The sequence below is a fragment of the Streptomyces sp. NPDC093097 genome, from assembly GCF_044754325.1.
In the GTDB taxonomy this organism is placed as follows: Bacteria; Actinomycetota; Actinomycetes; order Streptomycetales; family Streptomycetaceae; genus Streptomyces.
Genome location: NZ_JBIVOW010000012.1, coordinates 114,079 through 169,883, shown reverse-complemented (window position 1 = coordinate 169,883; position 55,805 = coordinate 114,079). Strand labels below are relative to the sequence as shown.

At 72.1% G+C, this 55,805-nt stretch carries 54 protein-coding genes and 1 pseudogene (1 of these 55 running past the window's edge); 30 read left to right on the top strand and 25 right to left on the bottom strand.

All coding sequences use genetic code 11. The features are described 5' to 3' along the window. Positions 1-963, top strand: partial view of an alkaline phosphatase gene (locus ACIQE0_RS21585; protein WP_402334555.1) — the 3' portion only. 396 nt of this gene lie to the left of the window's left edge; 963 of the gene's 1,359 nt are visible here — the last part of the coding sequence; its start codon lies beyond the left edge, outside the window; it ends in the stop codon at positions 961-963. A gap of 88 nt (positions 964-1,051) precedes the next feature. Here ACIQE0_RS21585 and ACIQE0_RS21580 read toward each other — a convergent pair whose 3' ends face one another. From ACIQE0_RS21580 to ACIQE0_RS21570, 3 genes are all read right to left on the bottom strand, one after another. Beyond that, complete coding sequence (locus tag ACIQE0_RS21580) at positions 1,052-1,909, bottom strand: DUF2127 domain-containing protein (RefSeq protein ID WP_402334553.1); 858 nt, start codon at positions 1,907-1,909, stop codon at positions 1,052-1,054. Between the two features lie 248 nt (positions 1,910-2,157). Next, the gene (locus ACIQE0_RS21575; protein WP_402334749.1) at positions 2,158-2,991 is read right to left on the bottom strand and encodes an alpha/beta fold hydrolase; all 834 of its coding nucleotides are present in this window, start codon (positions 2,989-2,991) and stop codon (positions 2,158-2,160) included. A 223-nt stretch (positions 2,992-3,214) separates the two neighbouring features. Beyond that, the gene (locus ACIQE0_RS21570) at positions 3,215-3,913 is read right to left on the bottom strand and encodes a hypothetical protein (RefSeq protein ID WP_366330458.1); all 699 of its coding nucleotides are present in this window, start codon (positions 3,911-3,913) and stop codon (positions 3,215-3,217) included. A gap of 96 nt (positions 3,914-4,009) precedes the next feature. Here ACIQE0_RS21570 and ACIQE0_RS21565 point away from each other — a divergent pair, with 96 nt between their 5' ends. After that, positions 4,010-4,543, top strand: a complete 534-nt coding sequence (locus ACIQE0_RS21565) for a DUF2268 domain-containing putative Zn-dependent protease (protein WP_402334549.1) — start codon at positions 4,010-4,012, stop codon at positions 4,541-4,543. A gap of 138 nt (positions 4,544-4,681) precedes the next feature. Here the strand turns inward: ACIQE0_RS21565 and ACIQE0_RS21560 are convergent, their stop codons facing one another. The 4 genes from ACIQE0_RS21560 to ACIQE0_RS21545 all read right to left on the bottom strand — a co-directional run bounded on the left by ACIQE0_RS21560 (position 4,682) and on the right by ACIQE0_RS21545 (position 10,375). After that, positions 4,682-5,092, bottom strand: coding sequence for a hypothetical protein (locus ACIQE0_RS21560; protein WP_402334547.1), 411 nt, complete (start codon positions 5,090-5,092; stop codon positions 4,682-4,684). Between the two features lie 268 nt (positions 5,093-5,360). Beyond that, the gene (locus ACIQE0_RS21555) at positions 5,361-7,583 is read right to left on the bottom strand and encodes a HelD family protein (RefSeq protein ID WP_402334746.1); all 2,223 of its coding nucleotides are present in this window, start codon (positions 7,581-7,583) and stop codon (positions 5,361-5,363) included. Positions 7,584-7,868: 285 nt separating this feature from the next. Next, complete coding sequence (locus tag ACIQE0_RS21550; RefSeq protein ID WP_402334544.1) at positions 7,869-9,878, bottom strand: GTP-binding protein; 2,010 nt, start codon at positions 9,876-9,878, stop codon at positions 7,869-7,871. A 224-nt stretch (positions 9,879-10,102) separates the two neighbouring features. Beyond that, complete coding sequence (locus ACIQE0_RS21545) at positions 10,103-10,375, bottom strand: GlsB/YeaQ/YmgE family stress response membrane protein (protein ID WP_366330455.1); 273 nt, start codon at positions 10,373-10,375, stop codon at positions 10,103-10,105. Between the two features lie 233 nt (positions 10,376-10,608). Between ACIQE0_RS21545 and ACIQE0_RS21540 the strand changes: the two genes are divergently transcribed. The 3 genes from ACIQE0_RS21540 (at position 10,609) to ACIQE0_RS21530 (ending at position 12,529) form a co-directional block, all read left to right on the top strand. After that, on the top strand, positions 10,609-11,043 hold the full coding sequence (locus tag ACIQE0_RS21540) for a MarR family transcriptional regulator (RefSeq protein ID WP_366330454.1): 435 nt from the start codon (positions 10,609-10,611) through the stop codon (positions 11,041-11,043). A 253-nt stretch (positions 11,044-11,296) separates the two neighbouring features. Beyond that, positions 11,297-12,013, top strand: a complete 717-nt coding sequence (locus tag ACIQE0_RS21535) for a VC0807 family protein (RefSeq protein ID WP_402334540.1) — start codon at positions 11,297-11,299, stop codon at positions 12,011-12,013. A 225-nt stretch (positions 12,014-12,238) separates the two neighbouring features. Continuing rightward, entirely contained in the window at positions 12,239-12,529 is a 291-nt protein-coding gene (locus ACIQE0_RS21530) for a hypothetical protein (protein ID WP_402334537.1), read from the top strand. A 64-nt stretch (positions 12,530-12,593) separates the two neighbouring features. Here ACIQE0_RS21530 and ACIQE0_RS21525 read toward each other — a convergent pair whose 3' ends face one another. Further along, positions 12,594-13,013 (bottom strand): glyoxalase, encoded by a 420-nt coding sequence (locus ACIQE0_RS21525; RefSeq protein ID WP_402334534.1) that lies wholly within the window; start codon positions 13,011-13,013, stop codon positions 12,594-12,596. Between the two features lie 432 nt (positions 13,014-13,445). Here ACIQE0_RS21525 and ACIQE0_RS21520 point away from each other — a divergent pair, with 432 nt between their 5' ends. The 3 genes from ACIQE0_RS21520 to ACIQE0_RS21510 all read left to right on the top strand — a co-directional run bounded on the left by ACIQE0_RS21520 (position 13,446) and on the right by ACIQE0_RS21510 (position 15,458). Then, positions 13,446-14,006, top strand: coding sequence for a GNAT family protein (locus ACIQE0_RS21520; RefSeq protein WP_366330450.1), 561 nt, complete (start codon positions 13,446-13,448; stop codon positions 14,004-14,006). A 234-nt stretch (positions 14,007-14,240) separates the two neighbouring features. Continuing rightward, positions 14,241-14,684 (top strand): hypothetical protein, encoded by a 444-nt coding sequence (locus tag ACIQE0_RS21515; protein ID WP_402334531.1) that lies wholly within the window; start codon positions 14,241-14,243, stop codon positions 14,682-14,684. Positions 14,685-14,957: 273 nt separating this feature from the next. After that, complete coding sequence (locus ACIQE0_RS21510; RefSeq protein WP_366330448.1) at positions 14,958-15,458, top strand: hypothetical protein; 501 nt, start codon at positions 14,958-14,960, stop codon at positions 15,456-15,458. A gap of 129 nt (positions 15,459-15,587) precedes the next feature. Here ACIQE0_RS21510 and ACIQE0_RS21505 read toward each other — a convergent pair whose 3' ends face one another. The 4 genes from ACIQE0_RS21505 to ACIQE0_RS21490 form a co-directional block, all read right to left on the bottom strand. Beyond that, on the bottom strand, positions 15,588-16,343 hold the full coding sequence (locus tag ACIQE0_RS21505; RefSeq protein WP_402334527.1) for a dienelactone hydrolase family protein: 756 nt from the start codon (positions 16,341-16,343) through the stop codon (positions 15,588-15,590). Positions 16,344-16,614: 271 nt separating this feature from the next. Further along, on the bottom strand, positions 16,615-17,379 hold the full coding sequence (locus tag ACIQE0_RS21500; protein WP_366330446.1) for an NUDIX hydrolase: 765 nt from the start codon (positions 17,377-17,379) through the stop codon (positions 16,615-16,617). 371 nt (positions 17,380-17,750) lie between these two features. Next, complete coding sequence (locus ACIQE0_RS21495) at positions 17,751-18,428, bottom strand: hypothetical protein (protein WP_402334524.1); 678 nt, start codon at positions 18,426-18,428, stop codon at positions 17,751-17,753. Positions 18,429-18,845: 417 nt separating this feature from the next. Beyond that, on the bottom strand, positions 18,846-19,748 hold the full coding sequence (locus tag ACIQE0_RS21490) for a LysR family transcriptional regulator (protein WP_402334521.1): 903 nt from the start codon (positions 19,746-19,748) through the stop codon (positions 18,846-18,848). Positions 19,749-19,842: 94 nt separating this feature from the next. On the opposite strand from ACIQE0_RS21490, the gene ACIQE0_RS21485 reads away from it, so the two are divergent. Further along, complete coding sequence (locus ACIQE0_RS21485; protein ID WP_402334518.1) at positions 19,843-20,568, top strand: hypothetical protein; 726 nt, start codon at positions 19,843-19,845, stop codon at positions 20,566-20,568. A gap of 89 nt (positions 20,569-20,657) precedes the next feature. Here the strand turns inward: ACIQE0_RS21485 and ACIQE0_RS21480 are convergent, their stop codons facing one another. After that, the gene (locus ACIQE0_RS21480) at positions 20,658-21,011 is read right to left on the bottom strand and encodes a 5-carboxymethyl-2-hydroxymuconate Delta-isomerase (RefSeq protein WP_402334516.1); all 354 of its coding nucleotides are present in this window, start codon (positions 21,009-21,011) and stop codon (positions 20,658-20,660) included. Positions 21,012-21,299: 288 nt separating this feature from the next. On the opposite strand from ACIQE0_RS21480, the gene ACIQE0_RS21475 reads away from it, so the two are divergent. Then, positions 21,300-22,988, top strand: coding sequence for a hypothetical protein (locus tag ACIQE0_RS21475; RefSeq protein ID WP_402334513.1), 1,689 nt, complete (start codon positions 21,300-21,302; stop codon positions 22,986-22,988). Positions 22,989-23,061: 73 nt separating this feature from the next. On the opposite strand, the gene ACIQE0_RS21470 is transcribed toward ACIQE0_RS21475, so the two are convergent. The 3 genes from ACIQE0_RS21470 to ACIQE0_RS21460 form a co-directional block, all read right to left on the bottom strand. Further along, entirely contained in the window at positions 23,062-23,748 is a 687-nt protein-coding gene (locus ACIQE0_RS21470) for a hypothetical protein (protein ID WP_402334511.1), read from the bottom strand. Between the two features lie 74 nt (positions 23,749-23,822). Beyond that, positions 23,823-24,197, bottom strand: coding sequence for a hypothetical protein (locus tag ACIQE0_RS21465; RefSeq protein ID WP_402334508.1), 375 nt, complete (start codon positions 24,195-24,197; stop codon positions 23,823-23,825). 84 nt (positions 24,198-24,281) lie between these two features. Continuing rightward, positions 24,282-25,889 carry a zinc ribbon domain-containing protein gene (locus tag ACIQE0_RS21460; protein ID WP_402334505.1) on the bottom strand — a complete coding sequence of 536 codons (1,608 nt, stop codon included), beginning with the start codon at positions 25,887-25,889 and terminating at the stop codon, positions 24,282-24,284. Between the two features lie 442 nt (positions 25,890-26,331). Here ACIQE0_RS21460 and ACIQE0_RS21455 point away from each other — a divergent pair, with 442 nt between their 5' ends. After that, positions 26,332-27,348 carry a metallophosphoesterase family protein gene (locus ACIQE0_RS21455; RefSeq protein ID WP_402334502.1) on the top strand — a complete coding sequence of 339 codons (1,017 nt, stop codon included), beginning with the start codon at positions 26,332-26,334 and terminating at the stop codon, positions 27,346-27,348. A 37-nt stretch (positions 27,349-27,385) separates the two neighbouring features. Here the strand turns inward: ACIQE0_RS21455 and ACIQE0_RS21450 are convergent, their stop codons facing one another. Further along, on the bottom strand, positions 27,386-28,045 hold the full coding sequence (locus ACIQE0_RS21450; RefSeq protein ID WP_402334499.1) for a class II aldolase/adducin family protein: 660 nt from the start codon (positions 28,043-28,045) through the stop codon (positions 27,386-27,388). Positions 28,046-28,390: 345 nt separating this feature from the next. Here ACIQE0_RS21450 and ACIQE0_RS21445 point away from each other — a divergent pair, with 345 nt between their 5' ends. The 8 genes from ACIQE0_RS21445 (at position 28,391) to ACIQE0_RS21410 (ending at position 36,615) form a co-directional block, all read left to right on the top strand. Beyond that, on the top strand, positions 28,391-29,023 hold the full coding sequence (locus ACIQE0_RS21445) for a TetR/AcrR family transcriptional regulator (protein WP_366330435.1): 633 nt from the start codon (positions 28,391-28,393) through the stop codon (positions 29,021-29,023). A 258-nt stretch (positions 29,024-29,281) separates the two neighbouring features. Next, on the top strand, positions 29,282-29,923 hold the full coding sequence (locus tag ACIQE0_RS21440; protein ID WP_402334496.1) for a helix-turn-helix domain-containing protein: 642 nt from the start codon (positions 29,282-29,284) through the stop codon (positions 29,921-29,923). Positions 29,924-30,047: 124 nt separating this feature from the next. Beyond that, entirely contained in the window at positions 30,048-31,295 is a 1,248-nt protein-coding gene (locus ACIQE0_RS21435; protein WP_402334493.1) for an NAD(P)/FAD-dependent oxidoreductase, read from the top strand. Next, a complete protein-coding gene (locus ACIQE0_RS21430; protein ID WP_402334490.1) occupies positions 31,292-31,684 on the top strand; it encodes a (2Fe-2S)-binding protein in 393 nt (130 codons plus the stop codon). Before ACIQE0_RS21435 ends, ACIQE0_RS21430 begins: the two co-directional genes overlap by 4 nt. Further along, complete coding sequence (locus ACIQE0_RS21425) at positions 31,681-33,240, top strand: FAD-dependent oxidoreductase (RefSeq protein ID WP_402334487.1); 1,560 nt, start codon at positions 31,681-31,683, stop codon at positions 33,238-33,240. Before ACIQE0_RS21430 ends, ACIQE0_RS21425 begins: the two co-directional genes overlap by 4 nt. Next, on the top strand, positions 33,240-34,172 hold the full coding sequence (locus ACIQE0_RS21420) for a dihydrodipicolinate synthase family protein (protein WP_366330430.1): 933 nt from the start codon (positions 33,240-33,242) through the stop codon (positions 34,170-34,172). Before ACIQE0_RS21425 ends, ACIQE0_RS21420 begins: the two co-directional genes overlap by 1 nt. Beyond that, entirely contained in the window at positions 34,172-35,194 is a 1,023-nt protein-coding gene (locus ACIQE0_RS21415) for a proline racemase family protein (RefSeq protein WP_402334484.1), read from the top strand. Before ACIQE0_RS21420 ends, ACIQE0_RS21415 begins: the two co-directional genes overlap by 1 nt. Before the next feature lie 683 nt (positions 35,195-35,877). After that, complete coding sequence (locus tag ACIQE0_RS21410) at positions 35,878-36,615, top strand: L,D-transpeptidase family protein (protein WP_366330428.1); 738 nt, start codon at positions 35,878-35,880, stop codon at positions 36,613-36,615. 107 nt (positions 36,616-36,722) lie between these two features. On the opposite strand, the gene ACIQE0_RS21405 is transcribed toward ACIQE0_RS21410, so the two are convergent. Then, positions 36,723-37,226 (bottom strand): hypothetical protein, encoded by a 504-nt coding sequence (locus ACIQE0_RS21405; RefSeq protein ID WP_366330427.1) that lies wholly within the window; start codon positions 37,224-37,226, stop codon positions 36,723-36,725. Between the two features lie 258 nt (positions 37,227-37,484). On the opposite strand from ACIQE0_RS21405, the gene ACIQE0_RS21400 reads away from it, so the two are divergent. Next, on the top strand, positions 37,485-38,282 hold the full coding sequence (locus ACIQE0_RS21400; RefSeq protein ID WP_402334481.1) for an SDR family oxidoreductase: 798 nt from the start codon (positions 37,485-37,487) through the stop codon (positions 38,280-38,282). Positions 38,283-38,292: 10 nt separating this feature from the next. Further along, positions 38,293-38,796 (top strand): metallophosphoesterase family protein, encoded by a 504-nt coding sequence (locus ACIQE0_RS21395; RefSeq protein WP_402334743.1) that lies wholly within the window; start codon positions 38,293-38,295, stop codon positions 38,794-38,796. Between the two features lie 200 nt (positions 38,797-38,996). Here ACIQE0_RS21395 and ACIQE0_RS21390 read toward each other — a convergent pair. The 6 genes and pseudogenes from ACIQE0_RS21390 to ACIQE0_RS21365 form a co-directional block, all read right to left on the bottom strand. Beyond that, a pseudogene (locus ACIQE0_RS21390) lies at positions 38,997-39,420 on the bottom strand (SRPBCC family protein). Between the two features lie 52 nt (positions 39,421-39,472). Next, complete coding sequence (locus ACIQE0_RS21385; protein ID WP_402334479.1) at positions 39,473-40,486, bottom strand: aldo/keto reductase; 1,014 nt, start codon at positions 40,484-40,486, stop codon at positions 39,473-39,475. A 272-nt stretch (positions 40,487-40,758) separates the two neighbouring features. Next, positions 40,759-41,553 carry an SDR family NAD(P)-dependent oxidoreductase gene (locus tag ACIQE0_RS21380; protein ID WP_402334476.1) on the bottom strand — a complete coding sequence of 265 codons (795 nt, stop codon included), beginning with the start codon at positions 41,551-41,553 and terminating at the stop codon, positions 40,759-40,761. A 98-nt stretch (positions 41,554-41,651) separates the two neighbouring features. Beyond that, positions 41,652-42,476 (bottom strand): aldo/keto reductase, encoded by an 825-nt coding sequence (locus ACIQE0_RS21375; protein WP_402334473.1) that lies wholly within the window; start codon positions 42,474-42,476, stop codon positions 41,652-41,654. A gap of 88 nt (positions 42,477-42,564) precedes the next feature. Then, on the bottom strand, positions 42,565-42,981 hold the full coding sequence (locus tag ACIQE0_RS21370; RefSeq protein ID WP_402334470.1) for a heme-binding protein: 417 nt from the start codon (positions 42,979-42,981) through the stop codon (positions 42,565-42,567). Positions 42,982-43,039: 58 nt separating this feature from the next. Beyond that, positions 43,040-44,281 carry an MFS transporter gene (locus tag ACIQE0_RS21365; RefSeq protein WP_402334467.1) on the bottom strand — a complete coding sequence of 414 codons (1,242 nt, stop codon included), beginning with the start codon at positions 44,279-44,281 and terminating at the stop codon, positions 43,040-43,042. 166 nt (positions 44,282-44,447) lie between these two features. On the opposite strand from ACIQE0_RS21365, the gene ACIQE0_RS21360 reads away from it, so the two are divergent. Then, positions 44,448-44,915, top strand: coding sequence for a MarR family winged helix-turn-helix transcriptional regulator (locus ACIQE0_RS21360; RefSeq protein ID WP_402334464.1), 468 nt, complete (start codon positions 44,448-44,450; stop codon positions 44,913-44,915). A 252-nt stretch (positions 44,916-45,167) separates the two neighbouring features. On the opposite strand, the gene ACIQE0_RS21355 is transcribed toward ACIQE0_RS21360, so the two are convergent. After that, positions 45,168-46,283, bottom strand: a complete 1,116-nt coding sequence (locus ACIQE0_RS21355) for a zinc-binding dehydrogenase (protein WP_402334460.1) — start codon at positions 46,281-46,283, stop codon at positions 45,168-45,170. 7 nt (positions 46,284-46,290) lie between these two features. Here ACIQE0_RS21355 and ACIQE0_RS21350 point away from each other — a divergent pair, with 7 nt between their 5' ends. From ACIQE0_RS21350 to cas6e, 8 genes are all read left to right on the top strand, one after another. Further along, positions 46,291-46,620: a hypothetical protein gene (locus ACIQE0_RS21350; RefSeq protein ID WP_402334457.1), complete on the top strand. Its 330-nt coding sequence runs from the start codon at positions 46,291-46,293 to the stop codon at positions 46,618-46,620. Between the two features lie 53 nt (positions 46,621-46,673). Further along, positions 46,674-46,799, top strand: a complete 126-nt coding sequence (locus ACIQE0_RS21345) for a hypothetical protein (RefSeq protein ID WP_402334454.1) — start codon at positions 46,674-46,676, stop codon at positions 46,797-46,799. 822 nt (positions 46,800-47,621) lie between these two features. Then, positions 47,622-50,423, top strand: a complete 2,802-nt coding sequence (cas3, locus tag ACIQE0_RS21340; protein WP_402334451.1) for a CRISPR-associated helicase Cas3' — start codon at positions 47,622-47,624, stop codon at positions 50,421-50,423. 287 nt (positions 50,424-50,710) lie between these two features. Then, positions 50,711-52,336: a type I-E CRISPR-associated protein Cse1/CasA gene (casA, locus tag ACIQE0_RS21335; protein ID WP_402334448.1), complete on the top strand. Its 1,626-nt coding sequence runs from the start codon at positions 50,711-50,713 to the stop codon at positions 52,334-52,336. Continuing rightward, positions 52,333-53,088: a type I-E CRISPR-associated protein Cse2/CasB gene (casB, locus tag ACIQE0_RS21330; RefSeq protein ID WP_402334446.1), complete on the top strand. Its 756-nt coding sequence runs from the start codon at positions 52,333-52,335 to the stop codon at positions 53,086-53,088. The genes casA and casB overlap by 4 nt, the downstream gene beginning before the upstream one ends. Continuing rightward, positions 53,085-54,215 carry a type I-E CRISPR-associated protein Cas7/Cse4/CasC gene (gene cas7e / locus ACIQE0_RS21325; protein WP_402334443.1) on the top strand — a complete coding sequence of 377 codons (1,131 nt, stop codon included), beginning with the start codon at positions 53,085-53,087 and terminating at the stop codon, positions 54,213-54,215. Before casB ends, cas7e begins: the two co-directional genes overlap by 4 nt. 48 nt (positions 54,216-54,263) lie before the next feature. Further along, on the top strand, positions 54,264-55,022 hold the full coding sequence (gene cas5e / locus ACIQE0_RS21320) for a type I-E CRISPR-associated protein Cas5/CasD (RefSeq protein WP_402334440.1): 759 nt from the start codon (positions 54,264-54,266) through the stop codon (positions 55,020-55,022). Further along, entirely contained in the window at positions 55,019-55,726 is a 708-nt protein-coding gene (cas6e, locus tag ACIQE0_RS21315) for a type I-E CRISPR-associated protein Cas6/Cse3/CasE (protein ID WP_402334437.1), read from the top strand. Before cas5e ends, cas6e begins: the two co-directional genes overlap by 4 nt. Positions 55,727-55,805 lie beyond the last annotated feature (79 nt).

Here is a 55,805-nt window from a genome sequence, read left to right as displayed (position 1 = left end):
GTGCCCACCATCCTCGAACTGGCGCAGAAGAACGGGTACGCCACCGGCAGCGTCACCACCGCCGAGCTCACCGACGCCACCCCCGCGGTGCTCGCCTCGCACGCCACCGACCGCTCCTGCCAGGGCCCCGGCGACATGGCCAAGTGCCCCAGCGACACCCTCGCCAAGGGCGGCCCGGGCTCGATCGCCGAGCAGTCCGTCAACCACAAGGTCGATGTGCTCCTCGGCGGTGGCAAGCAGCGCTTCGACCAGAAGGTCACCGAGGGCCCGTACAAGGGGCTGACCGTCACCGAGCAGGCGCGCAAGTTGGGTTACCAGGTCGTCACGGACGACGCCGGGCTGAAGGGCGCCAAGGCGGGCAAGCCGGTGCTGGGCCTGTTCTCGAAGGGCAATGTGCCGACCGAGTGGACGGGCAAGCCGGCGGCGGTGGGCGGCACCGACCCGCAGCGCTGCACGACCACCAACTCCGCCCGCACGGCGGGCACTCCGAGCCTGGCGGACTCGGCGGCCAAGGCCATCGACCTCCTGGAGACCAAGCAGCAGAACGCCAAGAAGGGCTTCTTCCTGCAGATCGAGGGTGCGTCGATCGACAAGCAGGACCACGCGGCCGACCCCTGCGGCCAGATAGGCGAGACGGCCGCCTTCGACCGTGCGGTGAAGGTGGCCCGCGACTACGCGGCCAAGCACCCCGACACCCTCGTGGTGACCACCGCCGACCACGGCCACACCAGCCAGATCGTGCCCCTGGAGGCCGCCCCGCCCGGTCTGTCGTCCACCCTCGTCACCAACGAGGGGCAGAAGCTGAAGGTCAACTACTCGACCAACACCCCGGGGGAGTCGCAGGAGCACACCGGCACCGAGGTGCGGATCGCCGCGCAGGGCCCGCAGGCGTACCGGGTCCTCGGCGTCACCAACCAGACCGATCTGTTCACCACCATCCGCGAGGCGCTGGCCCTGCGGTAGGGGCGGCCGGCAGGCGTACGCAGGGGGAGGCCGGTGCCCGGCCTCCCCCTGTCGTCGTACTCCAACTACCCTGCCCTGCCGCCACCGTTCAGCTCTTCGCCGGACCGGGCGGGACCCGCTCCAGTGCCTCCCAGCTCAGGTCCCGCTCGCGCTCGGCGGCCTCCGCGCGACCGCCGCCGCGGATCCCGAAGAGCCGCTTGGCGAAGAGCAGGTAGAACACCACCGCGAGGTTGATGATCAGGGTGAGGACCTTGGTGACGGTCACCCGGGAGGTGATTTCGTAGACCTCCGGGACCAGCAGGACGGTGGTGGCGACGAAGGTCAGATACTCCGCCCACCGCTTGGCGAACCACAGCCCGATCGCCTCCACCCCCTCCAGGAGCGCGTAGGCCGCGATCACCACTCCGATCACCCACAGCGTCGAGGACCGCACCGCGAACGCCTTGGCCACCTCGCCCAGCAGCCCGCGCTCGGAGACGCCGCCGGTCCCGCCCACGCCGTTCTGCAACAGGTCCATGAAGCGGTAGAACGGTGCCTGGAGGCTCGCCCGCTTGTCCGCGAAGATCAGGATTCCGGCGGCCAGTGCCCCGAGCACCACGAAGTGCAGGAGCCGGTCGAGCGCGATCAGCCGCAGGACGTAGCGGTCGCGCAGGGGCTTGCCGCGCAGCGGGAGGGCGATCTCGTGGCGGTCGGGCGGGTGCCTGCGGTCGGGCTGCCGCGGGGGCGCCACCGGCAGCCAGGCATCGCACCGCAGACAGCGGTGCCAGCGCAGTCCGTCCCGGTCCTCGCGGACCAACAGGCCGTCGGCGGGCCGCACCTGTTCCGCGTCCACGCCTTCCAGGTGGTGACCGTGCAGCGCACAGCCGAGCAGCTCGTAGCGCAGCCGCCGGTCGTCACCGCCGGTCCCGGGCACCGGGGCCGGCGCGTCGCGGTCCTCCTCCGCCATGGGTCCCTCCGGCGTTCGTTCCTCCGGTCGCGGGTGGGCGCCTGGTACGGGAGTGTCTGCCGCGGGTACCGGGTGGCGCGCCCGGGACCAGTCTGGGTCACCGCGGGCGGCGATCCCGGCAATGCCGCGGTGGCGGCGCGTACGGGCGGGCGGGGCGGCCGGCCTCCGTGGCCCGGGTGCCGGGCCGGGACGGCCGGCATGCGCTCCGCCCCGGCACCGGTCGATCTGCCCTCGTGCGTCGTCCGCGGTTACCGCGTCGCGGGGTGTGCCTGGAGCGTCGCGAGGAAGGCCCGGACCGCGGCGGCGAAGGCATCCGGAGCGGTGGTGGGGAGCAGGTGGTCGCCCTCCACCGTGGCCACCGCGGTGCCGGGGCGCCGTTCGGCCATGGCGCTGACCTGTGCGGGCGGGATGACCCCCGCGGTGCCGTGCACCAGCAGGGCCGGACAGGTGCCGGCGGCCCAGTCGTCCCAGTGGTCGCCGTGCGCCAACTCCTCGGACCGGTACATGTCCTGGGGGTGGAAGGGCAGCCGCCAGCCGCCGTCGGGGTTCTGCCGCAACCGGTCGGCGAAGTAGGGCGCGGCCGGCCCCAGGCCGGCGACGAGCGCCTCCCGGGTGGCTGCCTGGAAGGGCAGGTCGAGCAGGAACGCCAGGGGATGCGGACCGGCCAGGCCGAGCTCGGCGGGCCCCTCGGCGTTGACCAGTGCTGCGACCCGCTCGGGGTGGCGGGCCGCGAACTGGTAGGCGTTGATGGCGCCCAGGGAGTGGCCGAGCAGCACCGCCCGGTCCAGGCCCAGATGGTCCAGGAGGGCGTGCAGGTCGGCCAGGTAGCCCTCGCGGGTGTAGTCGTCGGTGCGGTCGGACGCGCCCTGGCCGCGCTGGTCCGGGGCGATCACCCGCCAGTCGGGGCGCAGTGCCTGGGCGAGGTGGGCGAAGGTGGCGCCCTCCGACAGATGGCCGTGCAGGGTGACCAGCGGCCGACCGTTTCCCCCGAAGTCGACGTAGGACAACTTCCGTCCGTCGATGGACAGTTCGGACCGTACGGCCTGTTGGCGTGCGACCGCATCGGACGTGGCAGCGCCCATGGCGCCGGGCGTGGCGTCAGGTATGGCGTCGGACAGGACCTCGGACAGGACCTCGGACATCGCAATCCCCCTCTTCGATCGCCCGGCCGCGGCCGCCGCAGATGGGTCGCGCCGAGCGTGCGGACAAGGGGACAATACATTTGTCTAAGACGCTTGTGTAGATGGCGGTGCAGCGTTCCAACACCCCCACCTCTCAATGGAGTTGCGGAAGTCCTGCGTCGAGTCAGGCGTGCAGCGCCAGGCGGTATTCGACGGCCCGTCGCGTCGTCGGGGCGAAGCCGGTCGAGACGAGGGCCTCCTCGTAGGCGCTGTCCTCGGGCGCGACGTAGGTCTCCACCACCCGGACCCCGGGGTGCTCGGTGCTCACCCGACGGACGGCCATCGACACGAGCGCCGCCAATGCCTCGGTGGCCCCTTCCTCCTCCCGGTCGTGCATCAGCACCGCCCGGTCGCCGCCCACCTCCACATCGCACCAGGCGCCACCGATCGCCACCCGGAACGGGGCTCCCTCCGCGGTCGGCCGCTCGGCCACCCGGGCCTCGGAAGCGACGGACAGCGTCGTCGGCAGATCCCTCCGCCACCAGCGGTGCACTTCTTCCCCCGCCACGGCCCCCAGCTCCTCCAGGGCGGCGGCGGTGGCCAGCGGCATCTCTCCGCCCTCCTCGATCCAGCGCAGCGTCCGCCCTCCGGCCTCCCGCGCGACCGGCGCCGCCGCCCGCATCAACGGCGCCCGGACGTCCACGGAACCGTCCACCACTCCCACGAACCGGAGGTCGGGGTCCTCCGCCCCCAGGTCGAGCACCGCGACCGAGCCGATGACCGAACCCGCCTCTCGCGCCACGACCACGGCGCGGGTGCGCTCGTCGGGCCAGTACGCGGCGACCGCCCCGCGATCCCGGTGTACCTCGATGGAGACCGACATAGGGCAATTGTCCCATGTTGTTGCCGCACTGCCCGGTGCCCGCCTCGCCGACGCGACGTGAAGTTGCCGCAACGTGAGCTCCTACGGTCGTGCGTCATGAAGATTGTTGTTCACGACACGACGTCCACCATGCTCGATCTCCTGCGGCGGCCACTGGAAGAGCGTCCCGATGCCCTGCGCGCCATACTGAGCCCGCTCCGAGGCGCGATGTCCGTCATGGGTGAGGTGGACCTGGTGCAGATGCATCAGCAGGGCTGCGGTTTCCGACTCGACCGCAAGGACCCGCGGTACCTGCCCGCCGTGCGTCAGCTGCGGGAGCTGGCCGGCGAGCAGGCCATGGGCCCGTGGTCGAAGGCGCTGACGGGGGCCGAACTGGACCGTGCCTACGGGAAGATCACCGCCGGCATCGATGTGGCCGGGATGCAGAACCTGCCTGCGTGCGTCTACGGAGCCGCCACCGCAGAGCGCATGGGGCAACCGCCTGTGGGGTTGCCGGGCTGCGCCGGATACGCGGTCGGGTTGCGGATCGTCGATGCCCGCCTTGCAGTCTCCGGCCTGACCGCCGCCCGGAGCACCGCCCTGCCGGTGCGTGACATCCTCGCCAACGCGGGCGTGCCGACCGGGGTGTGACCGCTCCGGCGGGCGTGCCTGGTCGACCTCCCGCCCCTCGACGTCTGAGTGCGGATCTTCGGCCGCGGTGCCTGGGGCTTGTCTGTTGCCTTGGGTGGCGTTCCGGGTGTGCGGTGCTGTCATCCGCCTGGGCTCGGGTCAGTGCACCTTGACCGTGACGGTGCGGGAAACGGAGCGGGTGCGGGGGTGCTTGTCGTGGGCGGAGCGGCCCTCGAAGAGCACCGCGCGCAGCTGGAGGCGGCCGCGGTACGCGGCGCGCACGGCGGTGTTGACGGTGCCCCCGGCGTGGCGTACGGGCTTGGAGCACTTCACGGTGTTCCAGGCGCCGGCCCCCCAACGCCGTTGCACACAGACCTTGTTGAACGAACGGTTGTCGTCGCTCGCCGTGCCGGTGGCGTGGACGAGCCCGCCCCGGCCGACCGAGCGCGGCCCGGCGGAGAAGGCGAGGGACGACTTGGCCGAGGCCGGTGTGGTGGCGATGCCCAGTGACGTCACGGCGAGGGCGCCGATCAGCGCGGACTGAAGGGTGCGGCGGTGGTGGTGGTTCATCGGGTTCCTCCGTGGCCTGCCCGGTGGGATGGGGGTGTTCGGCGGGGCGGGGCGGCTGCTGGGTCGCGCGGCTACCCGGATGATCACACCACCCGGCGTCTCCTTGACTCTGCCATGGACAGTTTTGGGTTTTTCTTGGGGGAGTGGGTCAACTGCGTAAAGTTGGTCCGCGTTTCCATCATTGTCGCCGCCGCGCGGGGCCGGCTCGCTGTCCACCCGTACGGCGAGGCGGCCCGCACGCCGCTCCTCAACTCACCTGCCCGGCAGGTCAGTTCGCCAGCGCGGTCAGCCCCGCGGGCAACGCGTCCGCATGGAGCACGCCGAGCCGCTGGGTGGCCCGGGTGAGCGCGACGTAGAGGTCGCTCGTCCCGAACTCCGCCGGTTCGACGACCAGTACGGTGTCGAACTCCAGCCCCTTGGCCTGGCGCGGGTCGAGCAGCACCACCGGACTGGTCAGGTCGGGGACGGGGCCGGCGGAGGCCGTCGGCAGGGCGGCCGCCAGTTCGGCGCGGCGCTCGCGCGGGGCGATCACGGCGAGCCGGCCCTGCCCGTCGCGCCGCGTCTCGCGGGCCACCGCCTCCGCGACCGCCCGCGGCAGGTCGTCGGTGCGCAGCGCCCACGGTGGGACGCCGGTGGAGCGGATCGACGTCGGTGGCGCGAAGGACGGGTCGGCGGCCCGGGGGACCTCCGCCGCGGCTGCCATGATCTCGGTCGGCGTGCGGTAGTTGACGCCGAGCCGGACGTGTTCCCAGCGGTCCTCGACGTACGGCGCGAGGATCGCGTCCCAGGAGCCGACCCCGCCCGGCTCCGAGGTCTGGGCGGGGTCGCCGACCAGGGTCATCGAACGGGTCGGGCAGCGGCGCATGAGCAGCCGCCACAGCATCGGGGAGAGCTCCTGCGCCTCGTCGACGATGAGGTGGCCGAAGGCCCAGGTGCGGTCGGCCGCGGCGCGTTCGGCGGCGCTGCGGTGGTCGGCCTCCTCCTGGCGTTCGGCGAGCCGGTCCGCGTCGATCAGGTCGTGCGCGGCCAGTACCTCCGAGTCCTCGTCCTCCTTGTCCTCGAACTCCTGGGTCCGCGAACCGTACGAGAGGTCCAGCACGCCCTGGGCGTAGGCGATGCGTTCCTGGCGCTCGGCCTCGGCGGCGGCGCGTGCGGCGGAGTCGTCCTCGCCGAGGAGTTCGGCGGCCTCGTCCAGCAGCGGGACGTCCGCCGGGGTCCAGTCACCGCCGGTGCGGCGGATCGCCTCGGCGTCCGCGTCCGGGAGGTGGACCGGCTCGGCGAGGAAGTCGGCCACCAGCTGCCGCGGGGTGAGGGCCGGCCACAACTCCTCGATGGCGCCGTGGACTTCGCGGCTGGTGGCGATGGCCTTGCCGAGTTGGGCGAGGTCGTCGGGGCCGAGGAGGTTCGGGCCGCCGTAGGGGTCGGCGCCGATCCGCTCAGTGAGCTGTGCGGTGAGCGCGTCGATGACGTGGAACGCGAAGTGCGGGCGGGCGAGGTTGTGCGGCAGCCGGGTGGCCCGGGCGCGTCGGCGGGCCGCCTCCGCGATCTCCGCGTCCAGGTGCAGTGCGCCGTCCTCGTGGTCGATGACGAGGGTGGGGTCGGGGAGGGTCTGCCGGTCGGCGACGAACCGTGCGAGGGCGTCGGCCATCGCGGTGCTGCCCTTGATCTCGGCGGCGCGGGGCGTGTCGACGCCGGTCGCGGTGACGCCGGGGAACAGTTCGCCGGGCGTCGCCAGCAGCACGCCCGTCTCGCCGAGGGACGGCAGCACCTGCCCGATGTAGCCGAGGAACGCCGGGTTGGGGCCGACGATCAGCACTGCACGGCGGGCCAGTTGCTCGCGGTGCGCGTACAGCAGGTACGCGGCGCGGTGCAGTGCCACGACGGTCTTGCCGGTGCCCGGGCCGCCCTCGACGACGAGGACGCCGTGGTGCGGGGCGCGGATGATGCGGTCCTGGTCGGCCTGGATGGTCTGCACGATGTCGTGCATCCGGCCGGTGCGCACCGCGTCCAGGGACGCCAGCAGGATGGCGTCCGCGTCCGTGCCTTCGTGGCCGGTGCGTTGGGAGTCGGCGAGGTCCAGGATCTCGTCGTGCAGTGCGGTCACCCGGCGGCCCTCGGTGGTGAGGTGGCGGCGGCGGCGCAGTCCCATCGGGGTGTGTCCGGTGGCGAGGTAGAAGGGGCGGGCGACATCGGCCCGCCAGTCGATGACCAGCGGAGTGCGGTCGGCGTCGTCCCGGCGGATGCCGATGCGGCCGATGTGGTGGTCGCGGCCGTCCCGGAACGCCAGCCGGCCGAAGCACAGTCCGTGTTCCCCGGCCTCGAAGCCGGCCAGCAGCTCGGCCTGTTCGGCGACCATCACATCCCGTTCCAGGCGTGCCTGGAACGTGCCCTCGGCCTGCGGCAGGGCCTGTTCCAGGGTTGCCTGTGCCCCGGATCGCAGGGTGTCGAGGCGTTCGTGGAGCAGGTCCACGAATTCCTGCTCCTTACGCAATTCCTCGTTTGACAATTCAGCTCCGCTCGAATATGCTGTGCTCTAGTGAGTTTGAGTTATTCATTTTCTGCGCGATATGCAAACGTTCAATATACGCGAAGAAATGCCTCACCTGTCAATCCTCGAACGCGGGTAACTGCGTCGGGGATTTTTTCTTTTGTCCGGTGGTCTCGTTCGAGGTTCGAGCGGTTTCGCTGAGCGGATTTTTCGTCGTATGGGGCCGGCGGCGGAACGCGCCCCGATGCGGGAGGCGCGTTCCGCCGCCGGGTCGGCGTGGTGGCCGGATCAGCGTGCCGGCGTCCCGTCGGCGGTGCGGGCGCTCGCCGGACTGATCGGGCGGTCGCCGCAGGGCCGGGACCACCACAGGGCCTCACCGCGGGTCAGGCCGGGCAGCCGGAGCTCGACCGAGCGCACCCGGCCGGCCGGGATGACGCCCTTGACAAGCCATGACGTCGCACCGCCCGCGGTCTCCCCGATGTCGGCGCCCAGCGCGGCCAGGCAGGAGGTGACGGCCGGGAGCGCGTCGAGGGGGATGTCCACGTCGAAGGCGTGGCACGGCTCGTAGACGCGGGTCCCGGCGCGTTCCAGGGCGCGGCCGAGCACCACCGGTGTCAGGCCCCGGAAGTCGCTCGCGGTGCTCACCGGGCCGGCGAATCCCGAGCGGGTGAGGGTGACCGTGCAGTCGGTGACCGCCCAGCCGTGCGGACCGGTGCGCAGGGCGGTGTGCACGGTCTCCTCGATGGCGGTGTGGAAGGCGTGCGGGAGCGCGCCCAGTTCGGTCTCGTACCGGAAGGCGACGCCGGCGTTCCGCGGTGCGGGCTCGACGCGCAGTCCGACGGTGGCCCAGAAACCACTGGGGCTGGGGGCACGGCGCCCCATCTCCTCGTGGGCCTCGGCGACCCCCGTGGGCCGTTCCAGGCAGACCGTCCTGCTGGGTTCGAAGACGGCCTCGATCCCGTAGTCGTGGGCCAGGGTCGCCGCGAGGATCTCCTTTTGGACCTCGCCGTAGAGCAGGACGGAGGTGGTGCCGTCGGGCTCGGCGCAGGCGTGGATGAGGGGGTCCCGCTCGGCGAGGCGTTGCAGCGCCGTGTGCAGGCGGGAGGCGGCGCCGGGAGCCGCGTCCCGGGGCCGGACCAGCGTGCGCAGGGACGGGGCGCGGAAGTGCGGTGGGCGGGGGCCGTCGTCCCGGCCGGCGGGGTCGGCCAGCCGGTCGCCGACCCGGACGTCCGCGAGTCCGGTGAACGCTCCGATGTCGCCGGCCGCCAACTCCCGTGCGCTGCCTGGGCCGTTGCTGCCGTTGGCCTGGCGTCCGACGACGTGCAGGGCGGTGATCTGGCCGGTGTAGGCCAGGCGCGTGCCGTCGGGGCCGTGGCGGTGCAGGGTCACGCGCTGGCGCGCGGCCAGCGTCCCGGAGAACAGGCGCAGATAGGCGGTCTTCTTCCCGGACGTCCCGCGCTCGACGGCGAAGACGGTGCCTCGTGGGGGCGCCGCGCCGGCCGGGTCGGCGCCCGCCGGGCCGGCGGCGGCGTCGGTGGGCGCCGGGCGCAGCAGCCCCGTCATCCCGTCGATGAGCGCACCGATGCCTTCCCCCGTGCGGGCCGAACCGCAGTAGACGGGGTGGGCCCGTCCCGTGCGGGTGCCGTCGGCGAGTGCGGTGTGCAGCTCGTCGGCGGAGGGGAACGGGCCGTCCACGACGCGGGCGAGCAGTGCGTCGTCGGTCTCGGCGAGCGTTTCGGCGACCCGGGTGCGGAATTCCGGGTCGGTGCCGAGCGCCTGCGGCAGGGCGCGGGCGAGCGGCGTGCCGAGATCCCGCACCGCCGTCATGGGGACGATGTGCGGGGCGAGCTTCCGTCGGATGTCGTCGAGGAGGTCGTCCCCGCGGGCGCCGCGACGGTCGATCTTGTTGACGAACAGCACGACCGGCAGCCGCATTTCGCGCAGCGTCCGCATCAGGACGTGGGTGTGCGCCTGTACTCCCTCGACGGCGGAGAGCACCAGGACGGCGCCGTCCAGGACGCCGAGGACGCGCTCCACCTCGGCCACGAAGTCGGCGTGCCCGGGGGTGTCGATGAGGTTGACCTGCGTGCTGCCGACGGTGAAGGAGACGACGGCGGAGCGCACGGTGATACCGCGTTGCCGCTCGATGGCTCCGGTGTCGGTCTGGGTGTCGCCGGCGTCGACGCTGCCGAGCCGGTCGATGGCGCCGGTGTCGAACAGCAGACGCTCGGTCAGGCTGGTCTTACCTGCGTCGACGTGCGCCAGAATGCCGATGTTCAGGGTGTGCGTGATCTGCATGGGTGCCGAAGTCCTCGAAAGTCACCGTCCGGAAGGGGAACTGGGAGTTTTCGAAGAATCGGCGCATGGTGTGCTCCTGCTCTGCTGATGATCGATCGGGGTCAGAGTGGCGGCTTCGGGGCGGTGCGGGCAACTGGTTTTTCTTCGGCGTGCGAAGGGGCCGGAAGACGGGTCTTCCGGCCCCTTCACGCGTGGCGTCGGTGTGCCCGCTCGCGGGCGCCCGGTCAGTGCTCGCGGTGTCGTAGCCCCAGGAAGAGGCGGTACAGGAGGAGGACGATGATGGAGCCGACGATGGCGGCGATCCATGTCGACAGGTGGAAGAAGCCCTTGATCGAGTGCACTCCGAAGATCACCTTGCCGAGCCATCCGCCCAACAGTCCGCCGCAGATGCCGATCAGCATCGTGACCAGACAACCACCGGGGTCCTTGCCGGGCATCAGTGCCTTGGCGATGGCACCGGCCAGAAGGCCGATCAGGGCCCACGCGATGATTCCCATGTCCGTACCCTCTCCTCAAGACCGGTCGATGGGTAAAGACTGGCGCCCGCCGCCGGTTCTCTCACGCGGGCTTACTGCAATCGCGCGACGGACGGGGTGCCCGGCGGCCTCCGCGGCGCCCCGCCAGGCAGCCGGTGATGACCCCGTCCCTCCGCTCACCTGCTGGAACGCGGGCCATCGGCGACGGTCGCCATCGGTTGATCGGCCGAGTTGGTCAACCTAGGCTTATGACCATGACTCACAGCTCGGACGTCGACGATCTGGCCGGCGCGCTCTACGGCGGCCTCAGCCTGCTGGCCCGTCGGCTGCGCCAGCTCCCGCCCGGCGAGCTGTCGCTGCCCGAGCGTGCCGCGCTGTCGCGGCTGGACCGCGCAGGTCCGGCCACGGCGGCCGAGCTGGCGCGGGCCGAGCAGATCACCTCCCAGGCGATGGGGACCACGCTGGGTGCGCTGGAGGGGCGCGGCCTCGTCGAGCGGCGGCGCGATCCGCACGACGGCCGGCGGATCATCATGTCGCTGACCGAGGCCGGCGTCGAGGTGCTGCGGCACAAGCGGGACGCCCGTTCCCGGCAGCTGGCGGAGGCGCTGCGGGAGGGGTTCACGGACGCGGAGCTGGAGACCCTGAAGGCGGCGGCGCCGCTCATCGAGCGCCTGGGCGACAGTTTCTGAGGCGCGCGGCGGGCCCGGTTCCGCAGACCGGTTCCGGTGTTCGGGAACGGCGTTCGCGCATCGGGTCGGGGAAGGCGGCGTGTAGGCGGGCCTTCCGGGCGGCTCTCCACCCGCCGGTGGAGCGGCCGGGTGGAGAAACGGCCCGGGGGGTCCGGCCCGGGGGCCGATGCCTCTCCACCCACCCGGCTCCTAGCGTCGTGAGCAGGTCGCCGTAGTGCCGGAACGGCCGGTGCCGGGGCCGTGGGAGGCCGTCGTGGAAACCGTCCGGGAGCCTGGTGCGCACCGGTTGCGTGCGGTGTGCGTACCGCTGGCCGTCAACCTTCTCCTGCCGCTGGCCCTGTACTACGTGCTGCGGGCGCGGGATGTCGCGCAGTGGCAGGCCCTGTTGCTGAGCGGTGTGGTGCCCGCGGTGCACGCACTGGGCACGGCGTTGGTGCGGCGGCGCATCGAGGTCTTCGACCTGCTCGTGGTCGTGTTGCTGGCGGTCTCCGCCGGCATGTCGGCGATCAGCGGCAGTCCGCGGGTGCTGCTGCTCAAGGACGCGGGCATTCCGGCCGCCCTCGGGCTGTGGATCCTGGGCACGCTGCCGGCGGCCCGGCCCTTCGCGTTCCACTTCGGGGACCGGCTGCGGGGGCCGGACGGGGCGGCAGCCGCGGACCGTGCCTGGCGTGAACTGCCGGAGTTCCGGGGCGCGTTGCGGCACTTGACGGTCCTGTGGGGCGGGGCCCAGATGCTCGACGCCGCGCTGAGCGCGCTGGCGGCCTGCACCCTGCCCGTCGATGTGGTGCCGGTGATCGGAAGGATCCAGTCCCTGGCCATCCTCGGCGCGGTGGTGGTGCTGACCGTGCGTCGCAGTCGTGCGTTCCGCGGCCGTCACGGCATCCCGCTGTTCGGGCCGCAGACACCGGACGCGTCGCGGGACGCCGCCGGCGCGCCGCCGCGCACCGCGGACGATGCCGTGCGGGCCTGACCCCCGGTGGGGGACGGACGGCTGTCAGCAGCACGGCGCCGCACAGGAGTTGGGGCGGGCGGCGTCACGGCGTGGCCGATGTGTCGTTGGACCGAGCGACAACCTGCCCTCCCTCATCTGGAGCGAAGCATGAACTCCGTCGCACCTGACATCTCCGTCGGACACGGTCGTGGACGTGGACGTGGGCCTGGCCGCGGGGGTCGACGCGGTCGTGCGGCCCTGGCCGTGGTGCTGGCCGTCGGCGCCCTCCTGGGATCGTCGGCGGCCGCCCACGCGGCCGATCTCGGCATGATCCTCTACACCACCCCGGCCGGGAAGCGGGCCACCTTGAACCAGCCCGAGCCCGGCCGTTGCTACACCCTCAGCGGGGCCGGTCTGACCTCCAACCTCTCCCTGGTCGGCAAGACCGCCCACTTCTACCCCAAGGCGCGCTGCGCCGGCGCGCCGGTCGCCGACCTCGGCCCGGGCAAGCGGCAGAACGTGCGCTTTTCCTCCCTGCGCGTCGACGCCGACTGAGCCGCGGGCGCGGCGGGGCGGGGCGGGGGATCGCCGGCAGGGGCGCGCCCCTGCCGGCGGCCGCTCAACCGTCCCGCGGTTCGAGGAACTCCAGCCGATTGCCGATCTTGTCGAAGGCGTGGAAGCGGTGGTACCCGGGGAAGTCCCCGTCCCACGTCACCTCATGGCCGTGCCGTTCCAGCCGGTCGGCGAGGTCGCGCAGGGACCGGACGAGGATGCCGGGGTGTGCCTTGCGGGCGGGGCGGAAGTCCTGCTCCACGCCGAGGTGGACCTCCAGTCCGCCGCCGCGGAACCAGCACCCCCCGCGGGCCGCGAGAGCCGGTGGCTTGGGCAGTTCGGTCATGCCGAGGACGCCGCCCCAGAACTCGCGGCACGCCTCCTCCGCGCCTGGCGGGATCGCCAACTGGACGTGGTGCAGGCCGGCGAAGGAGTAGTCCGCGTGGGCCTGTCCGGTGGCGGGCGCCGATCCCTCGTCCTCAACCATGTGCGCTCTCCTTGCTCTTCTCGTCCGCGCCGGGGCGGCGCTGCCGCCCGGCCGCCCGTCCTCGTGTCCGTCGGACTGATGCCGTTCCTCTCTCTACCCTCTCTTCGTCTGTTCTCGCCACCTTTTCAACTTGCTTTCAACTTGCCGCGTTGCCCGGTTCGTTGCAGGTCGGCGGCAGGTGAGTCCGCCGGGTCTGCCGTGCGGTGTGCCGGGCCTCGTCGCGGGATGCCGGCGCGGACGACCAGGTCAGGGCCGTGGGAGGGCCTGGCCCGGTGTCATGAGAAGATCCCGACGCGATCGGCTCTGCGTGCCGCGGACGGCACGGCCGGAGTCGACCGCGGCACGTAAGGGCGCAGGGAACAGGAACGGGACCGGGAACGAGCCCTGGACAGGGATCGGGACCGCGGCCCGGTGGCGGAGGGGGACTGGGACGTGTTCGCGATATCCCTGGGGGCGGACGGCGCGGAGCTGCGGCCGCTGGAACCGTGGCAGGCCGAGGAGTTCCTGGCGCACATCGACCGCGGACGGGAGTTCATCGGCCGGCACAACGGGCTGCCGGACGTGATCACCGACCTGGCGTCGAGCCGCGCCTACCTCACGACGTACGCCGAGAAGGCCGCCGCCGACACCGGCCGGATCTTCGGGATTCGGAGCGACGGCGAACTGGTCGGCGCGATCCTGTTGCGGACCATGAACGTCGAGCAGGGCATCGCCGAGGCGGGCTGCTGGTTGGAGCCGTCGGCGGCCGGCAAGGGCCTGGTCACCCGGGCCGTGCGCGTGGTCATCGACTGGGCTGTCGAGGAACGCGGCATCCACCGCGTCGAGTGGTGGGTCTCCTCGGCGAACGCGCCCAGCATCGCGGTGGCCCGCCGGCTCGGCATGACGAAGGAGGGCGTGCTGCGGGACAACTACCGCTACCGCGGGGAGCGGCACGACATGGAGATCTGGTCGGTGCTCGCGCCCGAGTGGCGGGCCGCGCGAAAGACGCCCTGACGCCGCCGGATCCGCCCCTCAAGTACGGGTACGTTCCGTGTTCTTCAGGCCACTCTGCGGAAGGTTGGCCGGTCCTGCTCGCCCGGGTGGCGGTATCGGGCGCGGCGGTCGTAGCCTGCTCCGCAGGGAGGCAGCGACAGCCCCGCGGGGATGTGTTCGGCCTGTAGGGAAGACCGCACCCTGCGTCGCAGCCGGTTGCCGGTGTCCACCACGCGAGGCGGCTGAGGAGCGGATATGCGATTTCACAGGGCTACGGCAGCACTCATGGTCTGTGCGGGGGCGGCACTGGTCGCGGCCACCATGCCGGCCACCGCGTCCGCCACCAAGGCACCGCCCACCCGCGACCACGTCGCGGTCATCGACTGCACCGGGAACGCCAAGGTGCGCCCCGGCAACTTCATGCTCGCCTGCGCGGACGGCAACAACGCCCTGAAGTCGTTGCACTGGTCGCAGTGGCGCGCCGGTTCCGCGGTGGGCAAGGGCACGGACGTGGTCAACGACTGCGAGCCCTACTGCGCGGCAGGCCACTTCCACGGCTATCCGGTCACCGTGCGTCTCGATCGCCCGCAGGCCCGCTCCGGTCACTCCGGGCGGCACTACACCCAGGTGACGTTGACGTACACCGGCCACCGGCCGGCCGGCACCCCGCGCGTGGTCACCACGCGACTGTGGGGCTGACGGACCGTCTGAAACCTTTGCAGCACTGGTGGTTGCTGTACTCTGCACGGCGCCGCAAGCCCTCGGATGCGGAGGTCGGCCACCGTACGGGTGGCCGGGGATGCGGCCCGGGCCGGTGGTTGCCGCCTGCGGCCTCAACGCCCCGGCCACAGGCCCGAACAGGGGCTCGGATAGCCTGACCGCTGCCGTGGCGGGGGCGACGGCCCCGCCCGTGGGGGCCGGGCCGGTGGGCGCCCGCAGGCAGCCCGCAGACCACCGACCGCAGAGGAAGACATGCGCACGAAGCACCGACTGGTACGCGCCGGATTGATGGCGTGCCTGATGGCCGGACTGAGCGCATGCGGCGGGGGACAGGCAGTGGGCTCCGGCAGCGCCGGACCGGGCATGGCGCCGCAGCGGGACACCGTCTCGGGGCTGCGGTCCGGCGTCCGCCATCTCACCAGGCAGACCACCCTGGCCAGCCGTCCGCACTGGGTCACCACCTGCACGCCCGGCACCCGGCGGGTCAAGCACACCCAGCGCAGCGGCCGGTCCAAGAAGACCTGGTACACCACCGAGCACTACCGGGACTGCCACCGGACCGCGCGCGGCAGGGAGACCTACCGCCGGGTGGTCCGGCCGGAACGCTGGTGCGTGCTCCTGGACGACGTCAACGGCGATCGGCGCAAGGACGGTGTCTGGTTCACCGTCACCTCCGACACCTACCACCAGGCGCTCGACGCGGGCGACCACGCCCGTCTGCGGTTCACCCCGACCGAGACCGGCTGCCGGTAGCCGGGAGGGCGGCGGTCGGGGGCCGGTGGCTGGGAGCCGGTGGCCGGGAGTCGGGCGACTCGCCTGGCCACCGACGCCGCCGGAGCCGGTGGTGCCGCGCTCGACCGCGCGGCACCAACCAGCTTCGCCTCAGAGCGTCCGCCCGAGGAGGTCCAGCAGCGCCTGCCAATGCCGCTCGGCCGCCGCGGCGTTGTACGCGGCGGTGTCGGTCTGGGTGTACCCGTGCTGGGCACCCTCGTACAGTTCGCTCCGGAATCGGGCCCCGACCTCGTCCAACGTCCGCTCCAGGACCGCGATCTGCTCCGCGGTCATCGACTGGTCCTGGTCGGCGTGGCCGAAGTACAGCTCCGCCGTGACGCGGTCGAGGAGCCGGTGCGGGCTGTCCTCGGCGTCGGTGACGAGCCGGCCGGTGTGGAAGGCGGCCGCCGCGGCGATCCGGTCCGGGTAGGCGGCGGCGGTGCGGATCGCCAGGGCGCCGCCCATGCAGTAGCCGGCGGTGCCCACCGGGCCGTCCGCGACCAGGGGCGAGGCGGCCAGCCAGTCGAGATAGGCGCCGGCGTCCCGCACCGCCATGTCGGGCGTGAAGGACTGCATGATCGGCATGAGCGTGGCGAAGATCTCGGGCCGCTCGGCCGGGTTGATGTGCTCGGGCAGCTCCACCAGGGGGGTGCGGCCGGAGCGGTAGAAGACGTTGGGCACCAGCACCGTGTAGCCGTGCCCGGCCAGTCGCCTGGCCATCGCCTCCAGCGCGGGGCGCAGTCCGAAGGCGTCCATGTAGAGCAGGACTCCGGGGTGCGGGGCGCCGTCGTCGGGGTGGGCGAGGTAGGCGTCGGCGGTCCCGTCCGATGTGGGGAGGTCGAATGATTCACCGTGCACGTTGGTCATCTCCGCACCTTTCGTCAGGCATCCGGGCGGCGTATGACGAGGGGCCGCCCACCCGCCGACGGCCATGGCCGACGGGCCTGCACACCGTATCCCCTCACGCCTGTCGGCCCCGGCGTCAGGGAGGCGGGCCACGACCCGAGCGCGTAGCGTGGCGCCGCTCGGAGATCGACGCGCCAGGGATGCGGGACGGGGCCCGTGTGCGGATGCCGCACAGACCCTTCCTCCGGCACGGTCCGGACAGCGCGATGCCATCAGCCATCGCACGGCGCTGTCAGGCACCCCGCCGGCGCACCGTTTCCTGGTAGTGGCGGAGGACCGGCTCCAGATAGGTGGCGCACGGCCCGTCCAGGCCCGTCAACTCGTCGGCCGAGCCCACCAGATGGATGCGGTCCAGTTCCGGGACGCGGCCCTGCGCGGCCTCCGCCGACCGCAGGGCCGCGTGGCGTTCGGCCAACCAGTGCGCGGGCCGGTCGGGTGCGCGGAACACCACCCCGACGCTCCTGCGCGCACCGCCACGCAGGACCAGCCACGGGGTGAGGTCCTCCGGCGGCCGGTCGATGCCGGTCTCCTCGGAGAGTTCGCGGGCGGCGTGCGACCGGAGTGCGGCGGTGTCGAGGGCTTCGTGGGGGGCGGGCGGTTCGATGGAGCCGCCCGGCAGTTGCCAGCGGCCCGGTGTGGACGTCCACGGGGCCATCCGGCCCACCAGGACCCGTCCGTCCTCCGTCGGCTGCACGAGGGCGACGAACAGGGCCGGCAGCCCGGCAGGCGTGGTGTCCGGAGCCCGATGCCGTGCGTAGCGCCGATAGGTCGTCCGCGCCCAGGAGATGACCGCGCTGTGCGGGCCTTCCCACGCCAACCCCGTGCACGCCGCCGCCGGGCCGTCGAAGAGGTTCGGGTTGGCCCGCACGGCCTGTGCCCAGGCACGGTCCTCGGCCAGCTGTTCTTCGGGCGACAGGGGCGGTGGCGCCACTTCGACCAGGCGGAGCCGGTGCACTTCGTGGAGTTCGGCGGAGGGCCGTGGGGGCGGCTCGTTCACGGGATCACCTTTGCGCTCTGCCGGCCGTCCGTCCCCGCGTGCCTGGGTGGGTGGTCGGGCCGAGGACCTTCCGGTGGGTGGCGGGCGACCGCACGCTTCCGGGGCCGCTCGTCCCGGTCGCCGGGTGAATGACACCGGTGCGCTTCGGAGCGCCTGGCACGCGGGCGAGGGGTCGTGGGCGGCGTTCCCTCTCCTGCCGGGGTGGGGAGGAGAAGGTGCACCAGGCCCACAACTGCCTTGCGAACCGGGTGTGTTGTCGTCCGCTGGTTGCGGATGTTCGGGCACGACGATCCCTCGCCTTGCGCCCGGACCGGATTGCCGTGCGGGCCCGCCGACGGCGGGCCCGCATCGACACCGCGTTCGGCAGCGGGTCAGGCCGCCGCGTAGGTGCCCCGACCCGGGCGCGTGACCAGGTCGGTCTTCTTCACGGCGCGGTCCAGGGTGTTGCGCACGGACTCGATCTGGCCCGGCGTGGCCTCCCGGCCCAGGGCCGCGTTGATGTCCCGCGGACGCATCGGCGTACCGGCGTCCTTCAGCACCTCCAGCGCGGAGTCCAGCAGGCTGTTGCCGGCGTCCTTGGCGGCGGGCTGCTTGGCGGCCGCGGTCCGCTTGGTGACGGTCTTCTTCGCCTTGGGCTTCGCCGCCGCGGCCTTCTTGCCGGCCGGCTTCTTCGCCGTACGGCGCTTGGGCTTCGCCGAGGTGGCGGCCCGCGGCTGCGGGACGACGGAGGCCGTGGCGTCCGCCTCAGACACCGCTTCCGGCTCTTCCTCGACGGCACCGGATGCCGGGGCCGCGGGCTCGGCTTCGCCGGACGTCTCCGGGGCCGCGGTCGCCGGCAGTTCGTCGGCTGCCGCGCCGACGGCAACCGGCTGCCTGTCGGGGAGTGCGGCGCCGGTCAGTACGCGCAGGTGCTCCAGGGCGCTGCGGGCGGAGGTCACCCGCTGCACCACGGCGTCGAGTTGGTTGCGCAGGTCGCGCTCCTGCTCCTCGAGCTCAGGCAGGGCGCCTTCGAGATTCTGGATCGTCTGGTGGAGAACGGACTCAGTCATGTCTTTCCTAACCTCACGGGGGGATGAGATTCCAGTCACCATACGCCCAACGACCGCAAGGCGGGAGAGGGGACGGCCTGGACATGAGGAACTGGTGGAACTCGTGGACCTGTTGTTCTGTCCGTACGCGGACGGTCTTGACTGCGTGAAACGCTCAGGGCATAGGTCTGTCCTCGGCCTGGCAGCGCCTGGGATGGGGCGAATCTCCGCTGGTCGGACCGGTGTTCGGTGACTTGATGGGGATCGGTGGTCTGGCGCCGCGAACGCCGCAAGTCGGCTCGGCGGTGAGCGCCAGTCGGCCTGGCCGCACGGACGTTCAGGCGTGCGACGTTTACGTGCACGGTGTTCGGCCCGGCTACCGCAGACGGCAACCGGGCTCTGGTGGAGTGGAAACGGGGCGCGGAGCCGCCGGTCCGGTCATGTCCCGGTCGTCGTACGGGCGGCGGTGATCAGGTCGGCCAACTGACTGGCCGGGCCGGACGGGTTGACGGGGTGGACGAGTTCGGTGCGGTGGACCAGGCGGGGTCGGCCGACCGGTACGGCCGCGATGCCGGGGAGGGCGGCCGCCAGCGGCAGGGGGAGTGCGGCAAGTCCGTGGCCGGCGGCGGCCAGCGCGGCCAGGCCGTGCAGATCGGTTCCGCGGTGACGGATCCGGGGGCGGAACCCCTCGGTGCGGCAGAGGGCGCGCAGTCGGTCGAGGGGGACGGCGGTGTCGGGGGCGTCGATCCACTGTGCCTGGGCCAGGTCGGTCAGCCGCACCGAACGGCGCCGCGCCAGCGGATGGTTGTCGGGAAGGAGCACGGCCAGGCGCTCCTCGGCCGCCGCGAGGGTGGTGGTGGGTCCGAGGTCGGGCATCGGGAGCGGGTCGCTGGGGGCGGCGGCGCCGTCGACGAAGCCGAGGTCGGCGCGGCCGGTGACGACGTCCGCCAGCACCGCCTCCCGGCCCGAGACCCGGACCTCCAGGTCCAGTGCAGGGGTGCCGGCCCGCAGTTGGGCGAGTGCCTGGGCCACGGTGGGGCCGAGGGCGGCCGGTGAACAGGCGAGGGTCAGGCGGGTGGGCCGGGCCTGGTGCAGGCGGGCGAGGTCGGCGCGGGCGGCGTCCAGGCGCAGCAGCAGGGCGGGGGCGTGTTCCATCAGTCGCGCGCCGGCCGGTGTGGGGGCCACCGGCCGGCGTTCGACCAGCCGGGCGCCCACGTCGGTTTCGAGGGCCGCGATGTGTTGGGAGACCGCGGACTGGGTGTAACCGAGCGCCGCGGCGGCCCCGGAGAAGGAGCGGTGGTCGAGGACCGCGACGAAGGTGCGCAGCAGATGCGGGTCCATGCGCCGCAGTATTCCCTGTGCATCAGCGTTGCTTATCCGCAGTGCAGGGATCATCGTTGGACCTGATCCTGGAGCGCGCAGCAGGATGACTGTCATGAACGACACCGCATCGAGTGCGCCCGTCGCACGCATCGCCCTGGTCGGTGACCGCTCGGAAGCCGTCCGCTCGCACGCCCGTATCCCCGGCCTCCTCGACGTGCTGCGTACCCGCGACGGGTTGGACCTGGACGCCTACTGGATCCCCACCCAGGACGCCCACGAGGACCTGACGGGCTTCGACGCGATCTGGGTCCTGCCGGGCAGCCCCTATCGCAGCGAGGCCGGTGTGCTGGCCGCGATCGGCACGGCCCGCGCGCACGGCATCCCGTTCCTGGGCACCTGCGGCGGCTTCCAGCACGCCCTGTTGGAGTTCGCCCGCAACGTCTGCGGTCTGGCCCGCGCCGGCCACGCCGAGAACACCCCGGGCCTGACCGACGAGGACGCGCTGGTCGTCCCGTTGGCCTGCTCCCTGGTCGGCCACGAGGGAACCGTCCGGATCACGCCCGGCTCGCGGGCGGCCCAACTGCTCGGCACCGACCGCGCCCAGGCCCGCTACCACTGCAACTACGCCCCCAACCCACGCCACTTGGACGTCCTGCGCGAGCACGGCCTGGCCTTCACCGGCACCGACGAGTCCGGCGAGGTCCGGATCGCCGAACTGCCCAGCCACCCCTTCTTCCTGGCCACGCTCTTCCAACCCGAACTGGACGGCGACGGCACCCGCGCCCACCCCCTCATCACCGGTCTGGCCACCGCGGCGGTCGCACACGCCAGGGCCTGACGACGGCCGGGGGAGGCGCATCGGTGGAAGGGGAGGGGCGTTGGGCGCCTTGTCGCGCCGGGCCCGGCCGGCCCGTCGCGGGACCGGTCCTAACGCCGCCGGTTGCGCAGGCGGTAGGAGCCGGGCAGGTCCCGGACCTCCACCGACGTGACCACGTCGTCCTCGGGCAGGTGCTTGCCGAGCAGGGCCAGCACGTCCCCGGAGAGCCGGCCCTTCAGCTCGTCCGGGCGCCCCGGCAGCAGCCCCACGTCCACGTGCACGAACGCGACCTGCCCCGTCTCCCGGTCGCCGACGTAGGTGTCGTCGGCCGCCCGGAAGAAGGTCTTGCACACGCCCGCCGAGCCGGATTCCTCCAGCACCATCGGGTGCAACTCCCGCACGAACGCCCGCCGGTCGAAGACACCGGCCAGCTCTGCGGAGTAGTCGACGGTGATGTGCGGCATGGGGACGGACCTCTCGCGGACGTGTGTTCAGCCCGCCCATCCTTCTCCACCCGTCCGGGCGCGGGACAGCGAGCCCGGTCGCGGGCCCGGCGGGGCGGGGTGCTACGCGGTCGTCGGCCGACCGGGGCGGGGCGGAAGCGTAGTCCGGCGGGGCCGGTTCAGGGCCGCGTGCCGGGCCGCCGGCGGTACCGTGCGGCGGCGGGGCGGAGGCGTCCGGCGCGCCCCCGGAGCGGCAAAGAACCGACAGCCGATCCGTCGTCCGGGCCTCCGCATGAGTAGGGTGCATCCATGCAGACCAGCGGGGAGGAACAGCGCGGCCACGTGCTGCTGATCGCGGGGGCCAGGGCCACGCACCGACGCACCGTGCAGGTGATACCCAGCGCGAACCTGGCGGCGCTGACCGCCGTTCCCGTGTCCGCGCTGCTCGGCAGCACCCTGCCGGCCGACCTCGTCCACCTCGATGGCGCGCGTGATCAGAACACCATGCTCATCAGGTTGCGGACCGCCGCCGCGGCGACCGGGCCGCTGCTCATCTACCTCGCCGGCCAGTTGACCGTGGACCGCAAGCACCACCGGCTCCACCTCGCCTCCGCCGGCTCCTCGGCCGCCACCACGCGCTACACGGCACTGCCCTGGGAATGGGTGCACAACGAGCTGCGCCGGCGGCGCGGTGCCACGACCGTGCTGGTCGACATGGCCGCCGACAAGGGCTCCTGGGCGGTGCTCCAGGAACTCGGCGGACTGCCCGAGGTGAACGCGGAGGTGTACGGGGTGATCACCCCGCCCGGCCTCGCCGGGACCGCGGACGGCATCAGCGTCTACACCCAGCACCTGATCGACGTGCTGCGCACCCAGCCCGAACGGCCCTCGAACGCCCGGCTGCACGCGCTGACCGCGGCCGCCGCCGCGATACCCCCGGGCACGCTCGTCCTGCCGAACACCCCGCAGCTCGCTCCGCCCGGCGCCTACGACGACACCGTAGAAACCCGGCCAAAAGCGCCGATCAAGCGACTGTTCTCCGGCGACCGCGCCGGGCGCCCCGCTCTCCGCCGCCGGGAACCCGAACCCGCGCCCGCTCCGCAGGACTTCGGTCCGTTCCCGCCGCTCCCGTCGGATGGGACCAACCAGAGCGTTCACCCCTTCGTCGACGACCAGCCGCAGCCGCCGGTCATGCCGAACCCGTTTCCCGTGCAGACGCCGCAGCCGATGCCGCTCCCGCCGCCGCCCGCCCCCACGCCCGTGCCCGCCTCCGCACCCCTGACCGGTCCCGTTCCTGCCGGTCCCGAGCAGGGAAGCGCGCCCACCGCGGCCCCGCAGCAAGCCCCTGCGGTGAACCCGTACCAGGTCCCGGCGGCCCAGCCAACTCCCCTGGCGCAGCCCGCACTTCCGCATCAGCCGACACCGGCGGCACCCTCGGCCCCGGCCCCGGAGCCGGTTCAGTCGCCGGCGCCCGTACCGGCAGTCGAGGCGGCACCCGCATCGGCGATGCCGGCCGCGGCGCCGGGCCCCGCGTCCCCGCAGCAGCCCTCCGCCTCGGCGTTGCCCGCGCTCACGAGTGCCCCCGACCCCAGGCCGCTCATCTGGCAGGCCGCGCAGGCCGGCCGCCATGACCAAGCCGCCGAGATGGCCGAGTCATGGGAGCAGCAGGCCCTCCAGCGCTTCGGGTACAACTCGCCGCAAGTCTCGCAATGGGCCGAGATCCGGGCCGATCTCGCCCGGATCGCCGGTCGTTGGCCGCTTGCCACCCAGCTGTGGGTGGCGGTCGCCCGCACCCGGCTGGGGCATCAGCCGCCGGACTCCGCCGAGGTCCTCAACGCGGCCCGCGGGGCGCACTACTGCTGGAACCAGATCACCGACGACGACCAGGCGATCGAGACCGGCCCCGAGTTGATCAACCTGCTCCGCCAACTGCCCGCACTCGACCCCCGCCACGTCTACACGGCGCAGACCCGCCTCCAGTCCCTGCAGCAGCAGTAGCCGACGGCCGGGCCTGACGAGACGAGAAGCAAGAAGGGGGACGGGCTTAAGGCCCGCGGTGTCGTCGACGCGGTCACCGGGTGGTGATCTCGGCGTCGACGATGGTGCCGCCGGAGGCGGTGTACGTCCCCTGGTACACCTTCACCGTGCCGTCGTTCTGGAGCGCGCGCACCACGGCGTCGGCCTTGTCCGGGCTCGTGGTGCCCGTGGCGGAGACGGTGATCTGGCGGGTCGTGCCGTAGCCCGCGACCCAGTCGCCGTAGGCGGCGCCGCCGATGTTCTTGCCGCCGAGTTCCCAGGCCGTGGCGAAGTCATGGGCGTTGATCGCCGCGTAGAACCTCTCGACGAGTGCGCTGGGGGAGTCGGCGGTCGGCGTGGGGTCGGGGGTGGTGGGCAGGTCGTCGGGGGCGGTCGGGTTGGGTGCGGTGGGTGGCGCGGTGTACGGGCCGGTGGTCGACGGCGGGAAGTCGACGGCAGGGGAGTCGGGGGCGGATGAGGCGACGGCGTAGGCGGCGATGCCGCCGCCGATGAGCAGGACCGCCAGCAGCCAGGGCAGCCAGCGGGGGAGGACGGTGGGGCCGACCCGGATGTAGCCGGGGGTGGTGGGCCGGGTGGGGTGCGTGTGGTGGGTGGACGGGGTGGGTTGCCCGGTGGTGCCGCCGCCCCAGGTGGGGCTCTTCGCGCGCAGTGTTCCGCATCGGGGGCAGGAGGTCGCGGCGGCGTCGGGGTAGGGGGCACCGCAGTGGCTGCAGGACGGCATGCGCGTCTCCTCCTTTCGCCGGAGCTCTGCCAACTCCCGGCCGAACGCCCTGCGTTACGGCCGTGGCCAGTCGGCTACAGTCCGTGGATCGCCTGCTCGATGGTCACGGCCAGGGAGGCGAGCGCGGTGAACCGCGGAACGGCGTCCACGAGCGCCCTGGCGAACAGTTTCAGCTTGCCCCGGCGAGGGGTCTCCGAGGCGAGTTCCTCGCGGGCGTCCTGCGCGGCCTCGATCAGGTCCTCCCGCTCGGGATGGTCGGACTGCTGGAGCCGGTCGATCAGTTGGGCGAGCAGATCGCCGATCTCCTGGGGCGACCGCTGCCGGCCGTCGTCGTCCTGGCCCGCACCGGTGTAGCGGACCTCGGCCTTGGCGCCCTTGCCGCTGGCGACGGCGTTCCCGACCACGTTCGAGCCGCCGCTGGCGCTGATTCCGTTGTTCTTCTGCTGCATGGCTCCTCGCCCCTCGTGGGGAATCCTTGAACTCCTGGCCCTGCGCTCGTTCTTCGTGCTGCCGATGCCGGTCCGCCGTGCGGATCAGTCCATGTTCGGCAGGGGAATCTTCTTCAGTACGCTGATCGCGCTCCTGGACTTCCCGCCGGAGGCCACGGCGTTGGACACCACCTTCGCGCCCTCGGCCGCGATGATGCCGTTGTTGATGATGACTTCCTGGCGCTGCATCAGCTCGCCCACGTCGATGTTCCGGGCGTCGCAGAACTCCACCAGGGCGTCCAGTACCCGCTTTTCCACCGTCTTGAGGACCATGCCGCTGTCGGCCTTCTGGAAGTAGCGGCCGTGGCGGGTGGCCGACGCCTTCTGGCGCACGCTCTGCTGCGCACCGTAGTCGAACCGGCGGAGCTGCGTGATGAGTTTGTCCTGATCCCGCAGGCGCCAGGCCATCCCGTAGTCGGGGAAGAACCCCCGGATCGCGCGGGCCGGCGAGGCGATCAGGACGAAGGGGGTGCTGAACAGCGTCTTCGCCGTCTGGCCGGCGAATTCGCGCAGGGACGGGCGGGGCATCAGGGTGTCGATGACGCGGTAGCGGTCATCCAGCGGGCACAGCACGGTCTGGACGGCCTCGACGTAGAGGTTGGAGTCCGACCGGAAGAAGCGGAGGAAGAGCGAGGTGACCAACTCGCCGCGCCAACCGGTGGAATGGACGGCCAGGTAGGGGCGCGCGCCCTCCTCGGGGGAGCGCTTGAGGTCGTCCAGGAGGCCGGTGGAGATGCGGGCCACGGGCCGGCCGAGCGGGTTCGGCAGGAACCGCTTGTCCTCCAGGACCGCCAGGCCGTCGACGAACACCCGCTCCTCGATCTCCAGGCACGGGAGGGACAGTGCGCCGACCCGGTTGGCGATGTGCTCGTAGAGGTCCTTCACATCGAAGTTCTGCGGGGTGGCGCCCGGCCGGTTGGAGGTGGTGACGTCGAAGGACAGGGACCAGGAGTCGAGTTCGGAGCCGTAGCCGATGAAGGGGGCGTAGCCGCTGTAGACGGAGACGTTCCCGCCGGCGTATCCGGCGATCTGGGTGAGGCGGGCCGAGACGTTGCCGTTGAGGGGCTGCGGGGCGTCCTGGGGGTCGAAGCGGTCGGGGCGGAGGTTTTGCAGGAAGCGGCCGTAGCGGGTGGACAGTTCGAAGACGAGCGTCGTCACCCAGGAGAGGAACAGGGCCAGCAGGAAGAGGGCGGGGTTGCCGATCCAGAACCCGAAGACGAAGGCGAGCACGAGCAGGACGGCCAGGACGAGGTCCCGGCCGTGCCGGCGGGCGTCGGCCAGATAGGCGTGCCGGAGCACCACGGTGACATCGCAGGCGGGAGCCGCCGCCACGCCCAGATGGGGTTCCGCGGCGATCTGCTTGATGAGCGCTCGGGTGAACTCGCGGTCCAGGTAGGTGGCGGCGCACAGATACCGGGTCAGATCGCGGCTGCCGCCCCAGCGCGGCCCGGTGGCACGGCGATCGGCGGGATTGGTGGTGGCCACGGACTTCTGCCAGGCCGGTTTGCGGCCGGAGTCGGCGGCACCCGCCTGCTGCCAGGTGGAGGTGCCGCTCGGGCGCCGACCGGTGCCCGAGCCGGCGGTGCCGGCCTGCTGCCAGGTGGACTTGGTCGTGGACGGCGGCGAAGGGGCGGTGGGTGCATGGGTACCCACGGCCGTGCCGCAGTGGGCGCAGAACGCCGCCTCTGGAGGGGTGCTCCGGCCACATCCGGAGCACGCTGCTGAACGCGTCATCGCTCCCCCGTACATGAGAGATCCCACGTCCTTCCAGTGCACCACAGTGGCGCGCCGGGAACACTGGGACCGACGCGCTTTGACGCGGGACCGTTACATGCCCCCGCGCGGTCGGACCGGTCCGCTCGCCGGCCCGTAGGGCGGCGTTCATGCGGCCGTCATCGCGAATCCGCACGTGGGGGACGGTGCGTCACCTATGGATGAGGGGTCCGGCCCACGGCGGCGCCGGGGCGTGCGGGAGGCGGATGCCCGGCGTGCGCACCGGAGGTGTGCGCCCTCGGCCGTCACCGCGTCATCGCCACTGCCACTCCGTCACCTCCACTCCGTCACCGCCATGTCGTCCCAGCCAAGGAGATTCACCGTGCAGCGCAGATCCCTGCTCACCGCGGCCACCGGGGCGGTGGCCACCGCCGCCGTCACCGCCACGCCGGCCGCCGCCCTGCCCCGTGCGGGCCGTCCGGTCACCACGTTCAACGTCATCAGCGACATCCAGGGCGACCTCGGCGACCTGGGGACGGCGCTGCGGGACATCCGGGCGACCAATCCGGGGAGCTCGGGACTGGCGATCGCCGGAGACATCACACCGCGCGGCTACGATGCCGAATACGCCCAAGTCAAGGCGGTGTTCGAGCAGAATCCGCACTCCCGCACGCTGGCCTGGGCCATCGGCAACCACGAGTTCTATGTGCCCAAGTGGCGGGACCCGGACACGCTCGCACAGGCGACCTGGCCCAACGGCACCACCGAGGACTCGCTGTTCCGCAGCTTCTACCGCTTCGCCGGCCGCAACACCGTCTTCGCCGAGCACGCCTTCGGCGGGATACCGGTGCTGAGCCTGGGCACCGAGCGGTACATGCACTACCACGACCCGCAGTTGTGGGACGAAGTCTGGTTCAGCGAGGCGCAGTTCAGCTGGCTGGAGGAGCGGCTGGCCCACTGGACGCGCCGCCGCAAGCCGATCATGGTGATCACGCACCATCCGCTGCCCGACACCGTCTCCGGCAGCCGGAACAAGCTCTACCAGCGTGACTACCTCCAGGCCGAGCGGCTGCTCGGCCTCCTCGGCCGGTACCGGGACGTCTTCGTCTTCTGCGGACACACCCACTGGGACCTGCGGCTCTCCGACTGGTACGTGCGCCGGGTGGTGCCCGGCACCGCCAACCTGGAGGGCTTCTCAGTGATCAACACGGGGGCGGTGCAGACCGGTTTCGCGGACAACGGCCAGGGCGGCGAGGTGACCGTCCCCGGTACGTTCAACCAGGGGCTCCACGTCGAGGTGCATACCGACCGGGTCGTCGTGAAGGCCCGCGACTTCGCGACGGGGACGTGGCTGAAGCAGATCACGGTGCCGCTGTCGACCCCGGGGACGGGCGGCTGAGCCCCGGGGCGACGGCCTTACCGCATCTACCGCCGGCTCACCCCGCGGCGCCGACGGCCCGCTCCTCGGCCGACAGCGCCAGCCGGCTGAGCTCCTCGACGTACGCCAGCCGCTCGCGGGCCGTCGCGAGGTCCCGGCCCCAGGCCAGCACGCCGAGCCCGGCGATGAGGAGGGCGGGCGGGGCGTCCTCCCCGCATCCGGCGAGCTGGTCCGCGACGGCCTCGGCGGTGCAGGGGACGTCGGGCCAGGTGGTGACAAGGGGGAGCGCCGCAGGGTGCGGGGCGGTCAGGCCCATGCCGTGGGCCGACTCCCGGCCGTTCACGGTGACTTGGTCGACCGTCCCGGTCGTGCCTGCCGTCGACGCCAGGGTGGTGGCATGCGGGGTGGGGGCCTGGACGACCGCCCCGCATGCGGGGAGCAGGCGGTAGAGGGCCAGGTGCAGGGCGGTGTCGGCCGGGGGCCAGTCGACCTCGCCGAGCAGGGGAAGCCCTTCGCCGGGCTCGACCATGACGATGTCGTCACGGGTCAGCGCGCCCCTGTCCGGTCCGTCGACCGTGATCAGGACGGCGTCGCCGCTCCGCGCCGAGAGGCTCCCCGCGGCGCCGGGCATCCAGCCCTGCTCGTGGAGGGCGCGGCCGGCTGCGGCGAGGTTCCCCCGCTGCAACTCGGCGCCCACACCGATGATGACGGGCTTCACGGAGGATCATCTCCTTCTCCAGGGAAACGGGACTGCTGCGGGAATCAGGGGGAGGGCCGGCGGCAGGCACGCCGGTCCGGCTGCCTGTCTTCCTGCCTGGCCGAGGGGCCGCCGGCTGCCATGCCTGTCGCCATGACTGCGGTGACGGCAGCAGTCATCGCCGACTGGACGCTGACCGGATCAGGGCCACACGCATCGTCAAATGACGCTGCACGGAAGTGAGTTGCCTTGCCGCGCACGGCGGCACACAGGCATTACACGACCCCACTCCCCCTTCGAGCCCCACGAGTATACTTACCGGTATAGCTACTGACGTAACCATACCGATCGGTGTACCGTCAAGGCATGACTGGCGACAGTGGGACGACCGGCCGGAGCGGGAAGCGGTGCGGTGCACCACGCCTGACCCCCGCCGGCCTGAGGATTCTCGACACCGCCTCCCGGCTCTTCTACGAGCAGGGGATCCGGGCCGTCGGCGTGGAGGCGATCGCCGAGGAAGCGGGGGTCACCAAGAAGACGCTCTACGACCGCTTCGGCTCGAAGGAGGATCTGATCCTGGCCTATCTGCGTGCCCGGGACGAGCGGTGGCGCACCACGCTCGTGCGGTACGTCGAGGCGCGGGGCGGAACCCCCGAGGAGCAACTGCTCGCCACCTTCAGTGCCCTGCGTGACTGGATGCGGGAGTGCAACGCCCGCGGCTGCGCCTTCGTCAACGCCTCTGTCGAGCTGCCGGCCGACCACCCGGGACAGGGCGTCGCGCGCGAGCAGAAGGGCTGGCTCATGGGCTACTTGGCGGAGCTCGCCACGGCGGCCGGCGCCGACGATCCGGCGGCACTGGCCGGTCAGCTGCTCATCCTGCACGAGGGCGCCTGCATCGCGAACTCCATGCGGTCGGTCGAACGGGCCGCGGAACGCGCCCGGGGCATGGCCGCGGTGCTCATCGAGAAGTCCCTGACGCAGCACACCGCAACGCCCTGACGCGGCACACCGCAACGCCCTGACGCGGCGCACCGCAACGCCCTGACGCAGCACACCGCAACGCCCTGACGCCGCGCACTCGGGCGGCCTGAGCGCCCTCGCCCCGAAAGCGGCGCCGGTCGGGATAATGCACGGGTCCGGAAGGGCGCGTACGTTGAAACGAACGGGCGGAGAGAAGAGGGGGCGGCCGTGAGCACGTCCGAGAGGTCGGCGAGTCCGGGGAGTCCAGAGGTTTCCAGAGGCCGCAACAACCCTCCCGTGTACCGGAGTTCGGAGAACTCCGAGGGATCGATCAGGGAGATGCTGGCGGCCAACCTCCGGCGGCTGAGGACCGGCCAGGGGCTGTCGCTCTCCGAGCTGTCCCGGCGGTCGAAGATCGGCAAGGCCACGCTGTCGCAGCTGGAGTCCGGTACGGGCAACCCCACCATCGAGACGGTTTTCAGCCTCTCGCGCGTTCTGGAGGTGCCCATCTCGGACCTTCTGGACGCCCGTCCCTCCGGCGAGTTGACCGTGGTGCGCGCCGAGGAGGTCGAGGTGCTGAGCGGGGAGGGCGTGGACCTCCGGCCGCTGCGGCGGATCGAGTCGGGCGACGCCGTCTTCGAGGTCTACGACCAGCGGGTCCGCGCCGGCTGCCGGCAGGACTCGCTCGGTCATGTGGGCTCCGAGCACACCATCGTCCAGGCCGGCAGGCTGGCGGTCCGGGTGGAGGGGCGTGAGGTGGAACTGGGCCCGGGGGACTACGTGGGATTCGACGCGACGCTTCCGCACAGCTACACGGCGGTCGGGGGTGCCGTGCACTCCGTGCTCCTGCTGCAGTACCGGGCCGACCAGCGGCTACATCTGTCGGAGCCGCGGCCGGAAGGCGGAAGTCACCTGTCGCATAAGGCAGTTGATGACTGATCAGTCACGCCGCGACCCTCAGGGACTTTCCGGCCGCCCCGCCCCCTGCGGCCGTTGACACACTTTCCGTGACGCCATAGCCTCCCCACCGTTCACCGTTCGTTCTGCCGAACGGAGGGGTTCGATGAACGGAACGCACCAGGGGCGCGGAGCGGGCGGGATGCGCGTGGCGGTGCTCGGGGCCGGCATCGTCGGCGCCGCGTGCGCGCGGGAGTTGGCCCTCGCCGGTCTCGACGTCCTGGTCGTCGACCGCGGTGGCGCGGCCGCGGCCACCACCGCGCACGGCGAGGGCAACGTGCTCGTCTCCGACAAGGGGCCGGGGCCGGAACTGGAGTTGGCGCAGTTGTCCCGGCGCCTGTGGCCCGAGGTGCTCGCCGCCCTCGCCGACCGCCGGCCCGACACGGCCCGATCCGTGGAATGGGAACCCAAGGGCGGGATCGTCCTCGCGACCACCGACGCCGGAGCCGGGGAGCTGTCGCGGTTCGCGGCGGCCCAGCGCGCGGCGGGCGTACGGGCCGAGCCCCTGGACGCCGAAGGGCTCGCCGAGGCCGAACCGTTCGCCACCCGCGAGCACACCGCGGCGCTGCACTATCCGGACGACGCCCAGGTCCAACCGGCCGCCGCGGCCGCCGCGCTGCTCACGGACGCGCTCGACGCGGGGGCGCGGCTGTGGACCGGATGCGAGGTGCTGGGGGCGGTCACCCGCGGCGATGCGCTCACCGGCGTGCGCACCTCGGCAGGCCGGATCGAGGCGGACCTGTTCGTCGACGCCGCGGGCCCCTGGTCCGGTGAACTGTCCGCCCGGCTGGGCGCCCCGGTGGACGTCCGCCCGCGGCGCGGCGACGTCCTGGTGACCACGCCCCTGCCGCCCACGGTCTTCCACAAGGTCTACGACGCCGACTACGTGGGTGCGGTCGGCAGCAGCGCCGAGGCGTTGCAGACCTCGGCGGTGGTGGAGTCCACCCGTGCCGGCAGCGTCCTGCTGGGCTCCTCGCGCCGCCGCGTCGGCTTCGACGACCGGGTGCGGCCCGAGGTGCTGTCGGCCATCGCCGCCAAGGCCCTGCGGCTGTTCCCGTGCCTGGCCGCCGTGCCGGTGATGCGCGCCTACGGCGGCTTCCGCCCCTACGTCCCCGACCACCTGCCGGTCATCGGCGCGGACCCGCGGCTGGCCGGCCTCTGGCACGCCGGCGGCCATGAGGGCGCCGGGATCGGCCTGTCGGTCGGTACGGCGCGCCTGTTGCGGAATCTGATGCTGGGGCAGCCGACGGAGATCGATGCGACGGCGTTCCGGGTGGACCGGCCTGCCGTGCTGGGCGCGACGGAGCGTTCGGCGGGCGGGACGGCGCACCCGGCCGATGAGGAGGCGGTATGAGTCCGAGGCGCATCCGGGCGGCGGTCGACGCCGTGGGCAGGCGGGAGGAGCCGTTGCGGATCACCGTGGACGGGGTGCCCGTGGAGGGCGTCGCCGGGCAGTCCCTCGCGGGGGTGCTGCTCGCGGCCGGCCGCCTGGCCTGGCGCCAGGGGCCGTCCGGTGCCCCGCGCGGGGTGTTCTGCGGCATCGGTGTCTGTTTCGACTGTCTGGTGACCGTGGGATCGGAGCGCGATGTGCGTGCCTGCCGGCGCCGGGCCCGGGACGGCGATGTGGTCACGACCCAGTCCAGGGGGAACGGCGGGCGGAGCCCGTCGGAGGCCGCCGACGGCACGGGGGATGCTCGTAGTGCCGCGGGGCTCGTCAACCATCCTGATGGAGGCGGGATATGACGGGGCGTCGGGTCGTGGTGGTGGGGGCGGGGCCCGCCGGTCTGGCGGCGGCGGAGGCCGCGCTGCGGGCCGGGGCCCGGGTGACGCTTGTCGACTCGGCGGAGAATCCCGGTGGGCAGTACCACCGGATGCTCCCCGACGCCTATGCCGCCGTCCGCCCGCAGCGGCTCCAGCACGGCTGGCGGGCGTTCGACCGTCGCCGGCGACGGGTGCTGGGGCATCCGCGGTGCACCTGGTGCCCCGAAACCGCGGTGTGGGCGTTGGAGCGCCGGGACCCGGGGGAGCCCGGGCCGCCGCGTGTGCATCTGCTGCCCGGCCCGGCCGACGGCGCGGGGCGGGGGCGGTGTGTGCTCGACCCGGACGCGCTGGTGCTGGCGGTCGGTGCCCATGACCGGGTCCTGCCGTTCCCCGGCTGGGAGTTGCCCGGGGTGTTCACGGCGGGCGCGGCGCAGGCGCTGGCCAAGGGGGAGCGGGTGGTGGTGGGGGACCGGGTGGTGGTCGCCGGTACCGGGCCGTTCCTCCTCCCGGTGGCGGCCACCCTGCTGGAGGCCGGGGCGAGGGTCTGCGAAGTGCTGGAGGCCAACACCTCGGCCACGTTGGCCCGCGGCTGGTCCCGGCGGCCGTGGGAGCTTGCCGCGCAGACAGCAAAGACGGGCGAACTGTTCAGGTATGCAGCGGACTTGACGCGTCATCGGGTGGCCTACCGGTGCGGCCGGGCGGTGGTCGAGGCGCGTGGTGCGGGGCGGGTGGAGGAGGTGGTCACCGCGCGGCTGCGCCCGGACTGGTCGGTGGTGCCGGGCAGCGAGCGCAGTACGGCGGTGGACGCGCTGTGCGTCAGCCATGGTTTCAGCCCGCAGTTGGAACTGCCGGTGGCCGCGGGATGCGTCCTGCGGGGTGCGGTGCCGGGGTCCCCGGCGGATCGGTTCGTCGCGGTCGACGGCCGTCAACGCACCAGTGTCCCGGGGGTGTTCGCCGCGGGTGAGATCACCGGGATCGCGGGTGCCCAGGCGGCGCGGGCCGAAGGCGCCCTCGCCGGGTGGTTCGCGGCCGGCGGCGATCCGGCCGCGCCCGCCCTGCGGGCCGTCCGCCGCGCCCGCGACCAGGGCCGTGCGTTCGCCGAGCGGCTGGCCAGGGCGCACCCCATCGGTGCTGCCTGGCCCCGGTGGCTGCGTCCGCAGACCGTCGTCTGCCGCTGCGAGGAGACCGACTACGCCACCCTCACCCGGGCCGTGACCGACCCGGCGGGCGGTGCCACCCGCGTCGCCAGGCTGGGGACCCGCGCCGGTCTCGGACCGTGCCAGGGCCGGGTCTGCGGCCCCACCGTCGCCGAGCTGACCGCACGGCTGCGCGAGGCCCCCGCGGAACGGCCGGTCGAGGGCCTGCCGGTGGCCGTCCCGCACCACCGGCCCCTCGTCCAGCCGATCCGCCTCGGCGATCTGGCCGCGGCACCGGTACCACTACCGCACCGCCCCGCCCAGAGCCCCCGGACGTCGACACCGACGCCACCGGTATCCACCCCGTCCACGCCCACGGCCCCCACGAAGGAGAGCGAGTGATGAGCACAGCCCCGCAGCAGCCCCGCGGCCTCGGTGGAGTGATCGTCGCCACCGCGCTGCCGTATTCCCCTGACCCGACCGCGCCGGCCGGCCTGGCCGTGGACTACGACCGCTATGCCGAGCACTGCCGTTGGCTGGTCGACAACGGCTGCCACGGTGTCGGCCCCAACGGCTCGTTGGGCGAGTACGCGGCACTGACCGACGAGGAGCGCCGCACCGTGGCCCGCACCGCGATCCAGGCGGTGGGCGGCGCGGGGACGGTGGTGGTGGGGGTGCATGGCGCCGGCGCCCACCAGGCCAGGCACTGGGCCGAGGCCGCCGCCGAGGACGGTGCCGACGGACTGCTGTGCCTGCCGCCGACGATGTACCGGGCCAACCGCGGTGAGGTGCTCGCCCACTACGAGGCGGTGGCCTCCGTCGGCCTGCCGGTGATGGTCTACAACAACCCCCATGACACCAAGGTCGATCTGACGCCGGATCTGCTCGCCGAGATCGCCGGGATCGACAACATCGTCGCGGTGAAGGAGTTCTCCGGTGATGTGCGCCGGGTGCTGGAGATCAAGGAACGGGCGCCCGGCCTGGCGGTGGTCGCCGGTGCGGACGACGTGGTGGTGGAGAGCCTGCTGATGGGGGCCACCGGCTGGTTCGCCGGATTCCCCAACGTCTTCCCGGCCGAGTCGGCCCGGCTGTACGCCCTGGCCACCGATGGCCGGCTGGCGGAGGCCCGGGCCCTCTACGAGCCGCTGGCCGCCGCGTTCCGCTGGGACTCCCGCACCGAGTTCGTGCAGGCCATCAAGCTCGGCATGGAACGCGTCGGCCGGTTCGGCGGCCCCTGCCGGCCCCCGCGCGGCCCGCTCAGCGCGGATCAACGCGACCGGATCGAGGCCGACATGGCGCGCGCCGTCGCCGCCCTTGAGAAGCAGGCCGTCTGATGCCGCACCGCGAAGGAGACTCCCGCGCCGTCCGCTCGATCTCCGCCGTCGACTCGCACACCGAGGGCATGCCCACCCGCGTGGTCACCGGCGGCGTCGATCCGATCCCGGGCGCCACCATGGCCGAGCGCCGCCGCTACGCCATGGCGCATCTGGAACCGCTGCGCCGCTTCCTGGTCGACGAGCCCCGCGGCCACCCCGCGATGAGCGGGGCGATCCTGCAGCCCCCGACCCGCCCCGACGCCGACTGGGGCGTGCTCTACGTCGAGGTCAGCGGTTTCCTGCCGATGTGCGGCCACGGCACCATCGGGGTCGCCACCGTGCTGGTGGAGACGGGCATGGTGCCGGTCACCGAGCCGGAGACCACGGTCCGTCTCGACACCCCCGCCGGCCTGGTGCAGGCGCGGGTGGCGGTGCGCGACGGCGTCGCCGAGCACGTCACCCTGCGCAATGTGGACGCGTTCGCGGTCGAGCAGGACGCCACGGTGGCCGTCCCGGAACTGGGGGAGATCCGCTACGACATGGCGTACGGCGGGAACTTCTACGCCATCGTGGACCTGGCCCAGACCGGGCTGCCGTTCGACCGCGCCCGCAAGACGGAGATCCTGGCCGCCGGCCTGGCCGTGATGGGCGCGGTGAACGAGCAGAACCGGCCCGTGCACCCGGTCGATCCGCTTGTCGCCGGCTGCAAGCACGTGCAGTTCCTCGCGCCCGGTTCCACCGCCCGGCACTCCCGCAACGCCATGGCCATCCACCCCGGTTGGTTCGATCGCTCGCCGTGCGGCACGGGGACCTCGGCGCGGATGGCGCAGTTGCACGCCCGCGGTGAACTCCCGCTGCACACCGACTTCGTCAACGAGTCCTTCATCGGCACCCGGTTCATCGGCCGGCTGGTCGGCATGGGGGAGGTGGGCGGACTGCCCGCCGTGGTACCGGAGTTCACCGGCCGGGCCTGGATCACCGGCACCGCCACCTATGTGCTCGATCGCCGTGATCCGTTCCCGCACGGGTTCGTGCTCTGACGCCGTCGCGTCCGGGTGCGGGACCCCGCTGGGCCCGGGTGCCCGGCCCGCTGCCGTCCCAGGGAGCGGGCGGCTGTCGCCCGGAGGGCACCGCACCGGGCGCGTCGATCGCGCCATGTCCGGCCCGGCCGCCCGGTACCGCCATCGACCGGGGGCCGGACCGGTGCAGTGATCGACCGCCGTGTCACCGCGTCCGGGCAGGTCATGCGGATGGTCGCCGTGGTCGGCCCACGGCTTGAGCGTGCTCGGGGAGGGGGATATCCAGGGGGCGTCCGTCCGTAGATTGGCCCGTTCCCGATGGACCGTCTCTCTTCGCCCGGTTGCAGCACTTTCCGATCACCGGCCGGGCCGGCCCGTAGTGATACGGGACATTCCGGGTCCCGGACGCCGTGGGGTGCTCCGGACCCTCGTGGTGCGCGACTCCCCGGCCTCGTTCGGCACCGAGGTGACCTGGGGTTTCAGCAGCGCCACCCGTGACCGTCGGGGCGCCGGGTGCAGCGCGGGCCGGTCGGCGGAAGCATGTGGAAGGGGCGGCTCCGGGCGCCGACTCCGCGCGGCCTGGCGGGCGGAACCGCACTGCGATCGCAAACGCCGGGCGCCGCGGCCCCCGGTTTTTGGCGCATAAGGAGCTGCGTCCGACCGCCGTCCGCAACCGGTCGGTGGGGTCGGGAGTCCTACCGGACATGAAGCCACGCATACTCAAGCGACTGAGCAGACCCGCGGCTGGCTCTCTCGGCCGGCGCGCGGGCGCTGCGCTCGCACTCACCTCCCTCACCCTCCCGCTGACGGTGGCCCTGAGTTCCCCTGCGCAGGCGGCCAGTTCGGGCTGCTACGGGCTCCGCGGCCCGTACCAGAAGCAGGCCGAGCGGTTCCTCGGGCTCCGGGTCGACGGCCGTCAGTCGACGTCCGACTGCCGCGCCATCCGGGCCTTCCAGAACAGCCACGGCATCAAGCCCAACTACGGCTACGCCGGGCCCGTCACCTGGAACGTGATGCAGCTCGTGGCCAAGCAGCGGGCGGCCGGCCGCCACCCGAACAGTGCCCACAAGTGCCCCACCAACAAGGGCCGGATCGCCTGTGTCGACCTGACCCGGCAGCTCAGCTGGATCCAGGACGGCGGGCGCCTGGTGTACGGGCCGGTGCCGGTCCGCACCGGACGCAAGGGCGCGGTGACCCGCACCGGGCACAGCCGCGTCTACTGGCGGCACCTGCACCATGTGTCGACGATCTACCACTCGGCCATGCCCTACAGCCAGTTCTTCGACGGCGGCGAGGCGTTCCACGCGATCAGCGGCAGCGTCTGGTCCGCCCCCGGCTCGTACGGCTGCGTCAACATGCGCACCAACGACGCGAAGAAGTACTGGTCGCTGCTGCACTACGGCGACGACGTGTACGTCTACGGCCGCAAGCCCGGCACCTGAGCACCCCCGCGGGCGCGCCGGCAGGTCCCGGCGCGCCCGCGCCGCGCGGCGCCGTCACGGCACTGTCGTCGCCGCCGGTGCCCCGCCGTGCCGCGACCGCCGCCCGGTCAGTGGGCCAGCAGCGTGTAGAGCGCCAGCGGCGTCACATAGCCGGGCCAGCGGCCGTCCGCGAAGAGCCGGACGCCGGCGTCCTGGTAGCACTGGTCGACGAGCTGGGAGCAGATCATGTGCCGGGTGCTGGCGACATAGCGGCGCAGTCCCGGAACGGGCAGATGGATGCGGTGGGTTGCGATCGCCAGGTAGTCGAGGAAGCTGTAGGGCACGCCCACGTAGTGCTCGGCCGCCGCGCATATCCGGTCGCGCTGCTGGTCGGTGAGCTGGTTGGGGCACACGTAGAGCACATCGGAGTCTTCGTGGTCGCTGAGCGTCCGGATGCGGGCGCCGCCGGGCTCGGCCTCCAGCAGCCGGTCGTCGGGCAGGACCAGGAAGGCGTGTTCGTAGTCGGCGAAGCCGTCTCCGTTGATCCACTCGCCGAAGTGGATCAACCGGCCGGTGACACCGGATATCTGGGTGAGACCGATGTCCCCGGGCTGGGGATGGGTGTGCTTCATGAGCGGCTCCTGGATGCGTGCGGAGCGGATTCACCCGGGTGATACCCGCTGTCGGGCCGCCCGCACCGCGTTCCCGGCGGCACAGTCGAACTGCCCGTCACCCACCCATGTCTGCCTGTTGCGCCCGAGGATGACGAGATGTCAGCACGTCTGTATGCCTCATGGTTGCGGGTGTGATGGTGCATCAGTTGCGGGACGGGGTAAAGGTCCCGGGACTGGAACGGGGGGGCACCCGACGACGAGGAGCAGCACGCCATCATGGCCACCGGCAGCACCGACACCCCGACGCCCACCGCCACCGACCACCGACCGCTCACCGGCACCGTCGCGCTGGTGACCGGCGCCTCCAGCGGCATCGGCACCGCCACCGCGCGGGCGCTGGCGCGGGAGGGCTGCACCCTCGCCCTCGTCGCCCGCCGCGCCGCCCGCCTGGACGAACTGGCCGCGGAGATCGGCGCGCAGGGCGGCGGCCCGGCCGTCGCGCTGGCCGCCGACCTCACCGACGGCGAGCAGGCGCGGCGGGTGGTCCAGCAGACCGTGGAGCGCTTCGGCCGCCTGGACGTGCTGGTCAACAACGCCGGTTACGGCGTCCGCGCCGCGGTGGCGGACAGCAATCCCGAGGACTGGGAGCGGATGGTCGACCTCAACCTCAAGGCCGTGCTGCGGATGTCGCACGCCGCGCTTCCGCACCTGCTGCGGGCGGCGGAGTCGGCCTTGCGCGGTATCGCCGATCTGGTGACCGTCAGTTCGGTCGCGGGCCGGGTGCCCCGCAGGGACAACAGCGTCTACTCCGCCACCAAGCACGCGGTGTGCTCCTTCAGCGAGTCCCTGCGCCAGGAGGTGACCGGCCGCGGGGTCCGCGTCGGGCTGGTCGAACCCGGAATGACCGTGACGGAGATGACCCTGGGCGGCCAGGCCACGGCGGGCCACGGCCTGCCCCCGGACAGCTGGCTGCACGCCGAGGACATCGCCCGCACCATCGCCTTCATGGTCACCCAGCCGGCCCGTGTCGCCATCAACGAGATCATGGTCCGGCCCACCGCCCAGGAGAGCTGACCCGGTGCCGCTGCGCCTGCTGCTCACCTCGGACACCCATGTGCCCAAGCGCGCCAAGGCCGTTCCGCCGCAGCTGCTCGACGCCGTGGCGCGTGCCGACGTCGTCGTGCACGCCGGTGACTGGACCGACGCGGCCACCGTGGACCTGCTGGAGTCCCGTGCCCGCCGGCTGATCGGGGTGTACGGCAACAACGACGGCCCCGCGGTGCGCGCCCGGCTGCCGGAGGTGGCCCGCGCCGAACTGGACGGACTGCGGCTCGGCGTGGTGCACGAGACCGGCCCCGCCCAGGGCCGGGAGCGCCGCTGCGCCGACCGCTTCCCCGACCTCGACGTACTGGTCTTCGGGCACAGTCACATCCCCTGGGACACCACGGCGGAGTCGGGCCTGCGGCTGCTGAACCCCGGTTCGCCGACGGACCGCCGGCGCCAGCCGTACTGCACGTACGTGACCGCGCGGATCACCGATGGCCGGCTGACCGAGGTGGAACTGCATCGCCTGCCGAGCCGGCAGTGAAGGGGCGCCGTCGGGGACCCGCCGGCTTGCCGGTCTGGCGATGCCTGGGGGAAGTCCGATGCGGAGAACTCCGGTGATTGTCTGGGTAGTTGGGATCACGATCCCGGTGCGCGGACATGCCACTCGCCGGCTTCCGGCAAGGAGCCGTGAAGTCGGCGAGTGCGATCGGCCTGTGGCGGGATGCCGCCACGGGCCGGCGGTCAGCGCGCCTGGACTGCCGTGACCAGGGCGTCGAGGCCGTCCCGGTAGATGCCGGTGAAGAGGGCCTCGGCCTCCTCGTCGCTCACGCCCTCAGGGACGAAGCGTCCGCTCCACTGGACCTCGGCGGCTTCCGGCCTGCCGGGGAGGGCGTGGACGCGGAGGGTGGAGAGGTAGCCCGGTGACGGGGAAGGGGGCCTTCAGGATGGCGTAGCTGTAGGAGCGCTCCTGCAGGTCGTACGCCGTCAGCTGCTCGACGATGACCTCGCCGTCGGCGTTGGCCAGCCGGCGTGCGCGGCCGCCCTGTTCGGAGACGCTCTCCGGGATGTAGGGCAGCCAGTCGGGCAGGGACTGGAAGCCGCCGATCAGGTTCCAGACCTCCTCGGGGGAGGCGGGGACGGTGCGGCTCACGGAAGTGGATGCCATGGTGGGGACCTTCGTGCGTGGGGGGGGCGGGGGTGCGGGGGTGCCGGGCGGATCAGGCGCCGGCCGGGAGCGGGGCCGCCGGGTCGAGCAGGCCGGTCTCGCGCAGGTCCTGCCAGAAGGCGGCGGGGATCTCCTCGCGCAGGGCGCTGAGGTCCTCGGCGATGCGGGAGGGGCGGGTGGCGCCGGGGATCGCGGCGGCGGCGGCCGGGTGGGCGAGGGCGAACTGCAGCGCTGCGGCCTTGACGGTCACGCCGTGCCGCTCGGCCAGCTCCCGGATGCGCCCGACGGTCCGAAGGATGTGGTCCGGGGCCGGCTGGTACTCGAAGTGGGTGCCGCCGACCAGGACGCCGGAGCTGTAGGGGCCGCCGACGACCATGTCGACGCCCTGCTCCTGCGCCGCGGGCAGCAGCCGCTGCAGTGCCTGGCGGTGGTCCAGCAGGGTGTAGCGGCCGGCCAGGAGGAATCCGTCGGGGCGCGGCTCGTCCAGGGCGAGGGTGAGTTCGACGGGCTCCACCCGGTTGACGCCCAGGCCCCAGGCCTTGATGACGCCCTGGTCGCGCAGGTCGTCCAGGACCCGGAAGGCGCCGGTGCGGGCGGTCTCGAACTGGGCGAGCCAGCGGTCGCCGTGGAAGTCCTGGGCGATGTCGTGCACCCAGACGATGTCCAGTCGGTCGGTGTTCAGCCGCTTGAGGCTGTCCTCGATGGAGCGCTTGGTGGCGTCGGCGCTGTAGTCGTCCGTCATCTTGTTGGGGCGGCCGTGCTCGAACAGGCCGCCCTTCTCGCCCAGGTCGCGGGCGGTGGGGTCCTCGACCTCGTCGTGGATGACCCGGCCGACCTTCGTGGAGAGGACGAAGGAGTCCCGCGGCTGCTGGGAGAGCATCGTGCCCAGCCGTATCTCGGCCAGGCCCGCGCCGTAGAACGGGGCGGTGTCGTAGAAGCGGATGCCCTGGTCCCAGGCGGCCTGGAGGGTGGCCTGGGACTCGTCCTCGGGGATGGCGCGGAACATGTTGCCCATGGGGGCGGTGCCGAATCCCAGGGAACCGGGCAGCAGGTGGTTGAGGCTCATCAGGAGCTTCCTTCTCTTGCGTGGGGTGTGCCGCTCGACGCCTCCCCCGTGCGCCCTTTCGCAGCTTGCTTGCATACGACGATACTTGCACACGCGTGCTAATGCAAGGGCGCGTTAAGCGCGCGCGAAAGGTTGCTTCAAAGGGGCTCTGACCTGCGGAAATGGTAGATACGGCCGAGGGCCGGACCGCCCTTCCGTGGAAGAGCGGTCCGGCCACCGGGCTCGGAAGCAGGCGACGCCGGGCCGGCGGGGAGCCCTGCCGGCGCCAGGGCTCAGGGCAGGATGGAGTCGACGTAACCGCCGTCGACGCGCACGGCGCCCCCGGTGGTGGCGGAGGCGAACGGCGAGGCGAGGTAGACGACCAGGTTGGCGATCTCCTCGGGCTCGATGAGGCGCTGCAGCAGGGACTGCGGGCGGTACTTGACCATGAACTCGCGCTGCGCCTCGTCCCAGGGCAGCTCGTCGCCGACGAGCTCGCGGACGAACCCCTCGACGCCGCCGGTGTGGGTCGGCCCGGCGATGACGGAGTTGACGGTGACGCCGGTGCCCGCGGCGGCCTTGGCGAAGCCGCGGCTGACGGCGAGCAGCGAGGTCTTCGTCATGCCGTAGTGGATCATCTCGGCGGGGATGACCACGGCCGAGTCGCTGGCGAGGTTGAGGACGCGCCCCCAGCCCCGTTCCTTCATCCCCGGCAGGTAGGCGCGGATGAGGCGGACCGCGGAGAGGACGTTGACCTCGAAGTAGCGGCGCCACTCGGCGTCGTCGATCTCCAGCGGAGGGGCGGAGCCGAAGATGCCGAGGTTGTTGACGAGGATGTCGACCGTGGGCGCGGACTCCAGCACGGCTTCGGTGCCCTGCTCCGTCGCCAGGTCGCCCACGGCGCCGGTGACGTGCTCGCTGCCGGAGTCGGCGCGTACGGTGCGGACGGCCTCCGCGACGCGTTCCGCACCGCGGCCGTTGACGACGACCTGGGCTCCCGCGCGGGCCAGGCCGGTGGCGATGGCCAGGCCGATGCCCTGGGTGGAGCCGGTCACCAGGGCGGTGCGGCCGGAGAGATCGATCTGCATGGGGCATTCCCCTCGTCGAGGCTGTGGAGCTGCGGCGGTGTCGGCGTCCCGGAGCGCCCGCCGCCGTGGGCGGGACGGGCGCTTCGGGAGGTGCGGGGTCAGTTGAAGGTGTCGGGGTCCGGGCCGGTGCGCAGGCCCCGGTCGAGGCCCGCGAGGGCGGCCAGGTCGGCGTCGGTGAGCGTGAAGCCGAAGACGTCGAGGTTCTGCCGGATGCGGGCGGGGGTGACGGACTTGGGGATCACGATGTTGCCGCTCTGCAGGTGCCAGCGCAGCACGACCTGCGCCGGGGTTACGCCGTGCGCCTCGGCGGTTCCCACGATCGCCGCGTCCCCGAGGACCGCGCCCTGGGCCAGGGGGCTCCAGGCCTCGGTGGCGATCCCGTGCTCGGCGTGGAAGGCGCGCAGCGCGGTCTGCTGGAGGCCGGGGTGCAGCTCCACCTGGTTCACCGCCGGGGTGATGCCGGTGTGCTCCATGAGCCGCTGCAGGTGCGCGATCTGGAAGTTCGAGACGCCGATGGCGCGGGCCCGCCCGTCGGCGAGGATCTTCTCCAGCGCCTTGTACGTCTCCACGTACCGGTCGTGGGCCGGGGTGGGCCAGTGGATGAGGTAGAGGTCGACGTGGTCCAGGCCGAGCTTGTCCAGGGAGGCGTCGAACGCGGCCAGGGTCTTGTCGTGGCCCTGGTCCTCGTTCCACAGCTTGGTCGTGACGAACAACTCCTCGCGGGGGAGGCCGGAGGCGGCGAGGGCCTTGCCGACGCCGCGCTCGTTGCCGTAGATCGCGGCGGTGTCGATGCTGCGGTACCCGGCCTCCAGGGCGCTGGCGACCGCGGCGGTGGTCTCCTCGTCGGGGACCTGGAAGACGCCGAAGCCCAACTGGGGCATGGTCACACCGTTGTTGAGCGTCACGTTCGGCACGGAAGTCATCAGGGGGCCTTTCTGCGGTGCTGTCTTGCTGGGGAGCGGAGCAGGGCGGCCGGCTCACGCCGGCCAGCGGTCCGCGGACGAGAGGGGGTCAGAGCGCCTGGAGGGCGGTCCGGGCGAAGCCGTGGTCCTGCTCGGGGGCGCCGCCGCCGAGGCCGAGGGCGCCGATGAGCCGCCCGTCGCGGTGGATCGGCACACCGCCGGCGATGAACAGCAGCGGCTTGTTCAGCGCGGTGGGCAGGGAGTGGAACGGGCCGTCCGGCCTGACCAGGTCGACCAGGTCGGCCGTCGGCGCGTTCAGCTGCAGGGCGGTGTAGGCCTTGGCCGTGCTGGTCTCGCCGGAGATGAGCACGGCGCGCTCGTCGCGGCGGAAGGCCAGCAGGTGCCCGCCGGCGTCGAGGACGGTGATGCTGACGGGGACGCCCGCGGCGTCGGCGGCTCGGCGCGCGGCGGCGACGAGGGTCTCCGCGTCGGCGGCGGTCAGCGGGGTCACGGTGGTGGTGCTCATGGGGATGTTCCTTGCGTGGGTGGGGGCACGCGGCCGGTGCGGCGCGGGTGCGGGGGGATCAGGAGCGGGCGGCTCCCGCCGCGGCGGGAGCGGCGCTGTGGTCGGAGGTCGCGGCGGGGCCGGGGTTCGCCGGTGCGGAGGCCGCGGTGGCGCGGGTGGGCCGCAGCTCCAGCCGGTGCGAGAGGACGGCCAACACCAGGGCGGCGGCGGCCAGGACGGCGCCGGCGGCGTTGGGCGCGGTGTCGCCGAGGCCGGCGGAGATCACCAGGCCGCCGAGCCAGGCGGACAGCGCGTTGCCCAGGTTGAAGGCGCCGATGTTGGCCGCCGAGGCCAGCGTCGGTGCGCCGTGGGCGTGGTCCAGGACGCGCTTCTGCAGCGGCGGGACGGTGGCGAAGCCGAGCGCACCGATGAGGAAGACGGCCACGACGGACGCGGCCTTGCTCGAAGCCAGGAAGGTGAACAGCAGCAGGACCAGGGCCAGGCCGGCCAGCGAGGTGTAGAGCAGGGGCATGAGCTTGCGGTCCGCGAAGCGGCCGCCGATGAGGTTGCCGGCCACCATGCCCAGTCCGAAGACGGCCATCAGCCAGGTGACGGAGGACTGCGCGAAGCCGCTGACCTCGGTCATCATCGGCGCGATGTAGGTGATCGCGGCGAACACGCCGCCGAAGCCGAGGACCGTCATGGCCATGGCCAGGATGACCTGGGTGTTCTTGAAGGCGGCGACCTCGTGCCGCAGCTGCACTCCGGCCGGCTTGGGCACGTCGGGCACGAGCTTGGCGACGCCGATCAGGCCGAGTACGCCGAGGGCGGCGACGAGCAGGAAGGCCACGCGCCAGCCGGCGCTCTGGCCCACGAACGTGCCCAGGGGCACGCCGACGACGTTGGCCACGGTCAGGCCGGTGAACATCATGGAGATGGCGCCGGCCTTCTTCTCCGGTGCCACCAGCTCGGCGGCGACGACGGAGCCGATGCCGAAGAAGGCGCCGTGGGCCAGCGAGGCCACCACCCGGCCGATCAGCATGACGGCGAAGACCGGGGCGACGGCGGAGATGAGGTTGCCGAGGATGAACAGGCCCATGAGCAGCATGAGCATGTTCTTGCGGGAAATCTTGGTGCCCAGGATGGTCATGATCGGTGCGCCGACCGTGACGCCGAGGGCGTAGCCGGTGACCAGGAAGCCGGCCGTCGGCACGGACACGCCGAGGTCCGCGCCGACCTGGGGCAGCAGCCCCATGATCACGAATTCCGTGGTGCCGATTCCGAAGGCCCCTATGGCCAGGGCCAGCAGTGCGAGCGGCATGACGAGGATCCTTTGAGATGCAGGATGTGCGCGGGAGCGTCTTGTAAGCGGGAACAATAATTGCACGCGCTGGCTAATGGCAAATGCGGGTATAGTGAGGTGCGTGATATCGCGGCAGGCGCCCTGTCGACGCCTCCGCTCGCAGGACCCGACTGAGGGAGCTTCCATGACCGCCACCGACCCGGCGATGACCGCACTGGCGCACGGCTGGTCGGCGCTCTCGCTGCTGCACGGACGCATCGAGGGCAAAGTCGAACGTGCGCTTCAGGCCGAGCATCGGCTGAGCGCGCGCGAGTACTCGCTGCTGGACGTGCTGAGCCGCCAGCACGACGGCGAGGGCGGCCACCTGCAGATGCGACAGGTCGCCGACTCCGTCGTCCTCAGCCAGAGCGCCACCACGCGACTGGTGACCCGGCTGGAGGACCGCGGGCTGCTGGAGCGCTACCTGTGTCCCACCGACCGCCGCGGCATCTACACCAACGTCACCGAAGACGGCCTGCGCCTCCTGGAAGAGGCCCGCCCCACCCACAACACCGCCCTGCGCGAGGCCCTCGACCAGGCAGCCACCGAGCCCGTACTGGCCCCCCTGGTCCACGCCGTCCAGCAACTCCCGAGCGGCGCCCAGCCGGCGTGACCTGCCGCCGCGCGCGGCAACGCCACAGAGGCCAGGGAACGGCCGCCCCGCCACTCGCCGGGGCGGCCGTTTCCGTACCCGGATCGGCGCGCTGAGCGGAGGCAGGTGTTGGCGAGGCAGGGCCTGCCACATGACCGGCGGCGGTCTTCGTCGTGACTGGCGGGACTGGTGGTGTTGCCGTACGCCGGCAACGCCAGGCGGCGGGCGCCATCCAACTCGCCTGCCGCATACGTGAATCACCAGCCCACGCAACTACCCGAGGGTGAGCACCGCCTTGCCGTGGAGTCCGCGGGTGAGCAGTGCGTCGATCGCCTCCGCCGCGGCGTCCCAGTCGCCGCGCCAGGTGATGCCCGGGTCGAGTGCGCCGGCGGCGACGCGCCGGGCCAACCAGGTCGGATCGCGGTCCAGGCCGGAGCGGGCGAGCAGGAAGAACGTCACGATCGACCCGTTGTGCCTGCCCTGATCGCCGAAGAGCGTCCCGAACGGGAAGTCCTCCCGGGCGTTGGCGGAGTGCCCGACCGCGACGAGCGTGCCGCCCTCGTTCAGCGTCTGGTACGCCTCGACGAGCAGCGGGCCGCCGACCATGTCGAGCACGCCGTCCACCGGCCGGCCGGCCTCCTTCGGTGTGCGGATCACCTCGTGGGTGCCCAGCCCGCGCAGCAGTTCGCCGTTGGTGTCGGGGTCGCCGGCGAGGGCCACGACGCGGGCGCCCGCCGCGCGGGCGAGTTGCACGGCGTATCGGCCGACACCTCCGGTGGCCCCCGTGACGAGGACGTCGCGCCCCAGGAGCGGGCCGACGCGGTGCAGGGCGCGCAGGGCACTCGTGGCGGCGACCGGGATGGTCGACGGCGCGGCCGGGTCGGCGCCCTCGGGTGCGACGCCGATCAACGCGGTGTCGACCACGCGCAGTTCGGCCCAGGCGCCGTCGGGCATGAGCGTCACGACCGGCGTGCCGACGGCCGGTCCGGAGCCGTCGGCGGCCGCCCGTTCCACGACACCGGCCGCCTCCCAGCCCAGGACCGCGCCTTCGGGCGCACCGCTCAGGCCGAAGGCGACCTCTCCGTGGTTGAGCGAGGTCGCAGTCACCCGGATCAGGGCCTGGTGGGGTGCGGGAACCGGGTCGGGGACGGTGCCCAGTCGCAGGCCGGCGGGGGCTGAACGGTCGACGGGCAGTGCGCGTTGGACGAGCTCTGCGACGTGGTCGAGGTCTCCAAGGGGACGTTCTTCCGCAACTTCGGCAGCAAGGAAGACGTCGTACTGGCACCGACCCAGGACCTGTGGGCGGCCTTCCTCGACGTCCTGGAGGACTGCCCGGCGGACGGGCGCACGCTCAATCGCGCTGTTCGAGGACGCCCTCGTCGCGGCCATCGACCGGATGGACGCCGAAGAACGGGCCGAACGCACCCTGCAAAGACGCCGGTTGGCATCCCGGACGCTGTCCATGGACGCACACGGGCTGGCGTTCTGCGACCGCACCAGCCGTACCGCCCTCGCCGTGGTCGAGCGGCGGTTCGCCCTCCCCGGAACCGGCGACGGACGCGCCCACCTGGCGTTCGACATGCTGATCGCAGCGTTCCACCGAGCACTCGACGGCTGGGTGGCACAGCCCGCCGGCCACACCCGGACAGACCTCGCTCACCGACTCCGCGCAGCCTGCGCGGAGTTGCCCGGCGCACTGACGGCGAAGGCCGAGGCGCGCGCGTAGGACCGGCCGGGTCGCCTGTCTGGGGGCGTGCCTGGGGCTGGGGAGAAGTGCCTGTGCAGGCAGATACGGCGAAGGTGCGCGGCACCGGCGATGACATGAAGGCGTTGCCGAGCGACAACCAGCGGCGGATGCAGCACGCGCACCTCCGCATCGTCCGCCCGCACCTGGATTGGTACTGACAGGCAGGATGACCGAAACCGTCGCACATCATGGTGCGGGGCCGCGCCACCCCGCTCGGCGTTCGCAAGTCCGAGCGCTCGCGGTACCGCTGCTCTCACTGGCCGCCATCGGCTGTCTCATCACCACGGTGGCGTTGTCCACCGCCCATGTACACCGCCAGTCGGCTGCCTGCCGCTACGTGGCGGTGCCCTGGACGCACTTCGCTTGCGCCTACGGAGCCCCTCGTCCACTTCGTGCTCTCCCGCACCGCGCGCCGCGATGCTCCAACCCGCTTCCGGCAGGCAGAGCTGGCTCCCGACGCTCTTCGTCGGTGGTTGGTCAACGCCAGACCCAGGCCGTTCCCGGGGGCGGTGTTCGTCGGCGACCAGTCGGCAAGGGCGACGCGCGAACGCCTGCGGCTCGTGGGCGATATCGTCGACGGGCGCACACCACCCGCCGCTTGATAAAGAAACAGCAAAGCAGTCCTTTCGTCGCAGGTCATGAAGCGTCCTCCCCACGTGCGTGGGGGTGTTCCGCCCGAGGGCGGTCGAACTCTACGTTCAGCAACGTCCTCCCCACGTGCGTGGGGGTGTTCCGGTGTCGGTCAGGAACCGGTCCCAGCGCGGGGTGTTCTCCCCACGTATGTGTGGCCGTCCACCGCGTCGACGTCGTCGACCTTGGTCCAGCTCCCCACTACGGGTGGGGGACGTGGCTGCATGGGCATATTTGTCCGGTGAGTGACGCGGGTGTGTCTGCGGTCCGTGGGCCCGCAAGTTCCTCATGGTTGTTAGGTGGTCAACCGGAGCAGTGTTCGAGGGTAGGACGGTTTGGATTGGAGTGCTGTGTCTGACGATCTATTCGAGTGTCGGATTTGGGGTAAGTCCAAGGGGCTGCCGGTTGGTTCGCATTATCCGCTGGTGTGTCACCTGGTGGATACGGCGGTTATGGCCGATGTCCTGTGGGATGCGTACCTGTCGCGGTCGCAGCGTCGTGTGATCGCGAAGGCGTTGGGTGTCGGTCTGGATGCGGCGCGGCGGGTCGTGGCGTTCTGGGCTGGGTTGCATGATGTCGGGAAAGCTGTTCCGGGGTGGCAGGCGGGGCGCGGTGATCTGGCGGCTGCTCTGGCGGGGGTTGGGTTTCCCGAGGTGTCTGAGGCGGATGCTGCGGCGTTGGGGCGGCATGAGGCGTCGTCGCAGTTGTTGGTGCCGTCGCTGCTGGGTGGTCTTGGTTGGGAGGTGGAGGGGCAGCGGGATCGGGTGGCTGCTGTGGTGGCGGGCATGGTGGTCGGCGGGCATCATGGCCGGTTCGGTGAGCCGACCCGTGCCGATGTGGTGGCGGGGCCTGTGGGGGCGTTTCCTGGTCTGGGTGGGGGGCGGTGGGCTGGTCAGCGTGAGGCGATGGCCCGGGTGTTGGCGGCGGTCACTGGGGCCCCGGCAGTCGCGGGGGTTGGGGAGCGGGTGCCGGCTGGGGTGATCACGGTGGTGACGGGGCTGGTGGTGTTGGCTGATTGGTTGGTGTCCCAGGAGGATCACCTGCTCGCTCGGGTTGATGCCGCGGGCCAGGTGGTGGATGCCGCCGCGGTGCACGCGTGGGCTGCGGAATCGCGGGTGCATGCCCAGGACCTGGTGGCGGATGCGGGTTTGGTGGTGCCCGAAGTGTCGGAGGGGGAGTCGTCGTTCAGCGGCATGTTCTCGTACGTGCCGATCGCCGAACCGAACCAGTTGCAGGCGAGCATCGCTGAGCACCTGCCGCGGATGCTCGGCGGCAACCCGGGGTTGTTGCTGGTGACGGCGCCGACCGGTGATGGCAAGACCGAGGCCGCGTTGTTCGGGGCGTCGTTGTTGGGGCGGGCATGCGGGACGCACGGCGTGTATGTGGCGCTGCCGACGATGGCGACGACGAACCAGATGCACGGACGTCTCAAGGGCTGGGCGCAGCACAACCTGCCGGGGGCCGTGACCCGGTTGCACGGGATGGAGTGGATGAGCGACCCGGAGACGCGGGTCGTGCACGGCGATGAGGGTGTGTCGGTGGAGGCGACGCGGTGGTTGCGTCAGTCCAACCGTCACGGTCTGCTCGCGCACCTGAACGCCGGCACTATCGATCAGGCGTTGCTGTCGGTGCTGCCGTTGGGTTTTGGGCAGTTGCGGCATCTGGGCCTGTCCGGCAAGACGTTGGTCATCGATGAGGCGCATTCCTATGATGCGTTCACGCATGCGCTGCTGCTGCGGTTGTTGGAGTGGTGCGGGGCGTGGCAGGTGCCGGTGGTGGTGCTGTCGGCGACGCTGACCGGTGAGAGTGCAGCCGGGCTGGTCAATGCCTATCGGTCCGGTGCCGGCTACACGCGTCCGGAGCGGGTGGAGCCGGCGTATCCGGGGTGGTCGTTCACCGACCACAAGACCGGCGTCACCCACGTGCCCAGTGTCCGGGTGGGGACCGACCGGGGGCGGGAGTTGCGGGTGGAGATGGTCACCACCCGCGGCACCGGGCACCGGCAGCGCACGGTCCTTGCCGAGTTGGAGCCGTTGGTGCGCGAAGGGGGATGTGCGGCCGTCATGTGCACGACCGTCGCCCACGCCCAGGCCACCTACCAGCACCTGGCCGCCGAACTCGAGGGCACGGTCGACCTGCACCTGCTGCACGCCAGGCTCCCCGCGCATCAGCGCGAGGCCTACACGGCGCAGGCGGAGACCGCGTTCGGCCGCGTCAACAAGGCGGCCACCATTCGCCCGAAGCGGGGCATCATCGTCGCAACGCAGGTCATCGAGCAATCCCTCGACCTGGATTTCGACCTGGTCATCAGCGACCTGGCGCCGCTGGCCCTGCTGCTGCAGCGGGCCGGCCGCGCCTTCCGCCACGGCCCCGAGGTGTGGGCCCAGGCCGGACTCACCCGCCCGGCCTGGGCCGGCACCGACCCCCGCATGGCCGTCCTCACCCCCGCCGGCACCGACGGCGACCCGAACTTCGCACCGCCGACCTGGGGCAGCGTCTACCCGTCCTCGCTACTGCAGCGCACCTGGGAACTCCTCGACCGACGCCCCGGCACCCTCAACATCCCCGGCGACGTCCAAGCCCTCGTCAACGCCGTCTACGACCCGGAATTCACCAGCAGCAATCCCGACGCGCTCCTGGCCGCCGACCGCGACCGCACCACCGACGACACCCTGCGCCGCGCCCTCGCCGACCTCGCGATGATCCCGCCCCCGCGCCGCGTCCACACCGGCAACCTCCACCGGCTGACGGCCTCCGACGCCGACCGGGACCTGATCACCACCCGGCTCGGAGCCAACTCGGTCAACCTGATCCCGACGTTCCACGACACCGGCAACCAGATCTGGCTCGACCCCCAGCACACCGTGCCCATGCCCCTCCCCACGCCGGGAGCCCGCGGCCGGCTCACCCGGGCGCAGATCCGCACCCTCATGTCATACGCCGTACCCATGCGCGCCGGGAAATGGCTCACCCAACTCACCCCCGACCAACAAGCCCACCCCACATGGGCATCCGAACCACGCCTGACCGGCCTCGTACGACTCCCGCACCACCAAACCCCAACCGGCCACGAACCAGCACCGATCGGTGACCGCCGACTACGCCTGCACCCCGTACTCGGTATCGTCGACGACGCACGCACCACAGCATGATTGACAAAGAAAACGCAAAGCAGCCCTAACGCCGCAGGTCACGAAGGGTCTTCCCCACGCAGGTGGGGGTGATCCGGCCCGCCCAGTGCGTGGGCGGGCCAGGGGGACGTCTTCCCCACGCAGGTGGGGGTGATCCGGATGCGTTCGTACTCCGCTTGGAAGCGGGCCGGTCTCCCCCCACGCAGGTGGGGGTGTTTCCGGTCTCATCCGCGGGCTATGGCTTGATTGCCCTCTGCGTTCTTGGGTGGAGGGGGTGTTGTCAGTGGTGCCCGGTACGGTGCAGAGCGATGACCACTACACATGCTGAGCCGTCAACGCCTGCCGCTGGTCTGGATGTTGGGGCTGATCCGTGGATTCCGGTGACCATGGTCGATGGCACGCGTGGCGTGTATGGGCTGCGTGGCTTGCTGGCGGATGCTCATCGGATTGAGTCGCTGGCGGTCGGTGCGCCGCCTGCTGAGTGTGCGCTGCTGCGGATCCTGTACGCCCTGGGGCTGCGGGTTTCCGGGCTCGATGAGATGGACGGGGTCGGTCGGTACGACTTGCTGGAGCAGGGCCAGTTCGACGTCGGTGAGGTGGACGCCTATTTCGCCCGGTATTCGGGGCGTTTTGGGCTGTTCGATCCGGTGCGGCCGTGGATGCAGGAGCCGCGGCTGCCGTCGCAGATGGATGTCGTTGTGGCGAAGGGGCGGCGTGCTGGGCAGATAGACCGGAAGACGAGCGGGATCGGGAAGTTGGCGGTCACGCGGGCGTCGGCGTCGTCGTCGGCGTGGTTCGGTGCGTTCCATGACGGGGTGCCGGTTCCGGTGCCGGGCGTGGAGGCTGTTGGTCATCTGCTGACGTGGTTGTGGTACGGGCAGGGGGGTCCGCAGGGTCCGGTTCGGCGGACGCCGGCCCACACGGGGCGGCATGCCTCGGTGGGTCCGTTGCGGGGGCTGGTGTCGTACCACCCGACCGGCAGGACACTCTTCGAGACGATCGTGCTGGGGATTCCCGACACGGAACTGGTCGATCGCGACGCGGATGTGGCGCCGTGGGAGGCCGATGAGCTGCCGGATCCGGGCGGGGAACTGCCGGTGGCGGCGGGGCCGGTGTCGCTGCTGACCGGCCGTGCACAGCACGCGCTGCTGCTGGTGCCGAATGTGGCCTGGTCGGCGGCGGAGGATGTGTATATCGCGTGGGCGTGGCCTGGTGCGTTGCCGCCGGTGATGGATCCGTACCTGAACTGGTTGGAGGGGTCGAAGGGGCAGCGGTATGCGCAGCGTGCGCAGGTGGGACGGTCGTTGTTTCGGGATTTGGATGGGCTGATTCTGCACCGGAGGCCGGGGAGTAAGCAGCGTAGGCCGCTGGTTATGGACGCGATTCACGATGTGCCGGCTGAGGTGCTGGAGCACGTGGGGGTCGCGGCGTACGGGTTTGAGCAGGAGCGGGAGAAGGCGGGTGGGGAGAAGGGTTGGTATCGGGCGGTGACGCCTGCGGTGCTGCGGCTGATCCGTGAGGAGGAGGCGGCGAACGCCGGCCGGCTCGCGGTGGCGCGGGAGCGTGCGGAGGTGTGCGCGAACCGGTTGGCGTGGGCGGTGGACGAGGTGTGGAAGGAGACTGCCGTCCCGGCCGGTGATCCGGAGAAGAAGGAGTATGCGAGCCGGTCGCCGTTGGGGGAGCGGGCGCTGGCTGCGTACTGGCCGCTGGCTGAAGTGGAGTTCTGGCTGCTGGTGGAGCAGCGGGCGTGGGACCGGGCGGTTGCGGTGTTCGGGCAGTTGGCGGTCTCGCTCTATGACCGGTTGTCGCGGGAGATCACCGATGCGCAGCAGCCGCGCACGGTGCGGGCGGTGGTCCGGCACCAGGGCAAGGTCGCCTCCATGCTGCCGAGGACCACTGAGGCCGATACGACGACGGATGGGGAGGCGGCGTGAGCGCGCCGGGGGAGACGAAGACGTTGAGTGGTCGGCGGCTGGCGGACGCGGACCGGTTCGTGGCCAGGATCTCAGCGGCCTGCCGGCGCGATGCCGGGGCGGGGCAGGCCCTGCGGTCGGCGTTGGGCCGCACGCCGGCTGAGGCGATCCGGGCGCACCGGTATGTGGCAGCGCAGCTGCCGGATGATCCGGTGGCGGATCTGGAATGGGCGCACTACACGGTGGCGGCACTGATCGCCCTGTACGAGCCGGAGGCGCGGCCGGCGAAGGACCGCTCTCGCCCCGCCGAGGGGGGCAGCGAGGTCGGCGACCAGATCCACGGCGAAGCGGGCGGTCAGGCCGATGCGGAAGGCGGGCGGAAGCCTCGTACGCGGGCCGAGCGGCTGCGGTTGGGGAATCTCGGTGCGGTGCTCGGGCGGCTGGATGCGCCCGAGACCAACGGGAGCGAGCCGGATCCGGAAGGACGGCGAGCGGCCCGGCTGCATGCCCTGATGCGGGAGGACCTGGCCGGCATCCACGCGGCGCTGCCGGGAGTGATGCGGATGGCGGCCGCGGACGACGGCCGCATGGACTGGGGCGTCTTGCTGCACGACCTGGCGGACTGGGACCGCGACTCCCTGCGGGAGGCGGCGGTGCTGCGCTGGTCGACCGCCTACTACAAAGCCCTGACCAAGACCAGCGCCGACCGCTCGGATACGGGTGCCGGCGACGGGCACGACAGTGACAACGAGAGCAAGGGGGAGACCCGGTGACCTTTTTGTGCCTGCACGCGGTGCAGACCATCCCGTACGCCAATCTCAATCGCGATGACCTGGGGGCACCCAAGACGCTGACGTTCGGCGGGACGACCCGGATCCGGTTGTCGTCGCAGGCACTTGGGCGTCCGCTGCGCGAGTACGTCGAGGACACCACCGGCATCCACGCGGTGCGTACCCGGCGCCTGGGCCAGCAGGTCGAGGCGCAGCTGCGCGAACGGGGGTGGGGTGCGGAGCTGGCCGCGGGTGCTGCTGAGCAGGTGCTGACTTCGACCGGGTTCAAGCTGGACAAGGCCGGCACGAAGAGCTTGCTGTTTGTGCCGGCGGTGACGGCGGCCGGGATCGCGGACCTGTGTGTCGAGCACCGGGAGGGGATCGAGGCGGTGGTCGCCAAGGGTAAGCCGGACACGAAGCTCCTGGCGGAACTGGGGGCTGGGGTGAAGGAGTTGATCGGCCGCCGCAACGGGTCGATCGCACTGTTCGGGCGGATGCTCTCGGAGCTGCCCGGCGCCGGGGTCGACGCCGCCCGCCAGCTGGCCCACGGGTTCTCCACACACACCAGCCGGCGGCAGGCCGACTTCTTCGTGGCCGTCGACGACGTCACCCACGACAGTGACGAGACGGGCAGCGGTCACATGAACCACGGCGAATACGCGGCCGGGGTGTTCTACCGGTACGCGGTCTTGGACCTGCGGGAACTGCTGTCCGACGGCGGCTTGGACGGCGACACCGACACCGCGCGTGCTTTGGTGGATGCGTTCGCAGCCGGGTTCATCCGCATGCTGCCGCAGGCCAAGAAGAACACCACCGCGCCGCACACGGTCCCGGACCTGGTGCACTTGGCGGTGCGCACCGACCAGCCGCTGAACCTGGCGGCCGCATTCGAGCGCCCGGTGGCTGCCGAGCAGGGCGGCGGTTGGGCCCGCCCCTCCCGCGTCGCCCTTGCCACGTATGCGAAGGCCGTCAACCGGCTCATGGGCAGCGATGACATCGCCTTCGCCGGGTACGCCGCGATCGCCGAAGACGAGACTTTGACCGGTCTCGGTGAGCAGGTCGACTCCTACGGGGCGCTCACGCAGGGCGCGGTCGACGCGCTGTTCAAGGCCCACGCTGCCGCTCAGTAGCAGCCCTTTCCCCACGGAGGTGGGGCACATCTCGACGAGGAGCTGTTCTTGCCTGGCATCTTGATCCACCTGTCCGCGCCGTTGCAGTCGTTCGGTGAACATTCGGCGTTCACGGAGCGGGACACACATCCCCGGCCGACGAGGTCGGCGTTGATCGGTCTGATCGCAGCCGCCCTCGGCCGCAGCCGGGAAGCGGACCTGTTTGACCTGCGGAGTCTGCGGTTTACGATCCGCACCGACCGGCCCGGAGTACGGCTGGTGGACTTCCACACGGTAGGCGGGGGCCTGCCCCGAGAGCGGACGGTGCCGTCCGCCAACGGCGACCGCAAGAAAGAAGAGACGGCGACGGTCGTCACCAAGCGGCACTACCTGTCGGACGCCGCGTTCACCGTCGCGGTGGACGGCGACACCGCCACGATCGCCATGGTGACCGACGCGCTGCGGGCCCCGCAGTGGCCCCTGTACCTGGGGCGACGAGCCTGCCCTCCGGCGGGACCGCTGCTGGTCGCCGCGGGCCTGGACGACGCCGGCGCCGCACTGGCCGCCTTCCCCCTGCACCGGAGCCGTCCCTACGGGGCCACCACCGTGGTGGTCGACGTCGCCCACGACCAGCCGCCCACCGACGGGCACCTGGCACGCCACCGGCTGGTGGACGACCCGGTCTCCTTCGACGCCTACCAGCGGGCGTGGCAGGCCCGGACCGAGTACGTCACCACCCTCACTCTGCCCGCCGAACTCTGCGCCGGCCTCGGCACCAGCTGGATCGAAGCACTGACTACCGCCCGCGGACGGGAGACTGCCGCATGACCACGCTCACCACCACGGCGGCGACGACCGGTACCGCGTGGCTGACGCAGCTGCGGCTGAACACCCGCAACCGAGCCACGCTGCGGGACCTCCGCAACGGCAACCAGCTGCACCGCACGCTGATGCGGCTGGTACCAGACGGGCTCGGTGACCAGGCCCGTGCCGCCGGAGGACTGCTCTACCGCCTCGAAGAAGCCGACACCGGCATCACGGTCCTCGCGCAGACCCGGCAGCAGCCGCTCATCGACCGGATCGACCCCGGCTACGCCCGCGTCGCCGTCAAGGACATGGCCGGATTCCTGGCACGACTGCACGAGGGCCTGCACATCCAGTACCGGATCGCCGCCAACGCAGTGGTCCAGTACGGCAGTCTCGCCGACCGCGAACGTGCACGGACCCGGCTCAAGCTCGATCGTCTACCGCCCGCCCGACGCGCGTTGACGGGGGAGGACGCCGACGACTGGTGGTACACCCGCGCCGCCCGCAACGGCCTGAACATCCACACCCTCGCCCCCTCCACCGGCCCCTCCATCGACGTCGTCCGCGAGCACCAAGGCCGCGACGTCGCCCACCGGCACGCGATCACCGTCTTCCAGGGCGACGCCACCATCACCGACCCCGACATGGTGCGCGCCGCGATCCTCAACGGCATCGGCCGTGGTCGGTCATTCGGCGCCGGCTTGCTCAGCCTCGCGCCTACATGACAGACGACAGCGCCTCGGAAACTTCTTGGCACGGGCATCCGACGATCTCCCGACCGCGGGGGATCGAGCCGCTGTTCTC

Coding starts and splice junctions, on each gene's coding strand:
- ACIQE0_RS21580 (WP_402334553.1), bottom strand. CDS start 1,909: ATGGCGGAGGAGGACCGCGACGCGCCGGCCCCGGTGCCCGGGACCGGC.
- ACIQE0_RS21575 (WP_402334749.1), bottom strand. CDS start 2,991: ATGGGCGCTGCCACGTCCGATGCGGTCGCACGCCAACAGGCCGTACGG.
- ACIQE0_RS21570 (WP_366330458.1), bottom strand. CDS start 3,913: ATGTCGGTCTCCATCGAGGTACACCGGGATCGCGGGGCGGTCGCCGCG.
- ACIQE0_RS21565 (WP_402334549.1), top strand. CDS start 4,010: ATGAAGATTGTTGTTCACGACACGACGTCCACCATGCTCGATCTCCTG.
- ACIQE0_RS21560 (WP_402334547.1), bottom strand. CDS start 5,092: ATGAACCACCACCACCGCCGCACCCTTCAGTCCGCGCTGATCGGCGCC.
- ACIQE0_RS21550 (WP_402334544.1), bottom strand. CDS start 9,878: ATGCAGATCACGCACACCCTGAACATCGGCATTCTGGCGCACGTCGAC.
- ACIQE0_RS21545 (WP_366330455.1), bottom strand. CDS start 10,375: ATGGGAATCATCGCGTGGGCCCTGATCGGCCTTCTGGCCGGTGCCATC.
- ACIQE0_RS21540 (WP_366330454.1), top strand. CDS start 10,609: ATGACTCACAGCTCGGACGTCGACGATCTGGCCGGCGCGCTCTACGGC.
- ACIQE0_RS21525 (WP_402334534.1), bottom strand. CDS start 13,013: ATGGTTGAGGACGAGGGATCGGCGCCCGCCACCGGACAGGCCCACGCG.
- ACIQE0_RS21515 (WP_402334531.1), top strand. CDS start 14,241: ATGCGATTTCACAGGGCTACGGCAGCACTCATGGTCTGTGCGGGGGCG.
- ACIQE0_RS21510 (WP_366330448.1), top strand. CDS start 14,958: ATGCGCACGAAGCACCGACTGGTACGCGCCGGATTGATGGCGTGCCTG.
- ACIQE0_RS21505 (WP_402334527.1), bottom strand. CDS start 16,343: ATGACCAACGTGCACGGTGAATCATTCGACCTCCCCACATCGGACGGG.
- ACIQE0_RS21495 (WP_402334524.1), bottom strand. CDS start 18,428: ATGACTGAGTCCGTTCTCCACCAGACGATCCAGAATCTCGAAGGCGCC.
- ACIQE0_RS21490 (WP_402334521.1), bottom strand. CDS start 19,748: ATGGACCCGCATCTGCTGCGCACCTTCGTCGCGGTCCTCGACCACCGC.
- ACIQE0_RS21485 (WP_402334518.1), top strand. CDS start 19,843: ATGAACGACACCGCATCGAGTGCGCCCGTCGCACGCATCGCCCTGGTC.
- ACIQE0_RS21480 (WP_402334516.1), bottom strand. CDS start 21,011: ATGCCGCACATCACCGTCGACTACTCCGCAGAGCTGGCCGGTGTCTTC.
- ACIQE0_RS21475 (WP_402334513.1), top strand. CDS start 21,300: ATGCAGACCAGCGGGGAGGAACAGCGCGGCCACGTGCTGCTGATCGCG.
- ACIQE0_RS21470 (WP_402334511.1), bottom strand. CDS start 23,748: ATGCCGTCCTGCAGCCACTGCGGTGCCCCCTACCCCGACGCCGCCGCG.
- ACIQE0_RS21465 (WP_402334508.1), bottom strand. CDS start 24,197: ATGCAGCAGAAGAACAACGGAATCAGCGCCAGCGGCGGCTCGAACGTG.
- ACIQE0_RS21445 (WP_366330435.1), top strand. CDS start 28,391: ATGACTGGCGACAGTGGGACGACCGGCCGGAGCGGGAAGCGGTGCGGT.
- ACIQE0_RS21435 (WP_402334493.1), top strand. CDS start 30,048: ATGAACGGAACGCACCAGGGGCGCGGAGCGGGCGGGATGCGCGTGGCG.
- ACIQE0_RS21430 (WP_402334490.1), top strand. CDS start 31,292: ATGAGTCCGAGGCGCATCCGGGCGGCGGTCGACGCCGTGGGCAGGCGG.
- ACIQE0_RS21425 (WP_402334487.1), top strand. CDS start 31,681: ATGACGGGGCGTCGGGTCGTGGTGGTGGGGGCGGGGCCCGCCGGTCTG.
- ACIQE0_RS21420 (WP_366330430.1), top strand. CDS start 33,240: ATGAGCACAGCCCCGCAGCAGCCCCGCGGCCTCGGTGGAGTGATCGTC.
- ACIQE0_RS21415 (WP_402334484.1), top strand. CDS start 34,172: ATGCCGCACCGCGAAGGAGACTCCCGCGCCGTCCGCTCGATCTCCGCC.
- ACIQE0_RS21410 (WP_366330428.1), top strand. CDS start 35,878: ATGAAGCCACGCATACTCAAGCGACTGAGCAGACCCGCGGCTGGCTCT.
- ACIQE0_RS21405 (WP_366330427.1), bottom strand. CDS start 37,226: ATGAAGCACACCCATCCCCAGCCCGGGGACATCGGTCTCACCCAGATA.
- ACIQE0_RS21400 (WP_402334481.1), top strand. CDS start 37,485: ATGGCCACCGGCAGCACCGACACCCCGACGCCCACCGCCACCGACCAC.
- ACIQE0_RS21385 (WP_402334479.1), bottom strand. CDS start 40,486: ATGAGCCTCAACCACCTGCTGCCCGGTTCCCTGGGATTCGGCACCGCC.
- ACIQE0_RS21380 (WP_402334476.1), bottom strand. CDS start 41,553: ATGCAGATCGATCTCTCCGGCCGCACCGCCCTGGTGACCGGCTCCACC.
- ACIQE0_RS21375 (WP_402334473.1), bottom strand. CDS start 42,476: ATGACTTCCGTGCCGAACGTGACGCTCAACAACGGTGTGACCATGCCC.
- ACIQE0_RS21370 (WP_402334470.1), bottom strand. CDS start 42,981: ATGAGCACCACCACCGTGACCCCGCTGACCGCCGCCGACGCGGAGACC.
- ACIQE0_RS21365 (WP_402334467.1), bottom strand. CDS start 44,281: ATGCCGCTCGCACTGCTGGCCCTGGCCATAGGGGCCTTCGGAATCGGC.
- ACIQE0_RS21360 (WP_402334464.1), top strand. CDS start 44,448: ATGACCGCCACCGACCCGGCGATGACCGCACTGGCGCACGGCTGGTCG.
- ACIQE0_RS21355 (WP_402334460.1), bottom strand. CDS start 46,283: ATGGCCGCGACGAGGGCGTCCTCGAACAGCGCGATTGAGCGTGCGCCC.
- ACIQE0_RS21350 (WP_402334457.1), top strand. CDS start 46,291: ATGGACGCCGAAGAACGGGCCGAACGCACCCTGCAAAGACGCCGGTTG.
- casA (WP_402334448.1), top strand. CDS start 50,711: ATGACCACTACACATGCTGAGCCGTCAACGCCTGCCGCTGGTCTGGAT.
- cas6e (WP_402334437.1), top strand. CDS start 55,019: ATGACCACGCTCACCACCACGGCGGCGACGACCGGTACCGCGTGGCTG.